The organism is Nocardioides oleivorans, from assembly GCF_004137255.1.
Classification (GTDB): domain Bacteria; phylum Actinomycetota; class Actinomycetes; order Propionibacteriales; family Nocardioidaceae; genus Nocardioides; species Nocardioides oleivorans.
In genome coordinates this window covers 110,994-166,937 of record NZ_SDWT01000004.1, presented here as the reverse complement: position 1 = coordinate 166,937, position 55,944 = coordinate 110,994, and the positions used below count along the sequence as shown (strand labels likewise).

At 71.5% G+C, this 55,944-nt stretch carries 60 protein-coding genes (2 of these 60 running past the window's edge); 40 read left to right on the top strand and 20 right to left on the bottom strand.

All coding sequences use genetic code 11. The features are described 5' to 3' along the window. Both EUA93_RS20595 and EUA93_RS20590 read left to right on the top strand, forming a co-directional pair. A protein-coding gene (locus tag EUA93_RS20595; RefSeq protein WP_129402210.1) for a class I SAM-dependent methyltransferase crosses the window boundary here: on the top strand, positions 1-47 show its end. Its footprint begins 697 nt before the window's first position; 47 of the gene's 744 nt are visible here — the last part of the coding sequence; its start codon lies beyond the left edge, outside the window; it ends in the stop codon at positions 45-47. Next, complete coding sequence (locus EUA93_RS20590) at positions 47-1,150, top strand: prenyltransferase/squalene oxidase repeat-containing protein (protein WP_129402209.1); 1,104 nt, start codon at positions 47-49, stop codon at positions 1,148-1,150. Before EUA93_RS20595 ends, EUA93_RS20590 begins: the two co-directional genes overlap by 1 nt. Here EUA93_RS20590 and EUA93_RS20585 read toward each other — a convergent pair. After that, positions 1,109-1,756, bottom strand: coding sequence for a class I SAM-dependent methyltransferase (locus EUA93_RS20585; protein ID WP_129402256.1), 648 nt, complete (start codon positions 1,754-1,756; stop codon positions 1,109-1,111). The two genes, EUA93_RS20590 and EUA93_RS20585, sit on opposite strands and share 42 nt — an antisense overlap. 139 nt (positions 1,757-1,895) lie before the next feature. On the opposite strand from EUA93_RS20585, the gene EUA93_RS20580 reads away from it, so the two are divergent. Further along, complete coding sequence (locus EUA93_RS20580) at positions 1,896-2,234, top strand: VOC family protein (protein WP_129402208.1); 339 nt, start codon at positions 1,896-1,898, stop codon at positions 2,232-2,234. Here the strand turns inward: EUA93_RS20580 and EUA93_RS20575 are convergent. Next, a complete protein-coding gene (locus tag EUA93_RS20575) occupies positions 2,231-3,550 on the bottom strand; it encodes an alpha/beta hydrolase (RefSeq protein ID WP_129402207.1) in 1,320 nt (439 codons plus the stop codon). The two genes, EUA93_RS20580 and EUA93_RS20575, sit on opposite strands and share 4 nt — an antisense overlap. A gap of 38 nt (positions 3,551-3,588) precedes the next feature. Between EUA93_RS20575 and EUA93_RS20570 the strand changes: the two genes are divergently transcribed. Continuing rightward, complete coding sequence (locus EUA93_RS20570) at positions 3,589-4,476, top strand: aminoglycoside phosphotransferase family protein (protein ID WP_207208879.1); 888 nt, start codon at positions 3,589-3,591, stop codon at positions 4,474-4,476. Positions 4,477-4,480: 4 nt separating this feature from the next. On the opposite strand, the gene EUA93_RS20565 is transcribed toward EUA93_RS20570, so the two are convergent. Next, complete coding sequence (locus EUA93_RS20565) at positions 4,481-5,074, bottom strand: DUF6518 family protein (protein WP_129402206.1); 594 nt, start codon at positions 5,072-5,074, stop codon at positions 4,481-4,483. Positions 5,075-5,227: 153 nt separating this feature from the next. Between EUA93_RS20565 and EUA93_RS20560 the strand changes: the two genes are divergently transcribed. Further along, positions 5,228-6,250 (top strand): MerR family transcriptional regulator, encoded by a 1,023-nt coding sequence (locus EUA93_RS20560; protein ID WP_165355251.1) that lies wholly within the window; start codon positions 5,228-5,230, stop codon positions 6,248-6,250. Between the two features lie 6 nt (positions 6,251-6,256). Here EUA93_RS20560 and EUA93_RS20555 read toward each other — a convergent pair whose 3' ends face one another. Then, the gene (locus EUA93_RS20555) at positions 6,257-7,048 is read right to left on the bottom strand and encodes a DNA/RNA non-specific endonuclease (protein WP_129402204.1); all 792 of its coding nucleotides are present in this window, start codon (positions 7,046-7,048) and stop codon (positions 6,257-6,259) included. Between the two features lie 34 nt (positions 7,049-7,082). Here EUA93_RS20555 and EUA93_RS20550 point away from each other — a divergent pair, with 34 nt between their 5' ends. Continuing rightward, positions 7,083-7,868: an LLM class flavin-dependent oxidoreductase gene (locus EUA93_RS20550; RefSeq protein WP_129402203.1), complete on the top strand. Its 786-nt coding sequence runs from the start codon at positions 7,083-7,085 to the stop codon at positions 7,866-7,868. A 12-nt stretch (positions 7,869-7,880) separates the two neighbouring features. Here the strand turns inward: EUA93_RS20550 and EUA93_RS20545 are convergent, their stop codons facing one another. Then, positions 7,881-8,636 carry a dienelactone hydrolase family protein gene (locus EUA93_RS20545; RefSeq protein WP_242497550.1) on the bottom strand — a complete coding sequence of 252 codons (756 nt, stop codon included), beginning with the start codon at positions 8,634-8,636 and terminating at the stop codon, positions 7,881-7,883. 38 nt (positions 8,637-8,674) lie between these two features. Continuing rightward, positions 8,675-9,316 carry a sulfotransferase family 2 domain-containing protein gene (locus tag EUA93_RS20540; protein WP_129402202.1) on the bottom strand — a complete coding sequence of 214 codons (642 nt, stop codon included), beginning with the start codon at positions 9,314-9,316 and terminating at the stop codon, positions 8,675-8,677. Positions 9,317-9,348: 32 nt separating this feature from the next. On the opposite strand from EUA93_RS20540, the gene EUA93_RS20535 reads away from it, so the two are divergent. Continuing rightward, positions 9,349-10,041, top strand: a complete 693-nt coding sequence (locus tag EUA93_RS20535; protein ID WP_129402201.1) for a sulfotransferase family protein — start codon at positions 9,349-9,351, stop codon at positions 10,039-10,041. On the opposite strand, the gene EUA93_RS20530 is transcribed toward EUA93_RS20535, so the two are convergent. Beyond that, positions 10,035-10,676 carry a sulfotransferase family 2 domain-containing protein gene (locus EUA93_RS20530; protein WP_129402200.1) on the bottom strand — a complete coding sequence of 214 codons (642 nt, stop codon included), beginning with the start codon at positions 10,674-10,676 and terminating at the stop codon, positions 10,035-10,037. The genes EUA93_RS20535 and EUA93_RS20530 overlap by 7 nt on opposite strands. Positions 10,677-10,753: 77 nt before the next feature. Here EUA93_RS20530 and EUA93_RS20525 point away from each other — a divergent pair, with 77 nt between their 5' ends. Together EUA93_RS20525 and EUA93_RS20520 are read left to right on the top strand one after the other, a co-directional pair. Further along, positions 10,754-12,391, top strand: coding sequence for an ABC-F family ATP-binding cassette domain-containing protein (locus tag EUA93_RS20525; RefSeq protein ID WP_129402199.1), 1,638 nt, complete (start codon positions 10,754-10,756; stop codon positions 12,389-12,391). After that, the gene (locus tag EUA93_RS20520; protein ID WP_129402198.1) at positions 12,391-12,957 is read left to right on the top strand and encodes a cytochrome b/b6 domain-containing protein; all 567 of its coding nucleotides are present in this window, start codon (positions 12,391-12,393) and stop codon (positions 12,955-12,957) included. The genes EUA93_RS20525 and EUA93_RS20520 overlap by 1 nt, the downstream gene beginning before the upstream one ends. Positions 12,958-12,961: 4 nt before the next feature. On the opposite strand, the gene trxA is transcribed toward EUA93_RS20520, so the two are convergent. Genes trxA through EUA93_RS20505 form a run of 3 tightly spaced genes read right to left on the bottom strand, consistent with a single transcriptional unit; the run spans position 12,962 to position 15,081 of the window. Then, complete coding sequence (gene trxA, locus EUA93_RS22280; RefSeq protein WP_165355250.1) at positions 12,962-13,642, bottom strand: thioredoxin; 681 nt, start codon at positions 13,640-13,642, stop codon at positions 12,962-12,964. A gap of 24 nt (positions 13,643-13,666) precedes the next feature. Then, entirely contained in the window at positions 13,667-14,371 is a 705-nt protein-coding gene (locus tag EUA93_RS20510) for an MBL fold metallo-hydrolase (RefSeq protein WP_129402197.1), read from the bottom strand. Continuing rightward, positions 14,365-15,081 (bottom strand): maleylpyruvate isomerase family mycothiol-dependent enzyme, encoded by a 717-nt coding sequence (locus EUA93_RS20505; protein WP_165355249.1) that lies wholly within the window; start codon positions 15,079-15,081, stop codon positions 14,365-14,367. Before EUA93_RS20505 ends, EUA93_RS20510 begins: the two co-directional genes overlap by 7 nt. Positions 15,082-15,212: 131 nt before the next feature. Here EUA93_RS20505 and uvrA point away from each other — a divergent pair, with 131 nt between their 5' ends. From uvrA to EUA93_RS20450, 11 genes are all read left to right on the top strand, one after another. After that, on the top strand, positions 15,213-18,323 hold the full coding sequence (uvrA, locus tag EUA93_RS20500; protein ID WP_242497549.1) for an excinuclease ABC subunit UvrA: 3,111 nt from the start codon (positions 15,213-15,215) through the stop codon (positions 18,321-18,323). Positions 18,324-18,385: 62 nt separating this feature from the next. Then, the gene (locus EUA93_RS20495; RefSeq protein WP_129402194.1) at positions 18,386-18,850 is read left to right on the top strand and encodes a Rieske (2Fe-2S) protein; all 465 of its coding nucleotides are present in this window, start codon (positions 18,386-18,388) and stop codon (positions 18,848-18,850) included. 58 nt (positions 18,851-18,908) lie between these two features. Beyond that, positions 18,909-20,888, top strand: coding sequence for an excinuclease ABC subunit UvrC (uvrC, locus tag EUA93_RS20490; RefSeq protein ID WP_129402193.1), 1,980 nt, complete (start codon positions 18,909-18,911; stop codon positions 20,886-20,888). Between the two features lie 13 nt (positions 20,889-20,901). Further along, on the top strand, positions 20,902-21,771 hold the full coding sequence (gene rapZ, locus EUA93_RS20485) for an RNase adapter RapZ (protein WP_129402192.1): 870 nt from the start codon (positions 20,902-20,904) through the stop codon (positions 21,769-21,771). A gap of 1 nt (position 21,772) precedes the next feature. Next, a complete protein-coding gene (locus EUA93_RS20480) occupies positions 21,773-22,753 on the top strand; it encodes a gluconeogenesis factor YvcK family protein (RefSeq protein ID WP_129402191.1) in 981 nt (326 codons plus the stop codon). A 65-nt stretch (positions 22,754-22,818) separates the two neighbouring features. Continuing rightward, positions 22,819-23,805 carry a DNA-binding protein WhiA gene (whiA, locus tag EUA93_RS20475; RefSeq protein ID WP_129402190.1) on the top strand — a complete coding sequence of 329 codons (987 nt, stop codon included), beginning with the start codon at positions 22,819-22,821 and terminating at the stop codon, positions 23,803-23,805. Positions 23,806-24,016: 211 nt separating this feature from the next. Beyond that, positions 24,017-25,012 (top strand): type I glyceraldehyde-3-phosphate dehydrogenase, encoded by a 996-nt coding sequence (gene gap / locus EUA93_RS20470; RefSeq protein WP_129402189.1) that lies wholly within the window; start codon positions 24,017-24,019, stop codon positions 25,010-25,012. Positions 25,013-25,015: 3 nt separating this feature from the next. After that, positions 25,016-26,239, top strand: a complete 1,224-nt coding sequence (locus tag EUA93_RS20465; RefSeq protein WP_129402188.1) for a phosphoglycerate kinase — start codon at positions 25,016-25,018, stop codon at positions 26,237-26,239. A gap of 31 nt (positions 26,240-26,270) precedes the next feature. Next, positions 26,271-27,041, top strand: a complete 771-nt coding sequence (gene tpiA, locus EUA93_RS20460; RefSeq protein ID WP_129402253.1) for a triose-phosphate isomerase — start codon at positions 26,271-26,273, stop codon at positions 27,039-27,041. 44 nt (positions 27,042-27,085) lie between these two features. Then, positions 27,086-27,325 (top strand): preprotein translocase subunit SecG, encoded by a 240-nt coding sequence (secG, locus tag EUA93_RS20455; protein ID WP_129402187.1) that lies wholly within the window; start codon positions 27,086-27,088, stop codon positions 27,323-27,325. Positions 27,326-27,358: 33 nt separating this feature from the next. Continuing rightward, positions 27,359-27,721 (top strand): RNA polymerase-binding protein RbpA, encoded by a 363-nt coding sequence (locus EUA93_RS20450; protein ID WP_129402186.1) that lies wholly within the window; start codon positions 27,359-27,361, stop codon positions 27,719-27,721. A 66-nt stretch (positions 27,722-27,787) separates the two neighbouring features. On the opposite strand, the gene pgl is transcribed toward EUA93_RS20450, so the two are convergent. The 6 genes from pgl to tkt all read right to left on the bottom strand — a co-directional run bounded on the left by pgl (position 27,788) and on the right by tkt (position 35,949). After that, positions 27,788-28,516 (bottom strand): 6-phosphogluconolactonase, encoded by a 729-nt coding sequence (gene pgl / locus EUA93_RS20445; protein WP_129402185.1) that lies wholly within the window; start codon positions 28,514-28,516, stop codon positions 27,788-27,790. Further along, on the bottom strand, positions 28,513-29,424 hold the full coding sequence (locus tag EUA93_RS20440) for a glucose-6-phosphate dehydrogenase assembly protein OpcA (protein WP_129402184.1): 912 nt from the start codon (positions 29,422-29,424) through the stop codon (positions 28,513-28,515). The genes pgl and EUA93_RS20440 overlap by 4 nt, the downstream gene beginning before the upstream one ends. Before the next feature lie 73 nt (positions 29,425-29,497). Beyond that, the gene (gene zwf, locus EUA93_RS20435) at positions 29,498-31,021 is read right to left on the bottom strand and encodes a glucose-6-phosphate dehydrogenase (protein ID WP_129402183.1); all 1,524 of its coding nucleotides are present in this window, start codon (positions 31,019-31,021) and stop codon (positions 29,498-29,500) included. Further along, positions 31,018-32,676, bottom strand: a complete 1,659-nt coding sequence (gene pgi, locus EUA93_RS20430) for a glucose-6-phosphate isomerase (RefSeq protein WP_129402182.1) — start codon at positions 32,674-32,676, stop codon at positions 31,018-31,020. The genes zwf and pgi overlap by 4 nt, the downstream gene beginning before the upstream one ends. Further along, positions 32,673-33,788, bottom strand: coding sequence for a transaldolase (gene tal, locus EUA93_RS20425; protein WP_129402181.1), 1,116 nt, complete (start codon positions 33,786-33,788; stop codon positions 32,673-32,675). Before tal ends, pgi begins: the two co-directional genes overlap by 4 nt. 46 nt (positions 33,789-33,834) lie before the next feature. Next, positions 33,835-35,949 carry a transketolase gene (gene tkt, locus EUA93_RS20420; protein ID WP_129402180.1) on the bottom strand — a complete coding sequence of 705 codons (2,115 nt, stop codon included), beginning with the start codon at positions 35,947-35,949 and terminating at the stop codon, positions 33,835-33,837. A gap of 191 nt (positions 35,950-36,140) precedes the next feature. Here tkt and EUA93_RS20415 point away from each other — a divergent pair, with 191 nt between their 5' ends. From EUA93_RS20415 to EUA93_RS20405, 3 genes are all read left to right on the top strand, one after another. After that, complete coding sequence (locus tag EUA93_RS20415) at positions 36,141-37,136, top strand: heme o synthase (protein WP_420819086.1); 996 nt, start codon at positions 36,141-36,143, stop codon at positions 37,134-37,136. Between the two features lie 226 nt (positions 37,137-37,362). Next, positions 37,363-38,307, top strand: coding sequence for a hypothetical protein (locus tag EUA93_RS20410; protein ID WP_129402178.1), 945 nt, complete (start codon positions 37,363-37,365; stop codon positions 38,305-38,307). Continuing rightward, on the top strand, positions 38,304-38,804 hold the full coding sequence (locus EUA93_RS20405) for a class F sortase (protein ID WP_129402177.1): 501 nt from the start codon (positions 38,304-38,306) through the stop codon (positions 38,802-38,804). Before EUA93_RS20410 ends, EUA93_RS20405 begins: the two co-directional genes overlap by 4 nt. Positions 38,805-38,850: 46 nt before the next feature. Here the strand turns inward: EUA93_RS20405 and EUA93_RS20400 are convergent, their stop codons facing one another. From EUA93_RS20400 to EUA93_RS20390, 3 genes are read right to left on the bottom strand one after another with little or no spacing between them, the layout of a single operon-like run. Next, a complete protein-coding gene (locus EUA93_RS20400; protein WP_242497547.1) occupies positions 38,851-39,777 on the bottom strand; it encodes a COX15/CtaA family protein in 927 nt (308 codons plus the stop codon). Further along, the gene (locus tag EUA93_RS20395) at positions 39,777-40,562 is read right to left on the bottom strand and encodes an ABC transporter permease (RefSeq protein WP_129402175.1); all 786 of its coding nucleotides are present in this window, start codon (positions 40,560-40,562) and stop codon (positions 39,777-39,779) included. The genes EUA93_RS20400 and EUA93_RS20395 overlap by 1 nt, the downstream gene beginning before the upstream one ends. Then, positions 40,559-41,497, bottom strand: a complete 939-nt coding sequence (locus EUA93_RS20390) for an ABC transporter ATP-binding protein (protein WP_242497546.1) — start codon at positions 41,495-41,497, stop codon at positions 40,559-40,561. Before EUA93_RS20390 ends, EUA93_RS20395 begins: the two co-directional genes overlap by 4 nt. A 148-nt stretch (positions 41,498-41,645) precedes the next feature. Between EUA93_RS20390 and EUA93_RS20385 the strand changes: the two genes are divergently transcribed. The 16 genes from EUA93_RS20385 to EUA93_RS20315 all read left to right on the top strand — a co-directional run bounded on the left by EUA93_RS20385 (position 41,646) and on the right by EUA93_RS20315 (position 54,416). Further along, on the top strand, positions 41,646-42,341 hold the full coding sequence (locus EUA93_RS20385) for a helix-turn-helix transcriptional regulator (protein ID WP_129402174.1): 696 nt from the start codon (positions 41,646-41,648) through the stop codon (positions 42,339-42,341). After that, positions 42,338-43,756, top strand: a complete 1,419-nt coding sequence (gene sufB / locus EUA93_RS20380; protein WP_129402173.1) for a Fe-S cluster assembly protein SufB — start codon at positions 42,338-42,340, stop codon at positions 43,754-43,756. The genes EUA93_RS20385 and sufB overlap by 4 nt, the downstream gene beginning before the upstream one ends. Positions 43,757-43,802: 46 nt before the next feature. After that, on the top strand, positions 43,803-44,987 hold the full coding sequence (sufD, locus tag EUA93_RS20375; protein WP_129402172.1) for a Fe-S cluster assembly protein SufD: 1,185 nt from the start codon (positions 43,803-43,805) through the stop codon (positions 44,985-44,987). After that, on the top strand, positions 44,984-45,334 hold the full coding sequence (locus EUA93_RS20370) for a non-heme iron oxygenase ferredoxin subunit (RefSeq protein WP_129402171.1): 351 nt from the start codon (positions 44,984-44,986) through the stop codon (positions 45,332-45,334). Before sufD ends, EUA93_RS20370 begins: the two co-directional genes overlap by 4 nt. Beyond that, complete coding sequence (gene sufC, locus EUA93_RS20365; RefSeq protein WP_129402170.1) at positions 45,331-46,095, top strand: Fe-S cluster assembly ATPase SufC; 765 nt, start codon at positions 45,331-45,333, stop codon at positions 46,093-46,095. Before EUA93_RS20370 ends, sufC begins: the two co-directional genes overlap by 4 nt. A gap of 58 nt (positions 46,096-46,153) precedes the next feature. Continuing rightward, the gene (locus EUA93_RS20360) at positions 46,154-47,392 is read left to right on the top strand and encodes a cysteine desulfurase (RefSeq protein WP_129402169.1); all 1,239 of its coding nucleotides are present in this window, start codon (positions 46,154-46,156) and stop codon (positions 47,390-47,392) included. Next, positions 47,389-47,841 (top strand): Fe-S cluster assembly sulfur transfer protein SufU, encoded by a 453-nt coding sequence (sufU, locus tag EUA93_RS20355; protein ID WP_129402168.1) that lies wholly within the window; start codon positions 47,389-47,391, stop codon positions 47,839-47,841. Before EUA93_RS20360 ends, sufU begins: the two co-directional genes overlap by 4 nt. Next, positions 47,841-48,209, top strand: coding sequence for a metal-sulfur cluster assembly factor (locus EUA93_RS20350; protein ID WP_129402167.1), 369 nt, complete (start codon positions 47,841-47,843; stop codon positions 48,207-48,209). Before sufU ends, EUA93_RS20350 begins: the two co-directional genes overlap by 1 nt. Positions 48,210-48,302: 93 nt before the next feature. After that, entirely contained in the window at positions 48,303-48,476 is a 174-nt protein-coding gene (locus EUA93_RS21705; protein ID WP_165355248.1) for a hypothetical protein, read from the top strand. A gap of 49 nt (positions 48,477-48,525) precedes the next feature. Next, positions 48,526-49,308, top strand: coding sequence for an aminoglycoside adenylyltransferase domain-containing protein (locus EUA93_RS20345; RefSeq protein ID WP_207208878.1), 783 nt, complete (start codon positions 48,526-48,528; stop codon positions 49,306-49,308). A gap of 46 nt (positions 49,309-49,354) precedes the next feature. After that, on the top strand, positions 49,355-49,753 hold the full coding sequence (locus EUA93_RS20340) for an ASCH domain-containing protein (RefSeq protein WP_129402166.1): 399 nt from the start codon (positions 49,355-49,357) through the stop codon (positions 49,751-49,753). A 43-nt stretch (positions 49,754-49,796) separates the two neighbouring features. After that, positions 49,797-50,342, top strand: a complete 546-nt coding sequence (locus EUA93_RS20335) for an NYN domain-containing protein (RefSeq protein WP_129402165.1) — start codon at positions 49,797-49,799, stop codon at positions 50,340-50,342. A 14-nt stretch (positions 50,343-50,356) separates the two neighbouring features. Then, positions 50,357-50,962: an acVLRF1 family peptidyl-tRNA hydrolase gene (locus EUA93_RS20330; RefSeq protein ID WP_129402164.1), complete on the top strand. Its 606-nt coding sequence runs from the start codon at positions 50,357-50,359 to the stop codon at positions 50,960-50,962. Between the two features lie 76 nt (positions 50,963-51,038). Further along, positions 51,039-51,929 carry an ABC transporter ATP-binding protein gene (locus EUA93_RS20325; RefSeq protein ID WP_129402163.1) on the top strand — a complete coding sequence of 297 codons (891 nt, stop codon included), beginning with the start codon at positions 51,039-51,041 and terminating at the stop codon, positions 51,927-51,929. Continuing rightward, a complete protein-coding gene (locus EUA93_RS20320) occupies positions 51,926-53,491 on the top strand; it encodes an ABC transporter permease (RefSeq protein WP_207208877.1) in 1,566 nt (521 codons plus the stop codon). Before EUA93_RS20325 ends, EUA93_RS20320 begins: the two co-directional genes overlap by 4 nt. A 10-nt stretch (positions 53,492-53,501) precedes the next feature. After that, on the top strand, positions 53,502-54,416 hold the full coding sequence (locus tag EUA93_RS20315) for a phosphotransferase (protein WP_129402162.1): 915 nt from the start codon (positions 53,502-53,504) through the stop codon (positions 54,414-54,416). Between the two features lie 13 nt (positions 54,417-54,429). On the opposite strand, the gene ypfJ is transcribed toward EUA93_RS20315, so the two are convergent. Then, on the bottom strand, positions 54,430-55,383 hold the full coding sequence (ypfJ, locus tag EUA93_RS20310) for a KPN_02809 family neutral zinc metallopeptidase (protein ID WP_129402161.1): 954 nt from the start codon (positions 55,381-55,383) through the stop codon (positions 54,430-54,432). Positions 55,384-55,493: 110 nt separating this feature from the next. Between ypfJ and EUA93_RS20305 the strand changes: the two genes are divergently transcribed. Continuing rightward, positions 55,494-55,944: the 5' portion of an ABC-F family ATP-binding cassette domain-containing protein gene (locus EUA93_RS20305; RefSeq protein ID WP_129402160.1), read on the top strand. 1,148 nt of this gene lie beyond the right edge of the window; 451 of the gene's 1,599 nt are visible here — the first part of the coding sequence; the start codon lies at positions 55,494-55,496; its stop codon lies off the right edge, out of view.

The window sequence follows — 55,944 nt, the reverse complement described above, 5'->3', positions numbered from 1 at the left end:
CGCTCATCGGCAAGAGCATGGTGCTCTACTTCCGCAAGCCGTCCTGATGCTCAGCCGCGCCGAGGTCGAGCAGACCGCCGCGACCATCGTCTCCATGCAGGAGCCGACGGGTGCGATCCCGTGGACCCCCGGGGAGCACACCGACGTGTGGAACCACCTCGAGTCGGCGATGGCGCTGACGGTCGCCGGTGAGCACGACGCCGCCGACCGCGCCTTCGCGTGGGCGCGCGACACGCAGCGCCAGGACGGCTCCTGGCCGATGAAGATCGTCGTCGGCGAGGTCGAGGACCACTCCGGCGAGAGCAACATGTCGGCGTACGTCGCCGTGGCGGTGTGGCACCACTGGCTGGTCCGGCGCGACGAGGGCTTCGTCCGCCGCATGTGGCCGACGGTCCGGCGCGCGCTCGACTTCGTGGTGTCGCTGCAGCTGCCGTTCGGTGGTGTCGCGTGGTCGCAGGAGTGGCACGACGGCGAGCCGGCAGCGGTCAACGAGGAGGCGCTGCTCGCCGGGTCGTCGAGCATCCACCACTCGCTCCGCGCGGGGGCCGCGATCGCGGAGCTGATGGGGGAGTCGCAGGTCGAGTGGGAGCTCGCCGGCGGTCGCCTGGGCCACGCCCTGCGCGAGCACCGCGACCTGTTCCTGGACAAGTCGACCTTCTCGATGGACTGGTACTACCCGGTGCTGGGCGGAGCCGTCCGTGGGCGCGCGGCCCACGAGCTCCTCGCCGAGAGGTGGGACACCTTCGTCGAGCCCGGCCTCGGGATCCGCTGCGTGTCCACGAATCCGTGGGTCACCGGCGCCGAGACCGCCGAGCTCGTGCTCGCCCTCGACGCGATCGGCGACCGCGGTCGCGCCGTGCAGCTGCTCGACTACATGCAGCACCTCCGCACGGCCGAGGGGTCCTACTGGACCGGCTTCGTCTTCCCCACCTCGCCGGACGAGGTCGGCGCGAACTGGCCGGGGGAGCAGACCACCTACACCGCCGCAGCGGTCGTCCTCGCCGTCGACGCGCTCACCGACGGCACGCCCGGCTCCGACATCATGCGCGGCACCACGCTCGTGCCCGACTTCGCCGAGATCGCCCTCGAGTGCGGGTGCGACTCGCCCTCAGCGGAGCGGGTCGCCGGCGTCTCCGGACGTACGGCGTAGCACCCGCATCGACCCGACCGCCTCGACCTCGGTGAAGGCGCCGCTCGCCAGCGCGGGGAGGTAGATGTCCTCGTACGGCGGCCTGCCGCCGTCGGCGGGGTCGGGGAACACGTCGTGGACCAGCAGCACGCCGCCGGCCATCACGTGGTGCGGCCAGCCGCGGAAGTCGGCGCGGGCCGGCTCGACGCCGTGGCCGCCGTCGATGAACATCAACGACAACGGCGTGCGCCACCAACGGCTGACCGTCTCCGAACGTCCCACGACCGCGACGACGTCGTCCTCCAGCCCCGCTGACCGCACCGTCCGCCGGAAGGTCGGGAGCGTGTCCATCACGCCGAGCTCGGCGTCGACGAGGCTGGTGTCGTGGTGCTCCCAGCCGGCCTGGTTCTCCTCCGACCCCCGGTGGTGGTCGACCGTGAAGACGGTGCCGCCGACCTCGTGGGCGGCCGCGCCGAGCCAGATCGCGGACTTGCCGCAGTAGGTGCCGACCTCGAGCGCGGGACCGGCGGGGAGCCGGTCGAGCGCCCACCGGTGCAGCAGCTCGCCCTCGTCCTCGGGCATGAAGCCCTTCGCGGCACGGGCGTGGGCGAGCAGGTCGGCTGGCATCACGCAGCGACCCTAGTTGCGCGGCCCGGTGGACGTCAGTTCCGCGGGCGTCGCGTCGGTGGGCAGGCGGCTGTCACACCGCGGCCCGCCCCGTCGTCGTACCGGTGAAGGCATCCACCCATCGACCCGAGGAGCAGACATGAGCAACCACACCATCGCCGTCCCCGTCACCGACCTGGACGCGGCGACCGCGTTCTACACCACCGCCTGGGGCGTCGAGCCGCACACGGTGACGTCCTACTACGTCGGCTTCAACCTCGACGGGCAGGAGATCGGGCTCAACCCCCACGGCGCCGCGCAGGGCATGACCGGCACGGTCGTCTACTGGATGACCGACGACCTCACCGGCAAGGTGGCCGAGGCCGAGGCCGCCGGCGGGACGGTCGTGTTCCCCGTCACCGAGGTCGGCGGCGGGACGTCACTGGCGATCGTGACCGACCCGGCCGGCAACCAGGTCGGGTTCATCACCCAGGGCTAGGCGGAGCTCCTGGAGCCGTCACCCGCCGAGTCGTCCGGGGCGTCGTCCAGCGCCTCGGGCTCGACGCCGCTGTCGGCCTCGAGCCCGTGGCGCCAGGTGTTCCAGTGCCAGGTGAGCCAGCGGTCCACGGCCTTGACGGCGTACGCGCTCCGGATGGAGTGGAAGACGTCGAAGGCGTGCTGGGCCCCGGGCAGCTCGGCAAAGGTCACCGACTTCTGCGACACGCCCCGCAGCGCGGCGGTGAACATCCGTGCCTGGTCGACGGCCACGAGGGTGTCCAGCTCGCCGTGGATGACGAAGAAGTCGGGCGCGTCCGGCGTGATCCGGAGGATCGGCGAGGCGGACTCGAAGACGTCGGGCGACTCCTTCCACGTCGTGTTCATCACCTTGGGGCCGAGGAAGCCGTCGCGCATGCCGATCGCGTTGGACAGGCCCGTCGAGCCGGCGAAGTCGTAGATCCCGTAGAACGGCACCGCGGCTTGGACGGTGGTGTCGGCGTCCTCGAAGCCGGGCTGGTAGGCCGGGTCGTTGGGCGTGAGGGCGGCGAGGGCCGTCAGGTGGCCGCCGGCCGACCCGCCGGTGATGGCGAGGTAGTCGGGGTCACCGCCGTAGTCGGCGATGTTGTCCTTGATCCACGCGATGGCGCGCTTCACGTCGACGATGTGGGCCGGCCACGGGTCGCGCGGGGAGAGTCGGTAGTTGATCGCCACGCAGACCCAGCCCTTGGCGGCCATCTCGTTCATCAGCGGGCGGCCCTGGTGCTCCTTGGCGCCGTAGACCCAGGCGCCGCCGTGGACCTGCAGCAGGACCGGGGCGTCCGTGATCGTGTCCTCGCCCGCCGGGAGGTAGATGTCGAGGTGGCCCCGCTTGCCGGCCTCGGAGTAGGGCAGGTCGCTGATCACCCGCACGCCCTCGTCGGCGAAGTTGAACGGCCGGGCCATCTTGCGCCACGGGGTCGCGAGGTCGGCCGGGGTCGGGACCTGGTCGAGCTGCTCGACGTAGTCGACGCCGAGGCCCTCGACGAGGGCGTCCTCGAAGCCGTCCTTCATCTGGCGGCTCTGCCTGACCATGTGCGCCAGGCCGAGGGCGCTGGCGCCGGCGAGGGCGAGTCCGGCCTTGGCGCGCACGCCCGAGCGCCGCTTCCTCGTCAGGTGGGCGGCCGCGTCGAGCGCGGTCAGGGCCAGCATCTGCGGGGCGGTCTCCCCGAAGAGCCAGCCGGCCGCGAACGACGGAACGCCGGCCCTCTGGTTGCGCGGCGGACGCAGTGCGTTGACGGTCAGTGCGGCGACGATTGCTTGACGGCCCAGAAAACTCACGCGACCAAATCTACTCGCCGGTACTAACCTCGTGCCCGATGACCGGGATGCATGCCGACGAGATCGCCATCGACGACGGGACCGTGCGCCGTCTCGTCGCCGCGCAGCTCCCCGACTGGGCGTCGCTGCCGCTGCGGCGGATGCCTCCGGTGGGGACGGACAACCAGCTCTTCCGGCTCGGGGACGACCTGCTCGTGCGGATGCCCCGGATCCACTGGGCCGCCGACTCGGCGCTCACCGAGCACGCGTGGCTGCCCCGCCTCGCGCCGCACCTGCCCCTGCCGATCCCGGCCCCCGTCGCGCTCGGCGAGCCGGGGGAGGGATACCCGTGGCACTGGACGGTCGTGCCCTGGATCGTCGGTGACACGCCGACCGAGCAGACCTTCGACTCCGAGGAGTGGGCGGTCTCGCTGGCGTCGTTCGTGCGCGCCTGTCGCGAGGTGCCGCCGCTCGACGGTCCGGTGAAGACCGAGGGGCGCGGCGCCCCGGTCGACCGGCTCGACGACTGGGTGCAGGAGTGGACGGCCAGGGCCGACCCGGCGCTCGTGGACCGGGACGCGGTGCTCGCGGTGTGGGCCGACGCCCTCGCCGCACCGTCGTACGACGGCGAGCCGCGCTGGTTCCACGGCGACCTGCACGAGGGCAACCTGCTGGTGCGCGACGGGCGCCTGGCCGCGGTGATCGACTGGGGCGCGGCGGGTCGGGGCGACCCGGCCATCGAGCTCAACGCCATGTGGGGCTACCTCCCGGCGTCGGTCGCCGAGCTCTACCGCGCCGAGGTCGGCCTCGACGAGGCGGCCTACCGCCGGGCGCGCGGCTTCGCGCTCGCGCCCTCGATCAGCGCGCTGACCTACTACCGCGACACGGCGCCGGAGATCGCCCGCGGATCCCTCGGAACGGTCCGGCGACTGATCGCCTCGCTCTGAGGCGTCAGTAGATCCCGTTCAGCACGGCGTAGCCCGCGCTGAGCACGCCGGTGGCCACCGCTGCCGTGCCGAGCACGGCCAGGACCGCGGGGAGGGTGCGCAACCGGACGGCCGTCGCCACGACGAGGGCGACGCCGAGGACCAGGCAGAGGACCCAGTAGACCGGGCTGGTGGAGGCGGCGACGACCGTCAACCCGTAGATCCCGTCCGCGACCAGCACGCCCGCCAGCGAGCCGGCGCCGACGGCCGCCCGGATCCGGTGCCTCCCGACCACGGCTGCCGCGGCCGCGCCGACGAACGGTCCGGCGACGACACCGACCAGGCTCCAGAAGAGCGGGTCGTAGGGGTAGCCGCGCAGCTCGTGCACGACGGTGAAGCCCAGGACGAGCGCCACGAACGAGACCACGCCCAGCACCGCGCCCCAGCCGATCGAGGGCCGCACCGCTGCGACGAGCAGGGCGGTGAGGATCGTCCAGCCGGACGAGGAGTTCGCGAACGACGACACCTCCGCGGGCAGGAAGCCCTGCGCCCACGACGTCAGGCCGCCGAGCAGGAGGCTGGCGGCGATCACGGCAACGGCATGGCGGAGGTGCGTCATGGCTCCATCCTCACCGCTCGGACCCCGGCGCCCGGTGTCCCTCGTACCTGGGTGCCGGTGGTCGGTACCCGGGTACGAGGGTGCTTGACCTTGCCCCTGCGGCAACGCCCACGGTCGTCGCACCGGTGACCGTCACCGGGGAGGATGGGGACGATGACCGACGACCGGACGAGTGAGCTGCTCACCATCGGCGACTTCGCCCGCGAGGCGGGGCTGACGCCGAGGGCGCTGCGGCTGTACGACGACCTGGGGCTGTTGCTGCCCGTGCAGGTCGACCCGCACTCGGGCTACCGGCGCTACGCCACGGTGCAGCTCGAGCGGGCGCGACTGGTCGCGACGCTCCGGCTCGTCGGGATGCCGCTCGCCCGGATCGAGAAGGTCCTCGACGCCTCGCCCGCCGGTGCGGCGCGCGAGGTCGAGGCCTACTGGCGCCAGGTCGAGCACGACACGGCGACCCGGCGCGACGTCGTCACCACCCTCGTCCAGCAGATGAGGAACGAGGCACCAGCCATGAGCACCACGACCGACACCCTGCACACCCGGATCGGCACCAGCCACCGGACCGGAGGACGAGAGCGGCAGCAGGACGCGCTGCTCGCGACCCCCGGTCTCGTCGCGGTCGCCGACGGGTTCGGCGCCCGCGACGACCTCGCGGCAGCCGTCCTGGCCGCCTACGCCGCCGACGGGTTCGACGGCGCGATCGCCGAGATCGCCTCGGACCTCGGCGAGGCCCTGCCGGACGCACCCACGTCGGGCACCACCCTGACCGCGGTGACGATCGAGGCAAGCACCGCTCGCGTGCTCCACGTGGGCGACGGTCGCGTGTGGCTGGTCCGCGACGGTGCGGTCGAGCAGCTCACCCACGACCACACCGTGGTGGCGGCACTGATCGAGTCGGGCCAGCTCACCCTCGACGAGGCCCGCTCCCACGCGCACCGCAGCCTGCTCAACCGCGCGGTCGTGCCGGGCATCGTGCCGGACCGGGTCGACGTACCGCTGCGGGCCGGGGACCGGCTCGTGCTGACGACCGACGGCGTGCACGCGACCGTCGACGACCTCGCACCGCTGCTGCTCGCGTCCTCGCCCCCGCAGGAGGTGGCCGAGGCCGTGGCCGACGCGGTCGCGTCGGCAGGGGAGCCGGACAACCACACCGTCGTGGTGGTCGACCTGTCCTGACCCTGGCTACCAGGCGACCTGCTCGGGGTCGGTGACCAGGACCGGTGGCAGCGCCTCGCGGAGCTCGTCGGGCTCGGTGAGCGCGCGCAGGCTCGGGAACGTGAGCCCGGTCTTGCCCTCGAGCAGGTCGAGCGGCACCAGCCAGGTGTCGAACTCGTCGAGGAAGTCGACCGACTCGATCCCGTCGAGGTCCTGGGTCAGCACGAAGCACTTCGCCCGCAGGTCGCCGTCGATGCGGTAGACGACCACCTTCCAGTGCTCGCGGGGCAGCTGCACCAGGTCACGGTAGAGCGGGTCGGACTCGGCGAGCACCGGGCCCGCGAAGAGCGTGAGCCGCCGGTCCTCGAGGCCCTCCTGGGCGAGCACGGCGTTCTCCAGCAGGCCCCACACCCCGCCCCGTCCGGACTGGTTGAAGTCCTGGTGCTGCGGAGTGATGTTGGTGAAGAAGAACGAGTCGTGGTTGGCCGCCCTCGCCTCCTCGAGCGTGCCCCACAGCAGGTCCGACCGGCGCGCCACGTGACCGCGGTCGAGGTCGTTGCCGACGTAGGCCGCCTCGCCCGTCTGCGTGTCCGCCGGGATCCGCGGGTCGAGCCGGAAGTCCTCGCCCGAGCGGCTGATGCTGTCGCCCGGGAAGAGCCGGAGCCCGTCGATGTTCCACGCCACCCATGCCGCGAGCCGGCGTCCGGGGTGCATCTGGAGCGTGAAGTGGGCGTAGTCGAGCAGGGCGCCCTCGTCCGGCGACTGCGGGGCGGCCAGCGGCGCACCGAGGAACGCCGGGTCGTAGGCGAGCACTGCCATGTCCCGAGTGTGCGCCCCACGGCATGATCAGGCCATGCCTGCACGCCGCGGACTCTTCGTCGCCCCCTTCGACGCCCTCGCCGACCCGCGCGTCGTCGGGGACCTCGCCGCCGAGGCCGAGGAGGCCGGCTGGGAGGGCTTCTTCGTCTGGGACCACCTGCAGTACGGCGACCGGGTGACCGCGATCGCGGACGTCTGGACCTGCTGCGCGGCGGTGGCGATGCGCACCGAGCGGATGCTGCTCGGTCCGATGGTGACGCCCCTGGCCCGGCGGCGTCCGCAGGTGCTCGCCCGTCAGGTGGCCAGCCTGGGCGTCCTGTCCGGGGGCCGCTTCGTCCTCGGCCTGGGGCTCGGCGACGACTGGGTGGGCGAGCTCAGCGCCTACGGCGACGAGCCGGACCCGAAGATCCGTGGGCGGATGCTGGACGAGGGTCTCGAGGTGCTCACCGGCCTCCTCAGCGGCGATCCGGTGGACCACGACGGTGACCACTACGCCGCGCGCGAGGCGAGGTTCCTGCCGGCGCCGGAGGTGCCGATCTGGATCGGCGGGCGCTTCCCGAACGCCGCGCCCCTGCGGCGCGCGGCTCGCCACGACGGGTTCTTCGTCATCGGTCTCGACGGACCGGGAGACCTCGATCGGGTGACCGCAGACCTGGCTGAGCACGAGCCGCGCGACCGGTTCGACGTCGTCGTCGACCTCCAGCCCGACCAGGACCCCGCTCCCTGGCTGGACGCGGGTGCGTCGTGGGTGCTGACCCGCGTCGGGCCCTACGACCTCGACCTGGACGACGTACGACGCCTGGTGCGCGCCGGTCCCTGACGAGCGGCTCCGTCAGCTGCGGGCCGGCGCGTGGAGCCTGTCGGCGAAGAACTCCAGCACGGCGTCGACGGCGACCTGCGAGCGCTGCTCGGTGACGGTCGAGTGGCCCTGGCCGTCGAGCTCGACGCGGATGAAGGCGTCGCCGATGAGCGAGGTCAGGGTGTCGAAGCGGGTGCCGGGGAGCGGGTCGGAGGCGTAGCGGATGCCGAGGACCTGGCAGCCCTCGCCGGCCCGGCGGCGTACGACGTCCGCGTCGGCGGGGGAGAGGTTGAGGTCCGCCCCACGCTTGGCACCCGGGACGAACGGGGTGCTGGGCTGGCACACGACAGGGGCGACCGTGCTGTCGTCGACCATCATCGCGAGCGCGAAGCCCCCGGTGAAGCACATGCCGAGCGCTCCGACGCCGGGACCGCCGAGCTCGTCGTGGAGCTGGCGGGCGAGCGAGCGGAGCCAGCCGGCGACGGGTGTGGTCACGCCGCGCCGGAGCTTGGTGAACTCGCGGCTGATGCAGACCTTCGGGAAGGCGCGGGCGACGTCCCCGTTGCTGAACTCCCGGCCGACCGGCCCGAAGAGGTGCGGCAGGAGCACGGTGTAGCCGGCCTCCACGAGCTCCTCGCCGAAGCGGACGACGCCGGCGGTGAGGCCCGGCATCTCGTGCACGACGACCACACCGGGGCCGCTGCCCTTGCGGTGGACGGGGTGCGTCGTCGGCCTCCCGGCGACGTCGGCGGTGTGCTCGGAGCGGGTCCAGGAGTCGAGTACGTCCACGGACCGAACAGTGGCAGGCCGGGAGCCTCCAGGGAAGGTCAGAACGTGTAGCCGAACGCCTCGAGGTCGGCGGCGTACACCTCGGCCACCCGGTCGCGGGTCGCGTCGGTGTAGTAGCCGCGATAGCTGCCGTGGTCCGACCTGTTGCGGTGCGGGACGTGGACCGGCTCGCTGCCGAGGTGCCGCTGGACGGCGGCGAGGTCCTCCGCGAAGGTCTCGGTGCGGCCGACGAAGTCGACCTCGCGACCCGGGGCGTGGAGGTAGTCGACCTGGGGCCGCCCCACCCGCGGCAGCTCGTCGGGACCGCGGAGCACGAACTCCTCGAAGCCGGAGTACGCCGCCGCCGCGCGCCACATGTCGTTGCCACGCATCCGCGTCGCGGTCTCCTGCGGCTTCCCGCTCGCCGGTCCGTGGGCGGTGTTCCAGTCGTCGATCATCGACCACCACGACACCATCCGCGCCCACGGGTTGCGGACGAACCCGAACGACCAGTAGGCGGCGACGTCCGGCTCGGCGCGGAGGATGCGCTCGTAGGGAGCGTGCCGACCCAGCGGCGGCTGGACGCCCGGCGTCTTGCTCCGAGCATCGGGGCAGCACCGCTCGAAGGCGACCCCCACCGAGACGCCGCCCGTCTTGGGCACGTGCACGAAGAGTGCGCGCCTGGCGTCGGAGATCAGCACGGGCGGGAGGCTAGCCCACTCACCTGTGACAGGTGCAGCCGACCGGAGGGCTGTGGGGGATGATCGGCCGCGTGATGACGTTCCTCGGCCTCGGTCCCGGCCGCGACTTCGTGCTGCTCGCGCTGCCGAAGACCGCGAGCACGACCCTGGAGCGGACGCTGGCGCCGTACGCCACCGAGGCGGTCAGCGCGCCACCCGGCCAGAAGCACCTGCCCGCGCGGGGTTTCGTGCACACGAAGGCGCACGCGCTCGCCGAGCAGGGTCACCCGCGGGAGTCCTACGAGCTGGTCACGATGTTCCGTGAGCCGATCGCCTGGCTCGAGTCGTGGTGGCGCTACCGCGGGCGCGAGGACAGCCGCCGGTCGACGGCCGAGATGACCTTCGAGGACTTCGCACTGCACTACCTCGCCGGTGACGACGACGCGCCCGTCCCGAAGGGCCGGCCGTCGAAGTTCATCCACGCCCAGGGCGGGGTCGCGGTCGACCGGGTCTTCAGCGTGGACCGGCCGGACGTGTGGGAGCCGTGGTTCAGCGAGCGGGTGGGCGCGACGCTGGAGTTCGAGCGCCGCAACGCGTCCGGCGCCGAGCGGGGCGAGCTGTCGTTCGCGACGCGGGAGGCGCTGGCGGCCCACTTCGCCCCGGAGTACGACGTGTGGCGCCGGCTGCAGGCGACCGGCGAGTGGGCAGGGGCCCGGGGGACCGTGCTGGGCCCGGCAGATCAGTAGGTGTAGCCGAAGAGGTCGATGTCCTCGGCGTAGACCTCTGCGATCTTCCTGCGGGTCTCGTCGGTGAAGTAGTCGTGGTAGGTCCCGTGCCGCGACTTGTTCTTGTGCACCGGCACCGACGGTTCGAGGCCGAGCTGGACCTGCACGCGCTGGAGGTCGTCGGCGAAGCTCTCCGTGCGGCCGATGAAGTCCACCTGGCTGTCGAACTTCGGCGCCCGGAGGTAGGTGATCTGCGGGGTGCCGACGCGGGGGAGCTCCTCGGTGCCGCGCATCACGAACTCGCTGAAGTCGGCGTAGGCCGCGGCCGCACGCCACATCTCGTTGCCGTCGCGCATCGAGCCGTGCTTGACGTCCTGCGGCTTGCCGCTGGCGGGGCCGTGGCGACGGTCCCACTGCGAGATCATCGAGTACCACGACACCATCCGCGCCCAGGGGTTCCGGACGAAGCCGAACTTCCAGTAGTCGGCGACCTGCGGCTCGTGCTTGAGGATCTTGCCCAGCGTCGCGTGGCGGCCCAGCGCGGGACGCGCCTTCCGGGCGTCGGGGCAGGCCTCCCGCACGGTGTCCTCGACCGACACGCCACCCGTCTTGGGGACGTGGACGAAGAGGACCTGCCGCGAGTCGGAGATGAGCACGCGGCGAGACTAACCGACTCTCCCGACGGCTCACCCTCCCGGCGAGCGCCGGCCGGCCCTCCCTCTACCCTGTGGCGGTGACCGGCACCCTCGTGGCCAAGGACCTGGCCGGCGGCCACGGGCACCGCACCCTCTTCGAGTCCCTCGACCTCACCGTCGCCCCGGGCGACGTGGTGGGCGTCGTCGGTGCCAACGGCGCCGGCAAGTCCACCCTCCTGCGCCTCCTCGCGGGCGAGTCCACGCCGATGGCCGGATCGGTGTCCACGGCGCCGTCCGACGCCTTCGTCGGCTGGCTCCCGCAGGAGCACGAGCGCGTGCCCGGCGAGACGATCGCCGGCTACCTCGGCCGCCGCACCGGCGCGGCGCCGGCGACCGAGGCGATGGAGGCCGCCGCCGCCGCGCTCGAGACCGACGACCCGCGGGCCGGGGACGTGTACGCCGCCGCGCTGGACCACTGGCTCGTCACCGGGGCGCCGGACCTCGACGACCGCGCGCCCGCGGTCCTCGCCGAGCTCGGCGTCGACCTGGGCCTGGACGCCCTGATGACCACGCTGTCGGGCGGGCAGGCGGCCCGGGTCGCGCTCGCCGCGCTCCTGCTCAGCCGTTTCGACGTGGTGCTCCTCGACGAGCCCACCAACGACCTGGACCTCGCCGGCCTCGAGCGGCTCGAGTCCTTCGTGCGGGGCCTCCGCGCGGGCGTCGTGCTCGTCTCGCACGACCGAGAGTTCCTCGCGCGCTGCGTCACGCGGGTCGTCGAGCTCGACCTCGCGCAGCACCAGGTGGCGGTCCACGACGGCGGCTACGACGCGTTCCTCGAGGAGCGCGCCGTCGCGCGGCGGCACGCGCGCGAGGCCTACGAGGAGTTCGCCGAGAAGAAGGCCGACCTCGTCGGACGCGCGCGCACCCAGCGCGAGTGGAGCTCGCAGGGCGTGCGGAACGCGATGAGGAAGTCGCCCGACAACGACAAGATCCGCCGCCGTGCCCAGAGCGAGTCGTCGGAGAAGCAGGCGCAGAAGGTGCGGCAGATGGAGTCGCGGATCGCGCGGCTGGAGGAGGTCGAGGAGCCACGCAAGGAGTGGGTGCTCCAGTTCGACATCGCCGCGGCGCCACGCTCGTCCAGCGTCGTGGCCACCCTCGACGGCGCCATCGTCCGGCTCGGTGGCTTCACGCTCGGGCCCGTGTCGATGCAGGTCTCGGCCGGCGACCGGATCGCCATCACCGGCCCCAACGGCGCGGGCAAGACCACGTTGCTGCGGCTGCTGCTCGGCCACCTCGTGCCGGACGAGGGGCGTGCGTCGCTCGGCGCCAGCGTCGCGATCGGCGAGATCGACCAGGCCCGCACGTCGCTCGACGACGCGGCACCGCTGGGCGACGCCTTCGAGGCCGTCGTCCCCACGATGACCGCGGCCGAGGTCCGCACCCTGCTCGCGAAGTTCGGCCTCAAGGCCGACCAGGTCGCCAGCCTCGTCGGGCGGCTCTCGCCCGGCGAGCGCACCCGGGCCGCGATGGCGCTGCTCCAGGCGCGCGGGGTCAACCTGCTCGTCCTCGACGAGCCGACCAACCACCTCGACCTGCCGGCCATCGAGCAGCTCGAGCAGGCGCTGGAGACCTACGACGGCACGCTCCTGCTGGTCTCGCACGACCGGCGGCTGCTCGCCAACGTCGCGCTCGACCAGCGGTGGGAGGTCGACGGCGGTCGGGTGCGAGTGCGTTGATGGCCGACCTCGACGCACCGCCGCGTGGCTACCGCACGTCGCAGAAGGTCCTGCACTGGCTGACGGTCGGGGCGCTCGCGGCCCAGTTCGCCGTCGGCTACGACCTCGACCTCGACGAGGACTGTGACCCGCCGGGGGAGGACCTCAGCGGCGGTGACACCTCGGACGCCTTCGAGGACCGGCTGGACCGCCTGGAGGACGCCTGCGAGGCGCGGGCCGACGGCTACGACCTGCTCGGCGGCGGGTTCGACCTCGCCGAGGTGCACCTGCTCCTCGGGCTGTGCGTGCTCGCCCTCGGTGTCGTGCGACCGCTGTGGCGCAGGTACGCCGGCCTGCCGCCGTGGTCGGAGCACCTGTCGGCAGGCGACAGGACGCTCGTCCACTGGACCGAGCGGGCCCTGCTGGCGCTGCTGGTCGTCGTACCGCTGAGCGGGATCGTGCTGGTCGCCACGGGTGACGACCGCTGGCTGCCGCTGCACGTCGGGGCGCACGTGGCGTTCTTCGGCGCGCTGGCGGCGCACCTGTCCACGAACCTCCGGCCGAGGATCCTGCGCCGGATGCTGTGAGGGCTCAGCCCTCGAGCGGCCAGCCGCGCTGTGCCCAGCCGCCGGTGCCGCCGGCGACGTTGATCGCGGGGACGCCCTGCGCGCGGAGGTGGTCGACCACCTGGCGGCTGCGGCCGCCGGACTGGCAGATCACGAAGACGGGCTGGTCCTGCGGGAGCTCGGCGACGCGCGCCGGCACGTCGTTCATCGGGATGTGCACGGCGCCGGGCACCCGTCCGCCGGCCACCTCGTCGGCCTCGCGCACATCGACGACGTACGCCCCCTGGCTGTGCGCGGCGGCGAACTCGTCGAGGCCGACCTCGTCCTGGGGGCCGTTGGCGGCGGCCTCCTGGGCGGCCTGCACCTCCTGGCGCACGGCGTCCATGTCGAGCTCGCGGGCCTGCGCGATCACCCCGGAGAGGGCCTGCGGCGGCAGGGCGCCGGCCTGGTTGAAGAGCAGCACGCCGTCGCGGAAGAGCATGAGGGTCGGGATGGACGTGATCGCGGCCATCTGCGCGAGCTGCTGCTCGGCCTCGGTGTCGACCTTGCCGAAGACGATGTCGGGGTTGTCCTCGGAGGCCTTCTCGTAGACCGGAGCGAACTGCCGGCACGGACCGCACCAGGCCGCCCAGAAGTCGACCAGGACGATGCCCTCGCCGCTCACGGTCTGCTCGAAGTCGGCCAGGGTCAGCTCACGCGTGCTCATGCCTCCAGCCTGCCACGGGCCGGGCTACCAGCCGCGCTCGCGCCACTCCGCGAGGTGCGGGCGCTCGTCACCCAGGACGCCGTCGTCGCCGTGGCCGGGGTAGAAGCGGGTCTCGTCAGGGAGGCGGCCGAAGAGCTTCGTCTCGACGTCGCCGATGAGCTGGGCGAAGGCGTCGTCGTCGCCGAAGGTGCCGCCGACGCCCCCGGGGAAGAGCGAGTCGCCCGTGAAGAGGTGCGGGTGGTCGGAGACCTTGTCGTCGTCGACGAGGAGCGCGATCGAGCCGGGCGTGTGGCCGGCGATCGGGATGACCTGGAGGTCGCACGCGCCGACGGCGACGGTGTCGCCCTCGCCGACGCGTCGGTCGACGCCCACCCCGGTCTGCTCCTCGATGGCGTCGGCGTCGGGGGCGCCGGCGACGACGACGGCGTCGGGGTGCGCGGCCTTCACCGCGGCCAGCGCCCGGTGGTGGTCCCAGTGCTGGTGGGTGGTCACGACCGCGGCGAGCGGGCCCTCGCCGATGAGCTCGAGCAGTCGGGACGGCTCGGCCGCTGCGTCGATGAGCACGAGGTCGCCGGTCTCGGCGCAGCGCAGGAGGTAGCAGTTGTTCGACATCTTCTCGTCGACCGCCACCTTGGTGACGGTGAGGCAGCCGAGGGTCTGGGTGTCGGGCTCGCCGCCGGGGGAGACCCTTCCCGTGTACGCGTGGGTGCCGCCGTCGTGGTTCACCATGCCTCCATCTCCGGCAGTGCGCCGGTGTCGGACGTCAGGCCGGCGCCGGTGCCGCGGCCGGTGAGCCACCAGCCGATCGCCCCGGCTCGGCCGGTGATGACGGGTCCGCCATCGTCCTGACCGTAGCGCCAGGTGCGGTCGAGGTCGGTCGGGCGCACCTCGAACGACACACCCGGGTCGACCCTGGTGAGGGACTCGAGCAGCACGGCACAGAAGTCCGGTGACCAGTCCTCGGCGGTGTGGCCGACGCCGAGGTCGGCGTGGTGGATCTCCACCTCGCGGACGCGCATCAGCGGCACGTCGACCAGTCGGACCGTCCTGACGCCCGGAGTGCGGTCGAACGACCCGGCCCAGTCGTGCTCGTGCATGGCCGCCAGCGCGTCGCCGAAGAAGGTCGTCGAAGCCAGGAACCGGTCGCGGACCTCGGAGGGACCGGACGCCGCGAGGGACTCGATGTCGGCGTCGCGAGCCTCGTCGGAGGCGTACATCGGGCGCTGCCGGCCCGTGTGGGCAGCATGCAGCACCCCGCCCAGCGCCTCGGCGTTGAGGGTGAGGTGGGCGACGACGTGGGCCCGCGACCAGCCGGGCAGTTGCGAGGGCTCGGCATACTGGGAGTCCGAGAGGGCGTCGACCGTGCGCACGAGCGAGTGGTCGGCCGCCGGCAGCAGGCCGGTGATGAGCTCGGGCGGAGCGCCCGTGTCGTGGGTCACGAGGTCATCGTGCCACCACGGCCGTCCCTCCGGTGTCCACCCGCGCGGGTGATCGATGGACCCACTGTCGGTGCTGCGTGAGAGGGTTGGACGGTGCGTCGCCTTGACCTCGACGCACGACCGAGACGAACATGTGTTCGACTCCGACAAGCACCAGACAGAGGACCACAGTGGCCGACCAGCTGATCATCCGGGGCGCCCGCGAGCACAACCTCAAGGACGTGTCGCTCGACCTCCCGCGGGACTCGCTCATCGTCTTCACGGGCCTGTCCGGGTCGGGCAAGTCCAGCCTCGCCTTCGACACGATCTTCGCCGAGGGCCAGCGCCGCTACGTCGAGTCGCTGTCGGCCTACGCGCGCCAGTTCCTCGGCCAGATGGACAAGCCCGACGTCGACTTCATCGAGGGCCTGAGCCCGGCGGTCAGCATCGACCAGAAGTCCACGTCGAAGAACCCGCGCTCGACCGTCGGCACCATCACCGAGGTCTACGACTACCTCCGGCTGCTCTACGCCCGCGCCGGCCGCGCCCACTGCCCGACCTGCGGGGCGCCCATCGAGCGGCAGACCCCGCAGCAGATCGTCGACCGCATCCTCGGTCTCGAGGAGGGCCGTCGCTTCCAGGTGCTCGCGCCGGTGATCCGCGGCCGCAAGGGGGAGTACGTCGAGCTCTTCCGCCAGCTGCAGCAGCAGGGCTTCAGCCGGGCCCGCGTCGACGGCCAGACCCACACGCTCGACGAGCCGCCGACCCTCGACAAGAAGCTCAAGCACACGATCGAGGTCGTGGTCGACCGCCTGGCGGTGAAGGAGTCCTCGAAGCGCCGCCTCACCGACTCGGTCGAGACCGCGCTCGGGCTGGCCGGCGGCCTGGTCGTCTTCGACTTCGTCGACCTCGACGCCAAGGACCCGGGCCGCGAGATGCGGTTCTCGGAGAAGATGGCGTGCCCCAACGACCACACCATCGACACCGACGACCTCGAGCCCCGGTCGTTCTCCTTCAACTCCCCGTTCGGCGCCTGCACCGTCTGCTCCGGCCTCGGCACCAAGATGGAGGTCGACCCCGAGCTGGTCGTCCCCGACCAGGGTGCGACGCTCGGCGAGGGGGCGATCGCTCCCTGGAGCGGTGCCCACGTCGCCGACTACTTCCTCCGCCTGGTCAACGCGCTCGGGGAGGAGCTCGGCTTCGACCTCAACACCCCGTGGAACGAGCTGACCCCGCACGCGCGCACGTCGCTGCTCGAGGGCCACAAGACCAAGGTCCACGTCGTCACGAAGAACCGTTACGGCCGCCAGCGTGCCTACTACGCCGCCTTCGAGGGGGTGCGCCCCTATGTCGAGCGGCGGCACCGCGAGGCCGAGTCCGACACGAGCCGCGAGCGGTTCGAGGGCTTCATGCGCGAGGTGCCGTGCCCGGCGTGCAAGGGCACCCGCCTCAAGCCGGTCTCGGTGTCGGTGACCCTCGGCGCCAAGGACCAGGGCGGCAAGAACATCGCCGAGGTCTGCGCGATGTCGATCGACGAGACGGCCGAGTACCTCCGCACCGTCGATCTCTCCGCGCGCGAGCGGCAGATCGGCGAGCGGGTGCTCAAGGAGATCCAGGAGCGCCTGCGGTTCCTGCTCGACGTCGGCCTCGACTACCTCTCCCTCGACCGTCCCAGCGGCTCGCTGTCCGGCGGCGAGGCCCAGCGGATCCGGCTCGCCACGCAGATCGGCGCCGGTCTCGTCGGCGTGCTCTACGTCCTCGACGAGCCGTCCATCGGCCTGCACCAGCGCGACAACCACCGGCTGATCGAGACGCTGCTGCGCCTCAAGGACCTCGGCAACACGCTGATCGTCGTCGAGCACGACGAGGACACCGTCCGGGTCGCCGACTGGGTCGTCGACATCGGCCCCGGTGCCGGCGAGCACGGCGGCCAGGTCGTCCACTCCGGGTCGGTCGAGGACCTCCTCGCCCACCCCGACTCGATGACGGGCCAGTACCTCTCCGGCCGTCGTGAGATCCCCATCCCGGCCGTGCGCCGCCCCCGCACCGTGGGTCGCGAGCTGACCGTCCACGGTGCCCGCGAGCACAACCTGCAGAACGTCGACGTGAGCTTCCCGCTCGGTGTCTTCACCGCGGTCACCGGCGTGTCCGGGTCCGGCAAGTCCACGCTGGTCAACGACATCCTCTACACCTCGCTGTCGAAGCAGATCTACAACGCGCGCGCCGTCCCGGGACGGCACACGAAGATCACCGGCCTCGAGCACGTCGACAAGGTGATCCACGTCGACCAGTCGCCGATCGGTCGCACGCCGCGGTCCAACCCGGCCACCTACACCGGTGTCTTCGACCACGTCCGCCGGCTCTTCGCCTCCACCCCGGAGGCGAAGATGCGGGGCTACCTCCAGGGCCGCTTCTCCTTCAACGTCAAGGGCGGGCGCTGCGAGGCCTGCTCCGGCGACGGCACGATCAAGATCGAGATGAACTTCCTGCCGGACGTCTACGTCCCGTGCGAGGTCTGCCACGGCGCGCGCTACAACCGCGAGACGCTCGAGGTCCACTACAAGGGCAAGACCATCGCCGAGGTCCTCGACATGCCGATCGAGGAGGCGGCCGACTTCTTCGCCGCCGTGCCCGCGATCGCGCGCCACATGACCACCCTCGGCGAGGTCGGCCTCGGCTACGTCCGCCTCGGCCAGCCCGCGACGACCCTGTCGGGTGGCGAGGCCCAGCGCGTGAAGCTCGCCAGCGAGCTGCAGAAGCGGTCGACCGGTCGCACCGTCTACGTCCTCGACGAGCCCACCACGGGCCTGCACTTCGAGGACATCCGCAAGCTCCTCCACGTCCTGTCGGGACTGGTCGACAAGGGCAACACGGTCCTGGTGATCGAGCACAACCTCGACGTCATCAAGACCGCCGACTGGTTGATCGACATGGGTCCCGAGGGCGGCTCGCGCGGCGGCCTCGTCGTGGCAGAGGGCACCCCGGAGCACGTCGCGTCAGTGGCCGAGAGCCACACCGGCACGTTCCTGGCGCCGATCCTCGAGGGGCGCGGCGCCAAGCAGCCACGGGGCAGGGTCAAGCCCGTCGAGGTCACCCGGCCGGTGACCAAGGCCGCGGCCAAGAAGGCCGCCGCCGCCGAGCGCGCGGCGAAGAAGGCAGCGGCCGCGGCGGCACCGGCGAGGAAGACCGCCACCCGTACGGCGCCGGCGAAGAAGGCTGCCGCGAAGAAGGCTGCGGCGAAGAAGCCGGCCAGGAAGAAGTAGCCGTCACACGACGGAAACCTCCGTCACAGACTCCTCACAGGGTCGCTGGCTACTGTCGCGGCATGACGACGATCAACAGACGACGCGCCCTGTCCGGCACCGCCGCCATCGCGGTCGGCGTACCGGTCCTCGCCGCGTGCGGCTCGGACGAGACCGACAGCGCGACCGACCCGGCGACGTCCGGGGCGAGCGACCCCACCAGCGACCCGAGCTCGAGCGAGACCTCCGACGCGGGCGGCGGCGAGGCGCTCGCCTCGGCCGCCGACGTCCCGGTCGGCGGGTGCTTCGTGGTGTCGGCCGCCAAGATCGTGGTGACCCAGCCGACCGAGGGTGACTTCAAGGCGTTCACCGCGGTCTGCACCCACCAGGGCTGCCTCGTCGAGACCAGCTCCGACGGCACCATCCCCTGTCCGTGCCACTCGAGCACCTTCTCGCTGGAGGACGGCTCGCCGATCTCCGGTCCGGCCTCGAGCGCGCTCGCGTCGGTCGCGATCACCGTCGACGGGGACTCGATCACCCGCGCCTGATCGCGGGCGCGTGGTGAGTGCTGTCAGTGCTGTCGGAGGCCGCCCGTAGGGTTGGCGGGTGGCCACGCCGAGCTCGTATCGACCCGCTCCCGGGTCGATCCCCACCCAGCCCGGGGTCTACCGGTTCCGCGACGCCAAGGGCCGGGTGATCTACGTCGGCAAGGCCAAGAGCCTGCGCTCGCGCCTGTCGTCGTACTTCCAGGACATCGGCAACCTCCACCCCCGCACCGCCTCGATGGTCACCACCGGCGCCAGCGTCGAGTGGACCGTCGTCGACACCGAGGTCGAGGCCCTCCAGCTGGAGTACAGCTGGATCAAGGAGTTCGACCCGCGCTTCAACGTCAAGTACCGCGACGACAAGTCCTACCCCTGGCTCGCGGTCACCGTCGGCGACGAGTTCCCCCGGGTGATGGTCGGGCGCGGGGCCAAGCGCAAGGGCACCCGCTACTTCGGTCCCTACAGCCACGCGTGGGCGATCCGCGAGACCGTCGACCTGCTGCTCCGCGTCTTCCCGATGCGCTCGTGCAGCAACGGCGTCTTCAAGCGCTCCTCCCAGATCGGCCGGCCCTGCCTGCTGGGCTACATCGACAAGTGCGCGGCGCCCTGCGTGGGGAGCGTCACGCCCGACGAGCACCGCGAGATCGTGGACGACTTCTGCGACTTCATGGGCGGCAACACCACGGCCTTCGTCCGGCGCGTCGAGAAGGAGATGTACGCCGCCTCCGAGGCGCTCGACTTCGAGAAGGCCGCGCGGCTGCGTGACGACCTGGGCGCGCTCAACAAGGCGCTCGAGAAGCAGGCCGTGGTCCTGGGCGACGGCACCGACGCCGACGTGATCGCCCTCGCCGAGGACCCGCTCGAGGTCGCCGTGCAGATCTTCTACGTCCGCGGCGGACGCATCCGCGGCCAGCGCGGGTGGGTCGCGGACCGCTCCGACGAGGGCGGCACCGCCGACCTGGTCCAGGACTTCGTGCTCCAGCTCTACGGCGGCGAGGGCGGCGACTCGATCCCGCGCGAGGTGCTGGTGCCGGCGCTGCCGCCCGACGCCGACGTGCTCGAGGAGCTGCTCTCGGAGCGCCGGGGGAGCAAGGTGGCCATCCGGGTCCCGCAGCGCGGCGACAAGCGCGACCTCCAGCAGACCGTGGCGTCCAACGCGGGCCAGGCCCTCGCGCTCCACAAGACCAGGCGCGCCAGCGACCTCACCACCCGCAACCGGGCGCTGGAGGAGATCCAGCAGGCGCTCTCGCTCGACGAGGTGCCGCTGCGCATCGAGTGCTACGACGTCTCCAACCTCCAGGGCACGGAGGTCGTGGCGTCGATGGTCGTCTTCGAGGACGGCCTGTCGCGGAAGTCGGAGTACCGCCGGTTCGTGATCAAGGGCGTCGACGGGCAGAACGACGTCGCGTCGATGCACGAGGTCATCACCCGCCGCTTCAGGCGACTGCTCGACGAGCAGGCGAGGAGCGAGACCGTCGCGACCGACTCCGGTCCGATGCTCGTCGACCCGGAGACCGGTCGCCCCCGCAAGTTCGCGTACGCCCCGGCGCTGGTCGTCGTCGACGGCGGTCCGCCGCAGGTGGCGGCCGCCCAGCAGGCGATGGCCGAGCTCGGCATCGCCGACATCCCCGTCTGCGGGCTGGCCAAGCGGCTCGAGGAGGTGTGGCTGCCGGGGGAGGAGGACCCGGTGATCATGGCCCGCACCAGCGAGGGCCTCTACCTCCTCCAGCGCATCCGCGACGAGGCCCACCGCTTCGCCATCAACCACCACCGCAGCCGGCGCTCGAAGTCGATGGTCGAGAGCATGCTCGACGACGTGCCCGGGCTCGGCGAGGTGCGGCGCAAGACGCTGCTCAAGCACTTCGGCTCGCTCAAGAAGCTCCGCGAGGCCGAGCCCGAGGCGATCGCGCTGGTCCCGGGCATCGGGCCGCGCACGGCCACGGCCATCAAGGACGCGGTCGCGAAGGCCGACGCGACCCGCAAGACTGCTGCCAAGGCGCCGGTGGTCAACACCGCCACGGGCGAGATCATCGAGGATTGAGAGGCGTGCCCTGATGGACGAGCCGACCCCCGGCGAGCTGGTGATCGTCACCGGCATGACCGGCGCCGGACGCAGCACCGCGGCCAAGGAGCTCGAGGACCTCGGCTACTTCGTCGTCGACAACCTCCCGCCGACCCTGGTGCGCGACGTGGTGCGCCTCGTCGACGACAGCCGGGGCGTGCACCAGCCGATCGCGGTCGTGGTCGACGTCCGCTCGGGCTCGTTCTTCGACTCCCTCCAGGCCAACCGCCACCAGCAGGTCACCGGCCGGCCGACCACGCTGCTCTTCCTCGAGGCCACCGAGGACGTCCTGGTCCGCCGGCAGGAGGCGGCCCGTCGCCCCCACCCGCTCCAGGGCGGAGGACGCCTGCTCCACGGCCTCCGGCGCGAGCGCGACGTGATGGCCGACATCCGCGGCGACGCCGACATCCAGATCGACACGTCCAACTTCAACGTCCACCAGCTCCAGGACCGGATCACCGAGTTGTTCGGCACCGCTGCCACGACCCGGCTCAAGGTGACCGTCATCAGCTTCGGCTTCAAGTACGGCATCCCGGTCGACGCCGACTGGGTGGCCGACATGCGCTTCCTGCCCAACCCGCACTGGATCCCCGAGCTGCGCCCGCAGAACGGCCGCGATCCGGAGGTGTCGGCCTACGTCCTGTCGCAGCCCGGCGCGGCCGAGTTCCTCGACCAGTACCTCCCGGTCCTCGGCACGGTCGCCGAGGGGTACCTCCGCGAGGGCAAGCGCTTCATGCAGGTCGCGATCGGCTGCACCGGCGGCAAGCACCGCAGCGTGGCGATGACCGAGGAGATCGCGGCCCGCGTCCGCGCGGCCGGCTACGACGTCAGCACCGCCCACCGCGACCTCGGCAGGGAGTGAGGTGGCTCGCCAGACCGCGCAGGCCGCGGTCGCGCTCGGTGGCGGCCACGGGCTCTTCGCGACGCTGTCGGCGCTGCGCCGGCTCCACGACGACCTCACGATCGACGAGCTGACCGCCGTCGTCACGGTGGCCGACAACGGCGGGTCGTCGGGACGGCTGCGGGGCGAGTTCGGCGTACTGCCTCCGGGGGACCTGCGGATGGCGCTCGCCGCGCTCTGCGGTGACGACGAGTGGGGCACCACCTGGGCCGACGTGCTCCAGCACCGCTTCGCGGGGCAGGGTGAGATGAACGGCCACGTCGTCGGCAACCTGCTGATCGTCGGGCTCTGGGAGCTGATGGGCGACCACGTGCGCGCCCTCGACTGGGTCGGCCGGCTGCTCGGCGCCCACGGCCGGGTGCTCCCGATGGCCACGACCCCGATGGACATCACGGCCCGGGTGCGCGGCGCCGACGCCGCCCGCCCCGACGAGGTCAGCGTCGTGCGCGGCCAGGTCGAGGTCGCGACCACGGTGGGCCAGATCGAGTCCGTGGCGCTCGTGCCGGAGGACCCGGCGACCTGCCAGGAGGCGATCGACGCGATCCTCGCCGCGGAGCTGGTGGTGCTCGGGCCGGGATCGTGGTTCAGCTCGGTGATCCCGCACCTGATGGTGCCCGGACTGCGCCGGGCGCTGGCCGAGACCGACGGCCGCCTCGTGGTGGTGCTGAACCTCGAGGCGCAGGCGGGGGAGACGACCGGCTTCGGACCGGAGGACCACCTCGCGGTCCTGTTCGAGCACGCCCCCGACCTGACCGTCCACGCCGTGCTGGTCGACTCCTCGACCGTCGCGCTCGCCGGGGCCGAGGAGCGCGACCGGCTCGAGCGGGCGGTGGCCCGACGGGGCGCTCGCCTGGTCGTCGACGACATCGCCGTGCCGGGGGAGCCGAGGCACGACCCGGACCGGCTGGCGGCGGCGTTCCGCCGCCTCGTCGACGAGGGCTGAGTCGCAGGTCACCTCCGCGCGCTCGCGGGGTGAGGGTCGTTGACCCGCATGGCAGGATTCCGCTCATGGCTATGACGGCACAGGTGAAGGCAGAGCTCGCCTCCACCCAGATCACCAAGACCTGCTGCCGCAAGGCCGAGGTCGCCTCGATGCTCCGTTTCGCCGGCGGGCTGCACATCGTGAGCGGTCGCATCGTCGTCGAGGCCGAGCTCGACACCGGGGCCGCCGCCCGTCGCCTGCGCAAGGACATCTCGGAGGTCTACGGCCACCCGTCCGACGTGGTGATGGTGCAGGGCAACGGCATCCGCAAGGGCAGCCGCTACATCGTCCGGGTCACCAAGGACGGCGAGTCCCTCGCCCGGCAGACCGGCCTGCTCGACCAGCGCGGTCGGCCCGTCCGCGGCCTGCCGCCCGCGGTCGTCAGCGGTGGTGGCTGCGACGCGGTCGCCGCCTGGCGTGGCGCCTTCCTCGCCCACGGCTCGCTCACCGAGCCCGGCCGTTCGTCGTCGCTGGAGATCACCTGCCCCGGGCCCGAGGCCGCGCTCGCCATCGTCGGCGTCGCCCGCCGGCTCGGCATCTCGGCCAAGGCGCGCGAGGTGCGCGGCGTCGACCGCGTCGTGATCCGCGACGGCGACGCCATCGGCGCCCTGCTGACCCGCCTCGGCGCCCACGAGTCGCTCATGGCCTGGGAGGAGCGCCGGATGCGCCGCGAGGTGCGCGCCACGGCCAACCGGCTGGCCAACTTCGACGACGCCAACCTGCGTCGTTCGGCCCGCGCCGCGGTCGCCGCCGGTGCGCGGGTGGAGCGGGCGCTGGAGATCCTCGGCGAGGAGATCCCCGACCACCTGCACCAGGCGGGCAACCTGCGCCTGGAGCACAAGCAGGCCTCGCTCGAGGAGCTGGGCCAGCTGCACGACCCGGTCCTCACCAAGGACGCGATCGCCGGGCGCATCCGCCGCCTGCTCGCGATGGCCGACAAGCGCGCCGAGGACCTCGGCATCCCCGACACCGAGGCGTCGCTGACGCCCGAGATGCTGGCCGACGAGGTCTGACTCCCGGCTCCCCGTCCGGCCCGTCGCAGTCCGTGGACAGCGCGACCCACTGGTTCACGTATCTGATTGGATCGATCCAAGTTACCTGTCCGTACCTCGAACGGCCACCCGTCCAGCCTTGATTCGTACCCGATAGGGTCGGTGATGCTGGTCACCGAAGGCCAGAGCTGTCAACGGGGTCACCGAAGGCCCCACACCAAGGAGACATGTCATGACTGTCCGCGTAGGCATCAACGGGTTCGGCCGCATCGGCCGCAACTTCTTCCGCGCCGTCCGCGCCTCGGGCGCCGACATCGAGATCGTCGGCGTCAACGACCTGACCGACAACGCCTCGCTCGCGCACCTGCTGAAGTACGACTCGATCCTCGGCCGCCTCGACGCCGACGTGTCGAGCGACGACACCTCGATCTTCGTCGGCGACCAGAAGATCGCCGTGTCCGCCGAGCGCGACCCCGCCAACCTCAGCTGGGGCGACCTGGGCGTCGACGTCGTCGTCGAGTCCACCGGCTTCTTCACCGACGCGACCAAGGCCAAGGCCCACGTCGACGCCGGCGCGAAGAAGGTCATCATCTCGGCGCCCGCCTCCAACGAGGACATCACGATCGTGATGGGCGTCAACGACGGCCTGTACGACCCGGCCGCGCACACGGTGATCTCCAACGCCTCCTGCACGACCAACTGCCTCGCGCCGATGGCGAAGGCCCTCCACGACGGCCTCGGCATCAACAAGGGCCTGATGACCACGATCCACGCCTACACCGCGGACCAGAACCTCCAGGACAACATTCACAAGGACCCGCGTCGCGCCCGCGCCGCCGCCCTCAACATGGTCCCGACCTCGACCGGTGCCGCGAAGGCCATCGGCCTGGTCCTGCCCGAGCTCAAGGGCAAGCTCGACGGCTACGCCATGCGCGTCCCGGTCCCGACCGGCTCGGCCACCGACCTCACCTTCGAGGCCGCGCGCGAGACGACCGTCGACGAGGTCAACGAGATCGTCAAGGCGGCCGCCGACGGTCGCTACCTGAAGTACTCGACCGACCCGATCGTCTCCACCGACATCGTCACCGACCCGGCGTCCTGCATCTTCGACGCCCCGCTGACCAAGGTCATCGGCAACCAGGTCAAGGTCCTCGGCTGGTACGACAACGAGTGGGGCTACTCCAACCGCCTCGCGGACCTGATCGTGCACGTCGGCGCGTCGCTCTGATCCATGTCGACCACGTCTGCTGGCCTCTCCTCGCTGGGTGACCTGACCGGCAAGCGCGTCCTGGTCCGCTCGGACCTGAACGTGCCCCTCGACGGCACCACCATCACCGACGACGGTCGGATCCGCGCGAGCGTGCCGACCATCCAGGAGCTGTCCGACGCGGGGGCCAAGGTGGTCGTCACCGCCCACCTCGGCCGCCCGGACGGCTCGCCCGACCCGACCTACTCCCTCGAGCCCGTCGCCGCACGGCTCTCGGAGCTGCTCGGCAAGCCGGTCGCCTTCGCGACCGACACCGTCGGTGCCAGCGCCAGCGAGACCGTCGCCGGTCTCCAGGACGGCGACGTCGCCGTCCTGGAGAACGTCCGGTTCAACGACGGCGAGACCAGCAAGGACGACGCCGTCCGCGGGGCGTTCGCCGACCAGCTCGCGCAGCTGGCCGACGTGTTCGTCTCCGACGGCTTCGGCGTCGTCCACCGCAAGCAGGCGAGCGTGTACGACGTCGCGCTGCGGCTGCCGTCCGCCATGGGCGGGCTGGTCGCGGCCGAGGTCGACGTGCTCCGCCGGCTCACCGAGCACCCGGACCGCCCCTACGTGGTGGTCCTGGGCGGCTCGAAGGTGTCCGACAAGCTCGGCGTCATCGACAACCTGATCGACAAGGCCGACAAGCTGCTCATCGGTGGCGGCATGGTCTTCACCTTCCTCAAGGCCCAGGGCCACGAGGTCGGCAAGAGCCTGCTGGAGGCCGACCAGCTCGACACCTGCACCCGCTACCTCACCGAGGCGGCGGACCGCGGGGTGGAGATCGTGCTCCCGACGGACGTCGTGGTCGACACGGCGTTCCCGTCGGGCGACCGCGAGCCCCAGCCCGTCGTCGTACCCGCCTCGGAGATCCCGGCCGACGCCCTCGGGCTCGACATCGGGCCCGAGTCGGCGGCCGCCTTCGCGGCGGCCCTGGCCGACGCGCGCACGGTCTTCTGGAACGGCCCGATGGGCGTCTTCGAGGTGGCCGCGTTCGCCGACGGCACCCGCGCCGTCGCGCAGGCCCTGACCGAGGTCACCACCTCGGGCGGGCTGTCGGTCGTCGGCGGCGGCGACTCCGCCGCGGCCGTGCGCCAGCTCGGCTTCGACGAGGCCGCGTTCGGCCACATCTCCACCGGCGGTGGCGCGTCGTTGGAGTTCCTGGAGGGCAAGGAGCTCCCGGGCATCGCTGTACTCGAGAGGGACTGAACCCGTGGCCAAGCACGACCGCACCCCGCTGATGGCGGGCAACTGGAAGATGAACCTCAACCACCAGGAAGCGGTGGTCCTGGTGCAGAAGCTGGCGTGGACGCTGTCCGACAAGCGCCACGACTACGCCAAGGCCGAGGTGGTCGTCGTCCCGCCGTTCACCGACATCCGCTCGGTGCAGACGCTGGTCGACGGCGACCGGCTCTCGGTCCGCTACGGCGCGCAGGACGTCTCCGTCCACGACAACGGCGCCTACACCGGCGAGATCTCCGCGGCCATGCTGTCCAAGCTCGGCTGCTCCTACGTCGTCGTGGGGCACTCCGAGCGCCGGATGTACCACAACGAGAGCGACGAGCTCGTCAACGCCAAGGCGCACAAGTCGCTCGCGGCCGGCATGGTCCCGATCGTGTGCGTCGGGGAGGGACTCGACGTACGACAGGCGGGCGAGCACGTGCCCTTCACGCTCTCGCAGGTCGACGGCTCGCTCGCGGGCTTCACCGCTGAGCAGGTCGCCGGTCTCGTCGTGGCCTACGAGCCCGTGTGGGCCATCGGCACCGGCGAGGTCGCCACCCCCGACGACGCCCAGGAGGTCTGCGCGGCCATCCGTGGGCGCGTGCGCGAGGTGCACGGCGACGGGGCCGCGGACGGCCTCCGGATCCTCTACGGCGGCTCCGTCAAGGCGGCCAACGTGGGCGGCATCATGGACAAGGCCGACGTCGACGGCTGCCTGGTCGGAGGCGCGAGCCTGCAGGTCGACGAGTTCGGCGGCATCTGCCGGTTCTACGACATGCCCGTCCTCTGAGGCCGCGCACCGACTTCGACGACGAGTGACGTAGGCTTCCGACCGTGATTCTGCTCTTCACCATCCTGCTCGTCATTGCGAGCGCGATCATGATCCTGCTGGTCCTCCTCCACAAGGGGCGAGGTGGCGGTCTGTCCGACATGTTCGGCGGCGGCGTCTCCAGCAGCCTGGGGGGATCGTCGGTGGCTGAGCGCAACCTCGACCGGTTCACGGTCGGCGTCGGCGTCATCTGGTTTGCCTGCATCATCGCCCTGGGCCTCCTCATGGCCTACCAGGGCAACTGATTCCCCTCTGAGACTCTTGAGAAGGAGCCCCCGGTGGCTGGTGGTGGTGGAAACGCGATCCGCGGAAGTCGGGTCGGGGCTGGCCCGATGGGTGAGGCCGAGCGCGGCGAGGCCGCGCCCCGGCAGACGGTGACGTACTTCTGCAGCCACGACCACCGCTCGGTGGTCACCTTCGCGATCGAGGCCTCCGTGCCGGACTCGTGGGACTGCCCGAAGTGCGGCCTCCCGGCCAGCCTGGACTCGGAGAACCCGCCCCCGGCGCCCAAGATCGAGCCCTACAAGACGCACCTCGCCTACGTGAAGGAGCGTCGCTCCGAGACCGAGGCGGCCGACATCCTCGACGAGGCAGTCGCCCTGCTCCGCAGCCGTCGCAAGTCCGGCGACATCATCTTCTGACCCGACGTCGGGGGATCCCCGGTCAGCACCGGTGATTCCCACGACGTCAGGCTGAGCGACCGTACGTCAGAGGGCGGAGGCCGCGTCCTCGTCGAGCCACCAGACGGTCTCCTCACCGCGGACGCCGCGGGCGGGAGTCTCCTCGATCGTCCCCTCGGGCGCGAGGGCACGCGCGACCGCCTCGGCCTTGCCCTCGCCGCTGGCGATGAACCACACCGCGCGGGACCGCTCCATCGCCTCGAAGGTGAGGCTCACCCGGTCCGGCGGCGGCTTGGGGGAGTCGTGGACGGCGATGGCGATCTCGTCACGAGCGCCGAGCGCGGGGTGCCCGGGAAACAGCGACGCGCAGTGGCCGTCGGGGCCGATGCCCAGCATCAGCACCTCGAAGGAGCCGGCACCGTGCTCGCGCATGCTGGCGCTGTACGACGACGCCGCGTCCTCGGCGCTCGCCACCTGGTCGCTGGCCGGCACCTCGTGCACGTGGGACCGGTCGACCGGGACGTGGTCGAGCAGCGCCTCACGCGCCTGGAGGGCATTGCGGTCGGGGGAGTCGGCAGGCACGAAGCGCTCGTCACCCCACCAGAACGCGACGCGCGACCAGTCGACCGACGAGTCCGGCGCCCGGCGGGCGAGCTCACGGTGCAACGCCTCGGCGATGGTGCCGCCGGTGAGGCCGATGTGGGGCACCTCGCCACGCGCCTGCGCGGCCTCGATCCGATCGAGCAGGGCGGAGGCGACGTCACCGACGAGCGAGTCGGCGTCGTCGTGGCGGCGTACCACGGGTGCGGCGGTCACTTCCTGCCCCGCAGCTTCACGAGCCGCTTGGCGACCTCGGCGTAGACGTCGTCCTCGTCGAGTCGGCGCAGCTCCTCGGCCAGCAGGGCGGGGACCTCGCGACGCTTGAGCGCGACGGGGCGATCGGGGCGGTTCGGCGAGGTGAAGGTCGCCAGGCGTCCGTCCCCTCGGGCGATCCGGATCGGGCCCTGCTTGGTGTCCATCGTGACCTCGGTGATGCCGGGGCCCTCGGAGTTGGCGCGGTCCACCGGCACCTTCAGCCGGTCGGCCAGCCACGCGACGAGCAGGTCGGCGCTGGGGCTGACGCGCTCGGCGGTGACCTTGGCGCCGGTGACCTTCAGCGGGTGCTGGTCGAGGGCCGCTGCCAACAGTGCCCGCCACGGCGTGAGGCGCGTCCAGCTGAGGTCGGTGTTGCCGGGCGCGTAGGTCTCGCACTGGGTGAGCATCGCGGTGGACTTGCCGCGGGACACCGCGGCGGAGTCGGTGATGCGCCGCTGCGCGATGGCGCCGAGCGGGTCCGACGCCGGGTCGCTCGGCGCGGACGTGGGCCACCAGATCGCCACGGGGGAGTCGGGGAGCAGCAGGGGCAGCACGACGGACTCGGCGTGCTTGACCACCTCGCCCTTGAGCCGGATCAGCGCGGTCTCACCGCCCCAGCCGTCGCCACTGCCGACCTGGGCGTTGACCTGGGCGGCTCCACGGCCGTCGCCGAGGATCACCCCGAGGACCCGCGAGGGGTGCTCGCGCGAGGCGCGCTTGGCGGCCTCCATCGCCTCGGCCGCGTCGTCCTCGGGCGCCACGATGATCAGCGTCATGACCATGCCCATGGCGGGGCTGCCGGCGCGGACGCGGGAGCGGACGAACTCGGCCGCGATCGACGACGAGTTGGTGTCGGTGAGCTCGATCATCTCGGGGTCCCCTCGGTGTTGTTCGGCGGAGGAGCGAAGCGGGGGAGGCGAAGAACAGCGTGGGGTGAGGTCATCAGGGCCTCCTCCAGGTCCGGCCGTCGCGCGCCATCATCTTGTCCGCCGACTCCGGACCCCAGGTGCCGGAGTCGTAGGGCTCGGGCCTGCCCTTCCTCGCCCAGTGCTCCATGACCGGGTCGAGGATCTTCCAGGAGAGCTCGACCTCCTCGTGCCGCGGGAAGAGCGGCGGGTCGCCGAGCAGGACGTCGAGGATGAGGCGCTCGTAGGCCTCGGCACTGGCCTCGGTGAAGGAGCCGCCGTAGGCGAAGTCCATGTTGACGTCGCGGATCTCCATCGCCGTGCCGGGCACCTTCGCGCCGAACCGCATGGTCATCCCCTCGTCGGGCTGGACCCGGATCACGAGGGCGTTCTGGGTGAGGTCCTCGGTGGCGGTGGACGTGAACGGCAGGTGGGGCGCCTTCTTGAACACCACGGCGACCTCGGTGACCCGGCGGCCCAGGCGCTTGCCGGTGCGCAGGTAGAACGGGACGCCCGCCCAGCGGCGCGTGTCGACGTTGACCGTTATCGCGGCGAAGGTCTCGGTGGTGGAGGTCTGCTTGATGCCCTCCTCCTCGAGGAAGCCGATGACCTTCTCGCCGCCGGCCCAGCCGGCCGTGTACTGGCCGCGAGCCGTCGACAGGTCGAGGCGCTGCGGCAGCTTCGCCGAGGCGAGCACCTTCTGCTTCTCGATCCGCAAGCTCTCGGCGTCGAACGCGATGGGCTCCTCCATCGCGACGAGCGCCATGAGCTGGAGGAGGTGGTTCTGGATCACGTCGCGCGCCGCGCCGATGCCGTCGTAGTAGCCGGCGCGGCCACCGATGCCGATGTCCTCGGCCATGGTGATCTGCACGTGGTCGACGTAGTTGGAGTTCCAGATCGGCTCGAACATGTTGTTGGCGAAGCGCATCGCCAGGATGTTCTGCACCGTCTCCTTGCCGAGGTAGTGGTCGATCCGGAAGACCGACCCCGACGGGAAGACGCCGGCGAGCGTCGCGTTGAGCTCGCGGGCCGACTCGAGGTCGTGCCCGAACGGCTTCTCCACCACCACCCGGCGCCACTGGTCGGGGCCTGGGTCGGCGAGGCCGTGCTCCTTGAGCTGGCCCACGACGGTGCCGAAGAACGCCGGCGGGATGGCGAGGTAGAACGCCATGTTGCCGCCGGTGCCGCGCAGCTGGTCCAGCTCCTCGACGGTGCGGCGCAGGTTGTCGAAGGCGTCGTCGTCGTCGAAGTTGCCGGGGACGAAGCGGAAGCCCTCGGACAGCTGCTTCCAGACCTCCTCGCGGAACGGCGTGCGCGCGTGCTCCTTGACCGCGTCGTGCACGATCTGCGCGAAGTCCTGGTCGGCCCAGTCGCGTCGCGCGAAGCCGACGAGGCTGAAGCCGGGCGGCAGGAGACCGCGGTTGGCGAGGTCGTAGATCGCCGGCATGACCTTCTTGCGCGACAGGTCACCGGTGACGCCGAAGAGCACCATCCCGCACGGGCCGGCGATGCGGGGCAGCCGCCGGTCCTGCGGGTCGCGCAGGGGGTTGGTGTAGGTCATCGGCCTCGGTGCTCCTGGTAGTAGCGGATGAGCGACTGGGTGGACGCGTCCTGCTCGGCGGCGACGGCGGCGTCACCGGACACGGCAGGGCGCAGCTGCTGGGCGAGCTGCTTGCCCAGCTCGACGCCCCACTGGTCGAAGCTGTCGATGCCCCACACCGCGCCCTCGACGAAGGTGATGTGCTCGTAGAGCGCGACCAGCTGCCCGAGCACGCCCGGCGTCAGCTCCGGCGCCATGATCGAGGTGGTCGGCCGGTTGCCCGGGAACGTGCGCGCGGACACCAGCTCCTCGGCGACGCCCTCGGCACGCACCTCGTCGGCGGTCTTGCCGAAGGCGAGCGCCTTGGTCTGTGCGAAGAAGTTCGCCAGGAAGAGCTCGTGCACGTCCGTGTCGCCGTCCTGGAGCGCGTACGCCGGCCGCGCGAAGGCGATGAAGTCGGCCGGGACGAGCCGCGTCCCCTGGTGGATCAGCTGGTAGAAGGCGTGCTGGCCGTTGGTGCCCGGCTCGCCCCAGAAGACCTCGCCGGTGTCGTAGCCGACCGCGGTGCCGTCCCAGCGCACGCCCTTGCCGTTGGACTCCATCGTGAGCTGCTGGAGGTAGGCCGGGAAGCGGTGCAGCAGCTGGGAGTAGGGGAGGACCGCGTGGGTGTGGGCGCCGAGGAAGTTGACGTACCAGACGTTGAGCAGCCCCATCAGCAACGGCACGTTGGAGTCGGCGGGCGTCGTGCGGAAGTGCTCGTCGACGGTGTGGAAGCCGGCGAGCATCTCGGCGAAGCGATCGGGCCCGATCGCGATCACGAGCGAGAGCCCGATCGCGGAGTCCATCGAGTAGCGCCCGCCGACCCAGTCCCAGAAGCCGAACGCGTTGGCGGGGTCGATGCCGAAGTCCGCGACCTTGTCGAGCGCGGTCGAGACGGCGACGAAGTGCTGCGCGACGGCGGCTTCCCGGTCGGCGTCGTCGGGCAGGTGGTCGAGGAGCCAGGAACGGCACAGCCGTGCGTTGGTCAGCGTCTCGAGGGTGCCGAAGGTCTTGCTGGAGACGATGAAGAGGGTCGTCTCCGGGTCGAGGCCCTTCAGCTCCTGCCCGGCGTCGGTCGGGTCGATGTTGCTGATGAACCGGCAGGTGAGCCCGTCCTGGTGGTAGGGCTCGAGGGCCTCGTAGGCCATCACCGGTCCGAGGTCGGAGCCGCCGATGCCGATGTTGACGACCGTCTCGATGCGCTTGCCGGTGACGCCCGTCCACTCTCCCGACCGCACCTGTGCGGCGAAGGCGTACACGCGGTCCAGCACCTCGTGGACGTCGGCCACCACGTCCTGGCCGTCGACGGACAGGGACGCGTCGGCGGGCAGCCGCAGGGCGGTGTGCAGGACGGCCCGGTCCTCGGTGGTGTTGACGTGCGTGCCCGCGAACATCGCGTCGCGCCGCTCGACGACGCCGGTCTCGGCGGCGAGGTCGAGCAGGCGCGCACGCACGTCGTCGCGCAGGAACGTCTTCGACAGGTCGACGTGCAGGTCGCCCACCGGGCGGGTCAGGGACGACGTCCGGCCGGCGTCGTCGTCGAACCAGCCGCGCAGGTCGGGCGTGAAGCCGGCCGCGAGCGCGGCCAGCGCGTCCCAGGCCGGCGTCGTGGTCGGATCCACCGGCCCGTCCGTCACGACCGCGCTGCCTCGAGCGACGCGGCCAGCGTGGTCTGGAGCTCGTCCCACGCGACGAGGAACTTCTCCACGCCCTCCTGGAGCAGCACCTCGATCACGTCGTCGTAGTCGATGCCCGCGTCGGCCAGCGCCTGCATGTGCGCCGCGGCGTCGTCGTAGAACGGCCGCACCCGGTCGCCGCGCACCTCGCCGTGGTCGGCGACCGCGTCGAGGGTCTTCTCCGGCATGGTGTTGACGGTGTCCTCGACGACGAGGTCGACGACGTACATCGTGTCGTCGTAGTCGGGGTTCTTCACGCCGGTCGAGGCCCACAGGGGCCGCTGCTTGCGGGCACCCTCGGCCTCGAGCGCCTCCCAGCGCTCGCCGGCGAAGAACTCCTCGTAGAGCTTGAAGGCCAGGCGCGCGTTGGCGACGCCCGCCTTGCCGCGCAGGGCCGGGTCGGTGCCGGGACCCTCCGTGGTGGCCTCGAGGCGCTTGTCGATCTCGCCGTCGACGCGCGAGACGAAGAACGACGCCACCGAGTGGATGTCGGCGAGCGCGTGGCCGTTGGCCAGCGCCTTCTCCAGACCGGCGACGTAGGCCTCCATCACGTTGCGGTACTGCTCCAGGCCGAAGATCAGCGTGACGTTGACCGAGATGCCGGCGGCGATCGTCTCGGTGATGGCCGGCCACCCCTCCTTGGTCCCGGGGATCTTGATGAGCAGGTTGGGCTGGTCGACGATGCGCCAGAGCTCGGCCGCCTCCGCGACGGTCTGCTCGGTGTCGTGCGCCAGACCGGGGGAGACCTCGATCGACACGCGACCGTCCACTCCGTCGGTCACGTCGAAGACGGGCCGCAGCACCTTGCACGCCTCGCGGACGTCGTCGGTGGTGATGGTCTGGGTGGCCTTCTCGACGTCGGCACCGGCGGCCGCGAGCTCGCGGACCTGCGGGTCGTAGCGCTCGCCGTCGGCCAGCGCGGCCTGGAAGATCGCCGGGTTGGACGTCACGCCGACGACGTTGCTGTTCTCGACCAGGTCGGCGAGGTTGCCCGTCTGGAGGCGTTCGCGGGAGAGGTCGTCGAGCCAGATGGACACCCCGGCGTCAGCCAGGGCCTTGAGACGGTCGTTCATGGAGTGCCTCCGGTGTCAGTCGTACGTCGAACGTGGTCGGTGGGTGTCAGGCGGTGACGACGGCGATGCTGTCGCGCGCCGCGTCGGCGACCGCCTGGGCGGTGACGCCGAACTCGGTGTAGATCCGGGCGTAGTCGGCCGAGGCGCCGTAGTGGTCGATGGAGACGATCCGGCCGTTGTCGCCGACGATCTCGCGCCAGCCCTGCCTGACACCGGCCTCGACGGAGACCCGGGCCTTGACGGTGGGCGGCAGCACGAGGTCGCGGTAGGACTCGTCCTGCTCCTCGAACCACTCCAGGCACGGCATCGAGACCACGCGGGCGTCGACGCCGTCCTCGGCGAGCAGGCGCCTGGCCTCGACGGCGAGCTGCACCTCGGACCCGGTGCCGACCAGGATCACGTCGGGCGTGCCCTTGTCGGAGTCCAGGAGGACGTAGGCGCCGCGCGCCACACCCTCGGTGGACGCGAAGCCCTCCTCGCCCCGCGGGAAGACCGGCACGTTCTGGCGGGTCAGTGCGAGGGCCGCCGGGGTGTCGGTGCGCTCGAGGATGGTCTGCCAGGCGGCGACGGTCTCGTTCGCGTCCGCCGGTCGTACGACGTCGAGCCCGGGCATCGCCCGCAGCGCGGCGAGGTGCTCGATGGGCTGGTGCGTCGGGCCGTCCTCGCCGAGGCCGATCGAGTCGTGGGTCCAGACGTAGGTCACCGGCAGCTTGCTGAGGGCGGCCACGCGGACGGAGCCCCGCATGTAGTCGGAGAAGGTGAGGAACGTGCCACCGAAGACGCGCGTGAGCCGGTCGGCCGCGATGCCGTTCATGATCGCGCCCATGCCGTGCTCGCGGATGCCGAAGTGGAGGACCCGGCCCTGGAACGGATCGGTGCTCCACTCGCCCACCTCGGCGACCTCGGGGCCGACGGACGGGGCACTGGTGATCGTGGTGTTGTTGGAGCCGGCGAGGTCGGCCGAGCCGCCCCACAGCTCGGGCAGCACCGGCGCGAGGGCGTTGATCACCTTGCCGGACGCCGAGCGGGTCGCGACGCCCTTCGCATCGGCGGGGAACGTCGGCAGCGCGTCGGCGAGGCCGACCGGCATCTCCCGGCGCTTCAGCCGGTGCAGCAGCTCGGCCGACTCGGGGTGCTCGGCGGCCCAGGCGGTGTAACGCTCGTCCCACTCCGCACCCCACGCGGAGCCGCGCTCGCGCAGCTGACGGGTGTGCTCGAGGACGCCCGTCGGGACCTCGAAGGTCCGGTCGGGGTCGAAGCCCAGCACCTTCTTGGTGGCCGCGACCTCGTCGGCGCCGAGTGCGCTGCCGTGGGCGGCCTCGGTGCCCTGGGCGTTCGGTGCCGGCCAGGCGATGACCGTGTCGAGGACGATCAGCGACGGCTGATCGCCCTTCGCGTGTGCCTTGCGGATGGCGGAGTAGAGGGCGGGGACGTCCTCGACGTAGTCGGTCCCACCGTTGGTCCAGTCGACCGTCTGCACGTGCCAGCCGTAGGCCTCGTAGCGCTTGGCCACGTCCTCGGTGAAGGCGATGTCGGTGTCGCCCTCGATCGAGATGCGGTTGCGGTCGTAGATGACGGTGAGGTTGCCGAGCTTCTGCGTGCCGGCGATGGAGCTGGCCTCGGAGCTCACTCCCTCCTCGAGGTCGCCGTCGGAGGCGATCGCGTAGACCTGGTGGTCGAACAGGCTCTCACCGGCAGCGGCGTCGGGGTCGAGCATGCCGTGCACCCGGCGGCCGGACAGCGCCATGCCGACCGCGTTGCCGACGCCCTGGCCGAGCGGGCCGGTCGTCACCTCGACGCCGGCGGTGTGGCCGAGCTCGGGGTGGCCGGGGGTCTTCGAGCCCCACGTGCGCAGCGCCTTGATGTCGTCGAGCTCGAGGCCGTAGCCGCCGAGGAAGAGCTGGAGGTAGAGCGAGATGCTGGAGTGGCCGCAGGACAGGACGAAGCGGTCGCGGGCGATCCACTCCGGGTCGGCCGGGTCGTGGCGCATCACCTTCTGGAAGAGGAGGTACGCCGCCGGCGCGAGGCTCATGGCGGTGCCGGGGTGGCCGTTGCCGACCTTCTGCACTGCGTCCATCGCCAGCACGCGGACGGTGTCGACGGCCTTGTCGTCGATCTCGGTCCACTCGAGGGTGGCGGGCAGGGCGGACTTCTCGGTCAACGCAGTTCCTCTCGATGGCGTTTCGGGGCCAGGTGCGGGAAGGGAGTGCGGGATCACAGGTCCCTCTGGGTGGCCTCGACTGCGAGCCTATCCCCGTGGCCGCGTAGACTCGACCCCGCCTGAGGGTGGTCCCGGACACTGGATTCCGGGCGCTGAGGACAGCCCCTTACGCTTCGAAGAGTTCGCGTCCCATCCACCGTCAGTCCGAGGTTCCCACCGTGTCCCACGCCGGCCCGCACGCTGCTGCGTCCGACCGGCAGTCGACCGGTGACGACGGTGCCCAGCAGGAGGGCCCGAAGACCTGGCGCGACGTCGTCGGCGCCTACGTCGGGCTGACCAAGCCGCGGGTCATCGAGCTGCTGCTCCTGACGACCGTGCCGGTGATGTTCTTCGCCGAGCGCGGCATCCCGGCCCTCGGCCTCGTCGCCGCGACCGTCGTCGGCGGCGCGCTGTCGGCGGGATCGGCGTCGGCCTACAACTGCGTCTACGACCGCGACATCGACGAGCAGATGCGCCGCACCCGGCGCCGGGCGCTCCCGCGCCACATCGTTTCGCCCACCTCGGCCCTGGTCTTCGCGACCGTGCTGGCCGTGCTCTCCACGGTCGTGCTGGCGCTGTGGGTCAACTACCTCTCGGCCGCGCTGTCGCTGGGCGCCAACGCGTTCTACGTCTTCGTCTACACGATGCTGCTCAAGCGCCGCACGACCCAGAACATCGTCTGGGGCGGCCTGGCCGGGTGCTTCCCGGCGCTGATCGGCTGGACGGCGGTGACCGGCGAGCTGGCCTGGACGCCGGTGGTCCTGTTCCTGGTCGTCTTCTTCTGGACGCCTCCGCACACGTGGGCGCTGGCCCTGCGCTACCGCGAGGACTACCGCAACGTCGACGTCCCGATGCTGCCCGTGGTCAAGCCGGCCGCCGAGGTCGGTCGGCAGATCGTGGTCTACAGCTGGGTGATGGTCGCGACGTCCCTGCTGCTCTGGCCGGTGGCCGGCACGAGCCTGGTCTACCCGATCGCGGTCGCCGTCCTCGGCGTGGTGTTCCTGGTCGAGGCGCACCGCATGTGGCGGCGCGCGAAGGCGTCGGACGTGCTGAGCGAGATCAACCCGATGCGCCTCTTCCACGCCTCGAATCTTTACCTTTCCCTGGTGTTCGTCGCGGTTGCCCTGGACCCCCTGCTGTCGCGCTAGCGCATCCCTGTGGGTTTCGCGTGGGAATGACCAAGTCTTTAGGCCATCTTGAGGTGTCCTTGCGTGCCTGCGCTCGTCGTACCCCGTTAGATCGATAGATGGGGTGGCATCGGGTCGCCCCGACACAGGGAAACCTTTTTTGGGGGTAGTGCACGACATGGATTCAGCACGCGTGGGAGTGGCCGTGGGGACGGCCGAGGGGAACGCGGCCTTGCTACCGCGAACGGTGTCGAGGGTCCTGACCCTCGTCCTGGCCGTCGGCTTCGCCGTCGTCGGCATCGCTGGTGCAGCAAGCGCGCACCACAACACGATCACCGGATCGGTGATCTGCAAGACCGGTGGCGGCTGGGCCGTCACCTGGAGCGTCGTCAACAGCGAGACGTTGACCGAGACCATCACGGCGTCCAACCGGACGAACGCGGTGCCGGTCGGCTCGCAGCTGACCAACCGCCAGACCAGGAACTTCACCGAGACCATCACGACCAAGCCCACCTCGGCGGTGGCCCTGACGCTCAGCGGCAAGTGGACCAACGGCCAGACGGCCACCAACACCGGCAGCATCGACGTCGCGAAGTTCTCCGACGCGTGCAACGTGACCACCGTCGAGAAGCCGGCCGTGCCGGTCGTCGACGACTGCGGCCCGGGCAACGCCCACTACGGCACGGTCCCCTCGGGCCCGTGGACCTCGGTCGTCAACCCGGACGGCAGCCTGACGGTCACCGCCACCCCGGGCTACCAGTTCACCGGTGGCACGACGTCCTTCACCCTGCCGGTCCTCGTGGACAGCAACGTGCCGTGCCCGAGCACGCCGCCCACGACGACTCCGCCGACCGAGCAGCCGCCGGTCATCACCCCGCCGGTGGTGCAGACGCCGCCGGAGGTCCTTCCCGCGCAGGTGCGCGTGGTGCAGGCCGCGGCGAAGAAGATCGACAAGTGCGGCACCCGCAGTGACCTGTTCAAGGTCGTCAAGCGTGCCGGCGTCATCTACAAGGCCAACGGCAAGATCGTCCAGAAGGGCGTCTGGATCAAGGCGAAGTCCCGCACCGTCACGATCAAGGCGATCGCGGCCGACCAGGGCTTCCGCCTCAAGGGTCAGCAGACCTGGAAGATGACGTTCACGACCAAGGCGTGCGCCCAGGCTCCTCAGGTCGCACCCGCGACCGGCGGGTGAGCCTTCGCTCGATCCTGGCGCGGCTGGCCGTGGTCCTCACGGTCTGCGCACCGCTCGTGATCGGTCAGGGTGCGGTGGCCCACGCGGCCGCCGCCCCTGACCGGCTGCGCATCGCCGCGACCGGCACGGACGCCAGGATCATCAAGGTCCCCGCCCGCAACGACACGCTCGCCGTCGGTCACCAGCTGCGCGGCGCGGTCTACACCTGGTCCCAGGGCGACCCGCCCTGCGACCCGACCGGCAGCACGGTCTACGCCGGACACGCCTGGCGTGCCGGCAACGGCGTCGCGGATCGTTGGGGTCAGCTGCGCCGCGGCGACGTGGTCCGCGTGGCGGGCTGCCGCTTCGAGGTCACCAAGCGCGAGTTCTGGTCGGCCTCGCGCCGGATGGGCTCGCTCTACTCGGTCCACGGCCCGGCACGCATCGTGCTGGTCGCCTGCAAGGCCGACGACTACTCCCGCCGTACGGTGGTCTTCGCCCGCAAGATCGGGCGCTGACACCCCGGCGGGTGCCATCTGGACAGAGGTCCCTTGGGAGGGAGCCTCAGGGCAGGCGGGTCGCAGCGTGGGGCTGCGGCTCGCCTCCCGGCGTGGGTTCGTTCGCCGCGTGGTGCGGCAGGACGGCGAGCGCGATCCGCGCCAGTCCGGCCGCGAGCAGCCCGGCGCCGAGCATGTGCAGCGCGACGAGGGTGACCGGCAGGTCCAGGCTGTACTGCACCCACCCGAGCACGCCCTGCAGCAGCTCGATGACCAGCACCAGCGAGGCGACGGTCGCCAGCCACCGGTGGCCGCCGCGCAGCGCCACGACCAGCAGCGCGATCGTCAGCGCCACCAGCGCGTAGACGGCGTACGCGTGCAGGTGGGACACGGTGGAGGGGTCCAGCCCGTTGCGCGGTGACTCGGTGTCGCCCGCGTGCGGTCCGGCGCCGGTCACCACGGTGCCGAGGTAGAGCACGACCCAGCCGGCGACCAGCGTCGCCCAGGCCAGGACGCGGGGCACCCGGGGCGCCGCCTCGCGATCGGGGCTCCGGAGCTCGTCGAGCAGGCCCACGCAGACCATGACCATCGCCATCGACAGCAGGAAGTGGCCCGAGACGATCCACGGGTTCAGGTCGGTGAGCACGGTGATGCCGCCGATGACCGCCTGCAGCGGGATGCCGAGGCCGACGACGAGCGAGAGGCGGGTGGCCCGGCGATGGCCGGCGCCCAGCGCGGCGAGGAAGCAGGCGATCGCCACTGCGGTGAGGGCGAAGGTGAGCATCCGGTTGCCGAACTCGATGGCTCCGTGGACCCCGAGCTCGCCGTGCGGGACGTAGGACTCGTCGGTGCAGCGCGGCCAGGTCGGGCAGCCGAGGCCGGAGCCGGTGAGCCGGACGGCACCGCCGGTGACGACGATGCCGATGTTCGCGACGAGGTTCGCCACGGCGAGGGGCCAGAGGTACGGCGCGAGCCGGGAGAGCAGCGTGTTCATCATTCCCACTTGAAGGTCCGGGCGGTGAGGACGGTGCCGGCGACGGCCCAGAGCGCCAGCACGAGGAGCGAACGCCCGTCGATCGTGGCGTCCACGAGTGCGGCGCGCATCGCCTCGCCCAGGGCTCCGGAGGGCAGCCACTCGATGACCGACGACGCGCCACCGTAGGTGGTGGTCGGGAGCACGACGCCGCCCCCTGCCATCAGCAGGAGGTAGACGAGGTTGGCCAGGGCCAGTGTGGCCTCGGCCCGCAGCACACCTGCGACGAACAGGCCGAGGGCCGCGAACGCCGCCGTGCCGAGGGCGACGGCGAGGACCAGCCCGGCCACGGATCGCGGCGGGTGGGTGAGGCTCGGCTCCCAGCCGAGGGCGAGGCCCGCCACGACGAGGACCACGAGCTGGAGGGCGACGACGTTGAGGAGGGCGAGGACCTTGCCCATCAGGAGCCCGCTGCGCGGCAGGGGCGAGGACCCGAGCAGCTTGATCACGCCGTAGCGGCGCTCGAAGCCCGTGGCGATCGCGACCGACGTGAACGACGTCGACATGACCGCGAGCGCCAGCACCCCGGGGCTGAGGATGTCGACCGCCCGGTGGCCGTCGAGGTCGATGCCGATGCGGTCCGCGCCGACCACGCCGCCGACCAGCACGATCACGGGGATCACGATCGCGAGCAGCAGCTGCTCGCCGTTGCGCAGCATCAGCCGCGCCTCCATGCGCGACTGCGCGAGCACCATCCGGGCCGTCGATGCTCCTGCCGGTGCCGGTGCGAAGGTCCCGGCGCTCATGAGGCCAGCTCCCGCCCGGTGAGCTCGAGGAAGACGTCCTCGAGGGTGCGCTGGCCGAGGTTCAGGGTCTGGGGCAGCACGTCGTGCAGCTCGCACCACCGCGAGACCAGCCCGAGCGTGGCGGAGTCGGCCGGGCCGTGGATCAGCATGCTGACCTCGTCGAGCTGGCGGACCTCGGCGCCGGCACCGAGGTCGGCGCGCAGGGACTCGGGCGCGCCCTCGGGGAACGGCCGGTTGACGACGAGGCGGATGGTGGCCGAGCGGCCGTCCCGGGTGAGCTCGGCAGGAGTTCCGCTGACGATCACGCGGCCGCGGTCGATGATGTGGATCCGGTCGGCGAGGTGCTCGGCCTCGTCCATGTGGTGGGTGGTGAGCACGACGGTGACCCCGTCGGCGCGGATCTCCTCCAGCAGCTCCCAGGTCGTGCGCCGTGCCTGCGGGTCCATGCCGGCGGTCGGCTCGTCGACGAAGACCAGCTCCGGTCGCCCGACGAGCGCGATGGCCAGGCCGAGCCGCTGCTTCTGCCCACCCGACAGCCGGCGGTAGGGCGTGCGTCCGCAGTCGGCGAGCCCGAGGCGGTCGCTCAGCATCGCCGTGTCGAGCGGTCGGGCGTGCAGGGAGGCCATGTGGTCGAGCATCTCGGCGGCGCGCACGCCGCTCCACGCACCGCCGGACTGCAGCATCACACCGATCCGGGGCAGGAGGTCGGCACGGTCCTTCTGCGGGTCGAGTCCGAGCACGCGGACAGTGCCCCGCTGCGGCACGCGGTAGCCCTCGCAGGTCTCCAGCGTGGTGGTCTTGCCGGCACCGTTGGGGCCGAGGACGGCGGTGACCGACCCGCGCGCCACCTCGAGGCTGAGACCGTCGACGGCGACCTTGTCGCCGTACGCCATCACCAGGCCGTCGATCTCGACAGCGGGGGAGGGTGGTGGCACACGGACCAGTCTAGGGAGGGGCCTGCTGCGGTTCGGCCGCGGTGTCGACGAGACGCTGGTCACGCGGGGCCTCTCGCAGCGCCGTGGCCGGGGTCACTTAGGTTTGCCTTGCTTGAAGCGTGAACTGCAATAACGTCACACTGTCGTTGTGGAATTCACCAGGGCGGCCGCGACTCCTGACGGAGACGCGCCCACGCGCGAGCGTGTGGCCCGCACGATCCTGGAGAACGGACCCTCCACGGCCGCCGACCTGGCCGGCTGTCTCGACCTCACGCCGGCCGCCGTACGCCGCCACCTCGACCACCTCACGCTCGAGGGCGTCGTGGAGTCGCGCGAGCAGAAGGTCTACGGCGCCCGCGGTCGCGGCCGCCCCGCGAAGGTCTTCGCCCTGACCGAGTCCGGTCGCGACAGCTTCGACCAGCAGTACGACGACCTGGCCGTCCAGGCGATGCGGTTCCTGGCCGAGACGCAGGGCGAGGAGGCGGTGGTCGAGTTCGCCCGCCGCCGCGTCGCGTTCGTCGAGCGCGACTACGCCGCCGTGATGGCCCTCGACCCCGACCTGACCCCGGCCGAGGCACTGGCGAAGGTCTTCACCCAGAACGGCTACGCGGCCTCGGTGCGCGACCTGCCGGCAGCGAACGGGCAGAGCGTCGGGGAGCAGCTGTGCCAGCAGCACTGCCCGGTCTCCCACGTCGCCCACGAGTTCCCGCAGCTGTGCGAGGCCGAGACCGAGGCGATCGCCACCGTGCTCGGCACCCACGTCCAACGACTCGCGACCATCGCCCACGGCGATGGCGTCTGCACCACGTGCATCCCCCAGACCCCGAAGAAGGAGAAGGCATGACCTCCATCGAAGAACTCAACCCGTCGCTCAAGGGCATCGGCAACTACGAGTTCGGCTGGTCCGACTCCGACGACGCTGGCGCCACCGCGACGCGCGGCCTCAACGAGGACGTCGTGCGAGACATCTCCGGCAAGAAGTCCGAGCCGCAGTGGATGCTCGACCTGCGCCTCAAGGGCCTGAAGCTCTTCCACCGCAAGCCCATGCCGACCTGGGGCTCGGACCTGTCGACGATCGACTTCGACAACATCAAGTACTTCGTGCGCTCCAGCGAGAAGCAGGCTGCCTCGTGGGAGGACCTGCCCGAGGACATCAAGAACACCTACGACAAGCTCGGCATCCCCGAGGCGGAGAAGCAGCGCCTCGTCGCCGGCGTCGCCGCGCAGTACGAGTCCGAGGTCGTCTACCACTCGATCCGCGAGGACCTCGAGGAGAAGGGCGTCATCTTCGTCGACACCGACACCGCGCTGAAGGAGCACGAGGACCTCTTCAAGGAGTACTTCGGCACCGTCATCCCGGTCGGCGACAACAAGTTCTCCGCGCTCAACACCTCGGTGTGGTCGGGCGGCTCGTTCATCTACGTCCCCAAGGGCGTCCACGTCGACATCCCGCTGCAGGCCTACTTCCGGATCAACACCGAGAACATGGGTCAGTTCGAGCGGACGCTGATCATCGCCGACGAGGACTCCTACGTGCACTACGTCGAGGGATGCACGGCGCCGATCTACTCCTCGGACTCCCTGCACTCCGCCGTGGTCGAGATCATCGTGAAGAAGGGCGCCCGCGTCCGCTACACGACGATCCAGAACTGGTCCAACAACGTCTACAACCTCGTCACCAAGCGCGCGACCTGCGAGGCCGGCGCGACGATGGAGTGGGTCGACGGCAACATCGGCTCCAAGGTCACCATGAAGTACCCCGCCATCTACCTCATGGGCGAGCACGCCAAGGGCGAGACCCTGTCGATCGCGTTCGCCGGCGAGGGCCAGCACCAGGACGCCGGCGCCAAGATGGTGCACGCCGCGCCGTACACCTCGTCGTCGATCCTGAGCAAGTCGGTCGCGCGCGGCGGTGGCCGTACGTCGTACCGCGGGCTGATCCAGGTCAACGAGGGTGCGCACGGCTCGAAGTCCAACGTGCTGTGCGACGCGCTCCTGGTCGACCAGATCTCGCGCTCGGACACCTACCCCTACGTCGACATCCGCGAGGACGACGTGTCGATGGGCCACGAGGCCTCGGTCTCGAAGGTCTCCGACGACCAGCTCTTCTACCTCATGTCGCGCGGCATGGAGCAGGACGAGGCGATGGCGATGATCGTGCGCGGCTTCGTCGAGCCGATCGCGAAGGAGCTCCCGATGGAGTACGCCCTCGAGCTGAACCGGCTCATCGAGCTGCAGATGGAAGGCGCCGTCGGCTGATCCCGGCCGCCCGCCCGACCGACGTACGAACGTAGAGAGAAGATCCTTGACCGTCACCGAATCCGTCCGCTCTGCCCTGGAGCAGGGCAAGGTCGAGAGCCACCTCAACCCGGTGGGCTCCTTCGACGTCGCCGACCACCCCGTGCCCACCGGGCGCGAGGAGATCTGGCGCTTCACCCCGCTCAAGCGACTGCGGGGCCTGCACGGCGACGCGCCGTTCAACCGGAGCACGACCTCGTGCACCTGGACCGCGCCCGAGGGCGTCCGCGTCGAGGGGGTCGACGTCGCGGCCGAGCCGTGGATGCGCGGCCTCGCCGGCTGGATGCCCAACACCCGGTTCGCCGCACGCGTGATGGCCGAGGTCCCGTCGTCCCTGCTCGTGGACGTGCCGGCCGACCTGGAGGTCGCCGAGCCCATCGTGATCTCGCTCAAGGGCGAGGACGCCACGAACACCGAGGCCGGTCACGTGGCCATGCGCTTCGGTGCGCACAGCAAGGCGATCGTGGTCCTCAACCACGAGGGTTCCTCCTCGATCGCGGCGGTCGTCGAGATCGCCGTCGGTGACGGCGCCGACGTCACCGTCGTGTCGATCCAGGACTGGGCCGACGACGCCGTCCACCTCGCGCACCACCAGGCGCGGGTCGGGCGCGACGCCTCCTACAAGCACGCCGCGATCTCCTTCGGCGGCGACGTGGTGCGCATGGACGCCAACGTCACCTACGACGGCCCCGGCGGCTCCGCCGAGCTGCTCGGCCTCTACTTCGCCGACGCCGGCCAGCACATCGAGCACCGCCTCTTCGCCGACCACAACGCCCCGCAGACCAAGAGCCACGTGGTCTACAAGGGTGCGCTGCAGGGCGAGGGCGCCCACACGGTCTGGATCGGCAACGTGCTGATCCGCAAGGTCGCCGAGGGCATCGAGACCTACGAGGAGAACCGCAACCTCGTGCTCACCGACGGCTGTCGCGCCGACTCGGTCCCGAACCTCGAGATCGAGACCGGCGAGATCGCCGGTGCCGGCCACGCGTCGACGACCGCCCGCTTCGACGACGAGCAGCTGTTCTACCTGCAGTCGCGCGGCATCTCCGAGGCCGAGGCCCAGCGCCTGGTCGTGCACGGCTTCTTCAACGACCTCATCCGCAAGGTCGGCGTGCCCTCCATCGAGGACCGGCTGCTGACCACGGTCGAGGCCGAGCTCGCCAAGAACGTGCTGAAGGAGATCGCTGGATGAGCTTCGAGCGCGCCTGCGCCCTGGACGAGGTGAGGCCCGACGAGGGGCTCGCCGTGACCCTGGGTCGCTACGAGATCGTCGTGGCGCGCGACGGCGACGAGGTCTTCGCGCTCGAGAACGAGTGCAGCCACGCTGCGGTCGCGCTCAGCGAGGGCGAGGTCGCCGAGTGCCAGATCGAGTGCTGGCTGCACGGGTCGATGTTCGACCTGCGCACCGGCAAGCCCACCAACCTCCCGGCGACCCAGCCCGTCGCCACCTTCGGCGTCGAAGTGCGCGCCAACCCCGACGGCACGAGTGACGTGTACGTCGACACCGAGACCACCCTGAACGGAGTCACCCCCGCATGAGCAAGCTCGTCATCACCGACCTGCACGTCACCGTCGAGACCGAGGACGGCCCCAAGGAGATCCTCAAGGGCGTCACCCTCACCATCAACGACGGTGAGACGCACGCCATCATGGGCCCCAACGGCTCCGGCAAGTCGACGCTCGCCTACTCGATCGCCGGCCACCCCAAGTACACGATCACCGGCGGCTCGGTGACCCTCGACGGCCAGGACGTCCTCGCCCTCAGCGTCGACGAGCGCGCCCGCGCCGGCCTGTTCCTCGCCATGCAGTACCCCGTCGAGGTCCCCGGCGTCTCGGTGTCGAACTTCCTGCGCACGGCCAAGACCGCGATCGACGGCGAGGCCCCCAAGCTGCGCACGTGGGTCAAGGACGTCAACGCCGCCCTGGAGCAGCTCAACCTCGACCCGACCTTCGGCACGCGCAGCGTCAACGAGGGCTTCTCCGGCGGGGAGAAGAAGCGCCACGAGATCGCCCAGCTCGAGCTGCTCGACCCCAAGGTCGCCGTGCTCGACGAGACCGACTCCGGCCTCGACATCGACGCGCTCAAGGTCGTCTCCGAGGGCGTCAACCGCTTCCGCGCCCGCGAGGGCAAGGGTGTCCTGCTGATCACCCACTACACCCGCATCCTGCGCTACATCGAGCCCGACTTCGTCCACGTCTTCGTCGACGGCAAGGTCGCCGAGTCCGGCTCGAAGGACCTCGCCGAGGAGCTCGAGGCCAACGGCTACGACCGCTTCCTGACGAAGCCCGCCCACGCCTGAGCCACACGCCCTGTCCGCACACCGTCCAGCACCGCCTGCACACCGAAGGGAGACCACGATGGAAGGACTGCTTCCGGATCTCGACGTGATCCGCAAGGACTTCCCGATCCTCGAGCGCACGCTCGCGGGCGGAGCTCCGCTGGTCTACCTCGACAGCGCCAACACCTCGCAGAAGCCCCAGGTCGTCATCGACACGATGGTCGACCAGCTCGAGCGGCACAACGCCAACATCGCGCGCGCCATGCACCAGCTCGGCGCCGAGTCGACCGAGGCCTACGAGTCGGCGCGTGACAAGGTCGCGGCCTTCCTCAACGCGCCCTCGCGCAACGAGGTGGTCTTCACCAAGAACGCCACCGAGGCGCTGAACCTGCTGGCCCGCACGATCGACCTCGGTCCCGGCGACAACGTCGTGATCACCGAGATGGAGCACCACTCCAACATCGTGTCGTGGCAGCTCGCCTGCGAGCGCTCCGGCGCCGAGCTGCGGTGGTTCGGCCTGACCGACGACGGGCAGCTCGACCTCTCGAACGCCGACCAGCTCGTCGACGAGCACACCAAGGTCGTCGCGTTCACGTGGGTCTCCAACATGCTCGGCACGATCAACCCGGTCGCCGACCTGGCCGCCCGGGCGCGGGCCCTCGGCGCGGTCTCCGTCGTCGACGCCTCGCAGGCCGCGCCCCAGCTGCCGGTCGACGTCCAGGCGGTCGGGTGCGACTTCCTGGTCTTCACCGGCCACAAGGTCTGCGGCCCGACGGGCATCGGCGTGCTGTGGGGCCGCGAGGAGCTCCTCAACGAGCTGCCGCCCTTCCACGGTGGCGGCGAGATGATCGAGACCGTGACCATGGCGCGGTCGACGTACGCCCTCGCGCCGCACCGCTTCGAGGCGGGCACCCCGCCGATCGTCGAGGCGATCGGCCTCGGCTGCGCCGTCGACTACCTCGGCCACATCGGGCTCGACGCGATCCACGCGCACGAGCAGGCGATCACGGCGTACGCCCTCGAGGGCCTGCAGACCGTGCCCGGCGTGACCGTGCTCGGCCCGCTCGACGCGGCCCAGCGCGGCGGCGCGATCTCCTTCGAGCTCGACGGCGTGCACCCGCACGACATCGCCCAGGTCCTCGACTCGCGCGGCGTCGCCGTCCGGGCCGGGCACCACTGCGCCAAGCCGGCGCACGCGCGCTTCGGGGTGCAGAGCTCGACCCGGATGTCGTCCTACCTCTACACGACGCCTGCGGAGATCGACGCGCTGGTCGAGGCGCTGCACCACACCCGCAGCTACTTCAAGGTGGACCGATGAGCACCGACCTCGACGCGCTCTACCAGGAGATCATCCTGGACCACTACAAGAACCCGCACCACAAGGGCCTGCGCGATCCCTTCGAGTCCGAGGTGCACCACGTCAACCCGACGTGTGGCGACGAGGTCACGCTCCGCGTGCACCTCACGGACGGGGTCGTGCAGGACGTGTCCTACGACTCCGTGGGCTGCTCCATCTCCCAGGCGTCGGCCTCGGTGCTGACCGACCTCGTGATCGGCAAGCCGGTCGGCGAGGCGATGGAGATCCACCAGTCCTTCCTCGAGCTCATGCAGGGCAAGGGGCAGGTCCAGCCCGACGAGGACGTCCTCGAGGACGGCATCGCGTTCGCCGGTGTCGCCAAGTTCCCCGCGCGCGTGAAGTGCGCGTTGCTCTCCTGGATGGCGTGGAAGGACGCGACCACCCAGGCCCAGACCGAAGGAGCCTCTTGATGAGCGAGATCGACCACAGCGACCTGCCCGACGTCCCGGAGGCCGGCGGAGCCGTCTCGACGGTCACCGTCGACGAGGTCACCGAGGCGATGAAGGACGTCGTCGACCCCGAGCTCGGGATCAACGTCGTCGACCTCGGCCTGGTCTACGGCGTGCACCTCGACGAGCACAGCAACGCCGTGCTCGACATGACGCTCACGTCGGCGGCGTGCCCGTTGACCGACGTGATCACCGACCAGACGGTGTCCGCCCTCGAGGGACTGGTCGGGGACGTCGCGATCAACTGGGTCTGGATGCCGCCGTGGGGCCCCGACAAGATCACCGAGGACGGCCGCGAGCAGCTGCGCGCCCTCGGCTTCAACGTCTGAGGTGACGCCGGCCCGGCCGGCATGACCGATGTCATGACGGAAGGGTGAGAGGTGGCATGCGCGTCTCGCGTGCCCGGACGCGACGCTCGAGGCATGAACCGACGCACGCTCTCCTTCATCGCCCTGGCCATCACGATGTTCTACGGGGTGGGCTTCGTGGTCATCCCCGAGGACGGCCGGAGCGGCTACGCCGTCATCGGTGCGCTCGTCGTCGCGCTGGCATGGATCGCGTCCGGCCGCTTCGGCAAGCCCGACCGTCAGGCGTGACCCGCGATATTGCGTGGCACGGCCCTGCGTGAGGGCGCACACTCCATCCGTGCTGAACCCCCACCCGACGCGTTTCGCCGAGCTCAACGGCGTGCTGCACGACCTCGTCACCGAGGCGCAGGCGGCGTTGGGTGACGCGTTCGTCGGCGCCTACCTCCAGGGATCCTTCGCCCTCGGCGCGGGAGACCTCCACAGCGACTGCGACTTCCTCGTCGTCGTGCGCCACCGACCCGATCCCGGGCAGGAGGCTGCGTTGCGTGCGCTGCACCACGACCTCCCGCACCGGGACGGGGCCTGGAACCGGCACCTCGAGGGGTCCTACGCCGTCGCCGCCGACCTGCGCACCACCGAGGGCCTTGGCCGCGAGTGGCTCTACGTCGACCACGGGGCGGACGAGATGGCGTGGTCGACGCACTGCAACCAGGCGTGGACCCGCTGGATCCTCCGCGAGCACGGCATCACGCTCGCGGGCCCGTGCCCGGTGGAGCTGCTGGACCCGGTGCCCGAGGACGTCCTGCGTGACGCTGCCCGGGCCGGCCTCGACACCCTCGCCGACGACGTCCACGGCTGGTGCCCACCGACGATCGCGTGGTGCCAGCGCTACCTCGTCATCCAGGCCAGTCGCAGCCTCTACACCGTCCGCACCGCCGAGGTGGCCAGCAAGCGCGACGCCCTGCGCTGGGCGATGATGCACGCCGACCCGCGGTGGCGCCCGCTGCTGCAGCAGGTGCTCGCCGACCGGGAGCTGGGCTGGGACCCGGACGCCCCTCCGCGGCCCGGCTCGCTCGACGCGGCGCGGGACTTCGCGGCGTACGTCGCTGGGATCGCCTGAGCCTGCGGGGCCGGGCGCGTTGGGCAGCGGAGGCTAGGGTCCAGCCATGGAACCCGACGTCGATCCCAGCACCGTCGAGATCAACGACGTCGAGTTCGACCACGAGGAGCTGCGCGTCTTCTGGGACCTCGCCCGCTACCACGCCAAGCTCAACGCGGCGCCGACCTACTTCGGCCCGACGACGCTGGAGTCCGTGCCGCCTCCGGCCTGGGCGTTCGGTGACTCGGCCGAGGAGTCCGACGCCTTCGTCGAGCACGTCCTGGACGACGAGAAGGGCAGCACGACCGCCACGGTCGCCGACTACGGCGACGAGCTGCCCGAGACCGGCGTGCTCTCGATCCTGTGCGACGGCTCCGGGGCTCCGCGTGCGCTGCTCGAGGTGACCGACGTCGCGGTCTCCGGCGACGAGGTCGTCGAGTCGTTCAAGGTCGTCTACCAGCCCTGAGGTCCGGCCCGTGCCACGGACGGGGGTGTGGGAGAGTCCTCGCATGGCCGAGCGGATGACCTACCTCCTCGTCGACGGGGAGAACATCGACGCGACCCTGGGCACCTCGATCCTCGGCCGGCGCCCCCGGCCCGAGGAGCGGCCCCGGTGGGACCGTCTCCTCGAGTGGGCCGAGCGGGCCTTCGACCAGGACGTCACCGGCCTGTTCTTCCTCGCCGCCACGACCGAGCTCCCGACCAGCTTCGTCCAGGCCCTGCTGGCGATCGGCTTCAAGCCGATCCCGCTGAGCGGTGAGGGCAAGATCGTCGACATCGCCATCCAGCGCACGGCCGAGGCGTTGGTCGACCGCGAGGCCGACGTCGTGCTGGTCAGCCACGACGGCGACTTCGTCGACCAGGTCTCCGCACTGGCCGACGGCAGCCGCCAGGTCGGCATCATCGGCTTCACCGAGTTCGTCAACGCGCAGTTCCGCAGCCTGCCCGGCGTGCGGATCTTCGACCTCGAGTACGACCTCGGCGCCTTCAACTCCGCCCTGCCGCGCACGCGCGTCATCCCGATCGACGAGTTCGACCCGCTCGACTTCCTCTGACCTCGAGCTGTTTCGTGCCTGCCGTCCTCGTCCCCGCCGCCCGGTGGGAGAAGTGGGTCGACAACTTCTCCTCCGGCCACGACGGGTCGACCCTCGCCGTCGTCGAGGGTGGGCTCAGCGGGACGGCGGCGGACGGCTCGCGCTTCGCGGCGCGCCTGCCGTTCGGGACGGCGTACGACGGCCCGGCTGACCCGGGTGCCTTCGCGACGGCCGCCGTGGCACCGGACCGGTGGGGCGTGCTGCTGGTCCGCAAGGGGGGCTTCGCGGTCGCCCGGCTCGGTGGCACCGACCTCGTCGAGCACAAGATCGGGCAGCGCCACGTGCAGGGTCGCACCAAGGCCGGTGGCCAGAGCCAGCAACGTTTCGCCCGACGCAGGGACAACCAGGCGCGCCAGGCCTACGAGGCCGCTGCCGACCACGCCGCGCGGATCCTGGCCGGCGTACGCATCGTCTCCACCGGCGGCGACCACGCGGCCGTCGACGCGGTGCTCGCCGACACCCGCCTCGCGCACGTCTCGGTCGTCGAGCCGTGGCTCGCGGTCCCGGACCCGCGGCGGGCGGTGCTCGACCGGGCCATCGTCGACACGCAGGCCATCCGGGTGGACGTCGTCAACGCCTGACGTCGTGAGGATCCCGGTGCGAACCGCCGGTTCCCACCACGTCGGCGGTCCGGCACCCGGGCGTAACTTGGGAGCCGTGAGCAACGCGATCGAGGTGCGCGGCCTCGTCAAGGAGTACGGCGCGGCGCGCGCGCTCGACGGCCTCGACCTCGAGGTGGCGGCGGGGGAGGTGCACGGCTTCCTCGGGCCCAACGGTGCCGGCAAGTCGACCACGATCCGCGTGCTGCTCGGCCTGCTGCGCATCACGAGCGGGACGGCCGCGGTGTTCGGGCTCGACCCGTGGCGTGACTCGACGGACATCCACCGACGACTGGCCTACGTCCCCGGGGACGTCAGCGTGTGGCCGAACCTGTCGGGCGGCGAGACGATCGACCTGCTGCTGCGGATGCGTGGCCTCGACCCGCGCGCCACCCGGCGCGACGAGCTGCTCGAGCGCTTCGAGCTCGACCCGACGAAGAAGGGTCGGGCCTACAGCAAGGGCAACCGGCAGAAGGTGGCGCTGGTGGCGGCGTTCGCCGCACCGACCGACCTGCTCGTCCTCGACGAGCCCACGTCCGGCCTCGACCCGTTGATGGAGCAGGTCTTCAACGAGTGCCTGGCCGAGCACAAGGCCGAGGGCACCACCGTGCTGCTGTCGAGCCACATCCTCAGCGAGGTCGAGCGCCTCGCCGACCGGGTCACGATCATCCGCAACGGCCGTGCGGTCGAGTCCGGCACCCTCGCCGACCTCCGGCACCTGCGACGCAACCGCGTGCGAGCAGAGGTGTCGGGCCCGGTCCCCGACCTGGCCGGGCTCGAGGGCGTCCACGACGTCGAGGTCGACGGCCGGGTCGTCACCGCCTCCGTCGACCCCGCCGGCCTCCCGCTCCTGCTGAGGGCGATCGACGGTGCCGGTGTGATCGCGCTGACCAGCACCCCGCCGACCCTCGAGGAGCTCTTCCTCGACGCCTACCGGGGCACGTCGTGAGGCAGCGCCTGCGGGGCACCGGACTGCTGCTGCGGTTCGCCCTGCGGCGCGACCGGGTGCTCCTGCCCGCCTGGATCCTGCTCCTCACTGCGATGGTGGTCGCCAGTGCCGCCGCGACCGGCCCGCTCTACGACACGGAGGCGGCCCAGGTCGCCGCCGCCGAGGCACTCAACGCCAGCCCCGCGATCGTCGCGCTCTACGGCCCGGTCCTCGACACCTCGAGCCTGGGCGAGCTCTCGATGACGAAGCTCACCGTGCTCTACGCCGTGTTCGTCGCGTTCATGTCCGTGGTCGTCGTACGACGCCACACGCGCGTCGAGGAGGAGAGCGGTCGCGCCGAGCTGGTCGGCGCCACCGCCGTCGGCCCGGACGCCCAGGTGGCCGCAGCGCTCGTCGAGGCCGCGCTCGCGTCGGTGCTGCTCGGGATCCTCGCGGCCGCGGGCGACATCGCGTGCGGGCTGCCCGTCGCGGGCTCGGTCCTCTTCGGCGCCTCGTGGACCGGCATCGGTATCGTCGGTGCCGGGATCGCGGTGCTCGCCGCCCAGGTGTCCAGCAGCGCCCGCACCGTCGGCTTCGTGGCGTCCGGCGCGATCGGCGTCCTCTACCTGGTGCGCGCGGTCGGAGACACGACCGCGCAGTGGCTGTCGTGGCTGACGCCCTTCGGCTGGGGCACCCAGCTCAGCGCCTGGCACGAGCCACGGGTCTGGCTGCTGGCCGGCTACCCGGTCGTCGCGCTCGCGTTGACCGCGGCTGCGCTGGCCCTCCGTGCGCGCCGCGACCTCGGCGCCGGCATCCTCGCCGACCGGGCCGGACCGGCCCGGGGCTCCGCGCGGCTGCGTGACGCCATGGCGCTGGTGTGGCGCCAGCAGGGCACCGCGCTCGGCGGGTGGACGGTCGGCATCGCCGCCATCGGGGTCCTGATGGGGTCGATCGTGCCCAGCATCGGCGACCTGCTCGACCAGGACTCGACGCGACCGATCATCGAGTCGATGGGCGGGGTCGGTGCGCTGCAGGACTCGCTGGTCGTCGCGCTTGCCTCGATCGTCGCCGTCGTGATCGCCTGCTTCGGCATCTCCGCGGTGACCCGCGCAGCGGGGGACGAGCACGACGGCCGCACCGAGACGGTGCTGGCCACCGCGACCTCGCGTGCGGCCGTGCTGGTGGCCGTTGCCAGCGCGTCGCTGGTCGGCAGCACCTGGCTGCTGGTGGTGTCGGGCGCCGCCACCGCGCTCGGCCGCGGCGATGGCCTCGCACCCGTCGGCGCGGCGCTCGCCCAGGCTCCTGCGGTCTGGGTCGTCCTCGGCGTCGCCCTGCTCCTGCTGTCGGTGCGCAGCCGCTGGGCCGTCGCCGGCTGGGCGGTGCTGGCGGCGTGCGTGACGCTGGGCCAGGTCGGCGCCTCGCTCGACCTGCCCGGGTGGCTGCTGGGCGTCTCGCCGTTCCACCACGTCCCGAAGTACCCGGCCGAGGCCTTCACCTGGGCACCCGAGGTCACCATGGCGCTGCTCGCCACGCTGCTCGTCGTCACGGCGGAGCGCCGCTACCGGGGCCGCGACATCGGCTAGCGTCACGCCCATGTGGCAACCCGAGCCGGGATGGCAGCCCCTCCCGGGCGCCGGCCCGGCCACCGTCGGTGTCTGGTCGTCGAGCCACCGGGGCCGCGACGTCGTGGTCAAGCGGCTGCGCCGTCCCGACCCGCACGACGCGCCGAGCGCGTTGCTCCCGCGCGACGTGAACTACTGGCGCCGTGCCGCAGACGTCGCCCTCAGCGGGGTCGTCGCGGCGGCACCCGGACTGCGGGAGGCACCCGTCGTGCGGGTCGAGGAGGACGAGGAGGGCATCACCCTCGTGCACGAGCGGGTCGAGCTCCACGAAGCACCGGGGCTGTGGCTGGCCGCGTGCCTCGGCCGCTTCGCCGCGACCGACCTCGGCGAGCACGGCTGGCTCGCCCGCGACCAGCTCCGCAGCCGGCTCGCCCTGGTCGAGCGGCGCGGCGGGTGGCGACTGCTCGCGCGCACGCCGATGGCCGACATCGCCGACCACCTCTGGTCGCACCGATCGGTCTGGCTCGACCGCAGCGACTCCCTCCCGCAGGTCGCCCAGCACGGCGACCCGTCGGCCGCCAACATCCCCGGTCGCCACGATGGTCCGGAGGGCGGGGGAGCGGTGGCGATCGACTGGGCACACCTCGGTCGCGGTCCGGTCGGGGCCGACCTCGGCTACCTCTCGCTCGCGACCCGCGAGGAGATCGACCCCCTCGTGGAGGCGTACGTCGCCGCCCTCCCGCCCGGCGTCGCCACCACCGAGCAGGTGCTCACCGGCGCTCGCGTGATGGCCGTCTTCACCGCGCTCACCCGGCTCGACTGGGCGCTCGCGCGCGTCGCCGACGGCGAGGGCGCGCTGGCCGGCAAGTTCCGCCACCCCAGCGTGGCGCCGTACATCTACGCCATGCAGCGGCAGGTCGCCCACATCGAGGCGCTGCTCGGCTGAGCGGCCGGGGCCGTCAGAGCGTCGAGGCGGAGAAGGTGTCGCAGGCGGCGAGGGTGCCCTGCTCGTAGCCGGTGCTGAACCACTTCATCCGCTGGGCGGACGAGCCGTGGGTCCAGCCCTCCGGGTTCACCCGCTGGCCGCCGGCCTGCTGGATGCGGTCGTCACCGACCGTCTTGGCCGCGTCGAGCGCCTCCTCGATGTCGCCCTGGTCGAGCTCGAGGAAGATCCCGTCGCCGCCGCTGGCGGCCTTCGTCCACATCCCGGCGTAGCAGTCGGCCTGCAGCTCGAGGCGTACGGCGTCGGAGTCGGGGCCCTGCTGGGTCTTGACCCGGCTCATCGTGCCGAGCAGGTTCTGGATGTGGTGGCCGTACTCGTGGCCCAGGACGTAGGGCTCGACGAAGTCGCCGCCCTCGCCGCCGAGCTGGTTCTCCAGCACGTCCTCGAAGAACGTCGTGTCGAGGTAGACCTGCTGGTCGGCCGGGCAGTAGAAGGGGCCGACCTGCGAGGTGGCCTGGCCGCAACCGGTCGAGATGGCACCGCTGAACGTGATGATCTGGGCGGGCGTGAACTGCGTGTCGCCCTGCTCGGGCAGCGTCGTGGCCCAGTAGTCCTCCAGCGACAGCGCGACGGCCTTGCGGGCGCAGTCGACGTCGGTCTCGGCGTCGGCGCCGGTCTTGCAGTTGGCGTAGCGGTCGCTGTCCTGCGAGAGCCCGGCCGGGTTGCCCGACTGGCCCTGGGGGTCGACGCCGGTCCCGCCGCCGCTGCCGCCGGTGAGCCCGCCCCCGCCCGTGCACTGGGTCAGCAGCACGAACAGGACGACGATGACGATGCCGCCGATGCCGCCACCGGCCCGCATCCCGCCGGGGATCGGCACCCGCATCCCGCCGCCGGACATCCCGCCGCCGCCCCGACCGCCAGCGTCGGAGACCCTGCCCTTGCTGATGTCGGCCTTCGGGTTGAAGCGCATGGTCGTGCCTTTCGGGCGGTCATGACGGTGAGTGCGAACCTCTGCGCAGAGTAGCGCTGAAGCCGCCGATGGGGCTCGCACGGCCACCCCTTCGTAGGATGTCGCCCGAGATGATCAACGCCCAGAAGCTCGAGGTCCGAGCCGGCGCGCGGCTCCTCATGGAGGACGTCACCTTCCGCATCGCCTCCGGCGACAAGGTGGGCCTCGTGGGGCGCAACGGTGCCGGCAAGACGACGCTCACCCGCATCCTCGCCGGCGAGGGCCAGCCCGCGTCCGGGCAGGTGATCCGCGCCGGCGAGATCGGCTACCTGCCGCAGGACCCGCGGGTCGGCGACCCCGAGGTGCTCGCGCGCGACCGGATCCTGTCCGCCCGCGGCCTCGACGAGGTCGTACGACGCCTGCGCCAGGCCGAGGTCGACATGGCCAGCGAGGACCAGAAGGTCCACGAGCGCGGCATGCGCCGGTGGGCCAACGCCGACGCCGAGCTGCACGCCGGTGGTGGCTACGCCGCCGAGTCGGAGGCTGCGCAGATGGCGGCCGCCCTCGGCATCGAGGAGCGCA

Coding starts and splice junctions, on each gene's coding strand:
- EUA93_RS20590 (WP_129402209.1), top strand. CDS start 47: ATGCTCAGCCGCGCCGAGGTCGAGCAGACCGCCGCGACCATCGTCTCC.
- EUA93_RS20585 (WP_129402256.1), bottom strand. CDS start 1,756: ATGCCAGCCGACCTGCTCGCCCACGCCCGTGCCGCGAAGGGCTTCATG.
- EUA93_RS20580 (WP_129402208.1), top strand. CDS start 1,896: ATGAGCAACCACACCATCGCCGTCCCCGTCACCGACCTGGACGCGGCG.
- EUA93_RS20570 (WP_207208879.1), top strand. CDS start 3,589: ATGACCGGGATGCATGCCGACGAGATCGCCATCGACGACGGGACCGTG.
- EUA93_RS20565 (WP_129402206.1), bottom strand. CDS start 5,074: ATGACGCACCTCCGCCATGCCGTTGCCGTGATCGCCGCCAGCCTCCTG.
- EUA93_RS20560 (WP_165355251.1), top strand. CDS start 5,228: ATGACCGACGACCGGACGAGTGAGCTGCTCACCATCGGCGACTTCGCC.
- EUA93_RS20555 (WP_129402204.1), bottom strand. CDS start 7,048: ATGGCAGTGCTCGCCTACGACCCGGCGTTCCTCGGTGCGCCGCTGGCC.
- EUA93_RS20550 (WP_129402203.1), top strand. CDS start 7,083: ATGCCTGCACGCCGCGGACTCTTCGTCGCCCCCTTCGACGCCCTCGCC.
- EUA93_RS20520 (WP_129402198.1), top strand. CDS start 12,391: ATGGCCGACCTCGACGCACCGCCGCGTGGCTACCGCACGTCGCAGAAG.
- trxA (WP_165355250.1), bottom strand. CDS start 13,642: ATGAGCACGCGTGAGCTGACCCTGGCCGACTTCGAGCAGACCGTGAGC.
- EUA93_RS20510 (WP_129402197.1), bottom strand. CDS start 14,371: ATGGTGAACCACGACGGCGGCACCCACGCGTACACGGGAAGGGTCTCC.
- uvrA (WP_242497549.1), top strand. CDS start 15,213: ATGTGTTCGACTCCGACAAGCACCAGACAGAGGACCACAGTGGCCGAC.
- EUA93_RS20495 (WP_129402194.1), top strand. CDS start 18,386: ATGACGACGATCAACAGACGACGCGCCCTGTCCGGCACCGCCGCCATC.
- rapZ (WP_129402192.1), top strand. CDS start 20,902: ATGGACGAGCCGACCCCCGGCGAGCTGGTGATCGTCACCGGCATGACC.
- whiA (WP_129402190.1), top strand. CDS start 22,819: ATGGCTATGACGGCACAGGTGAAGGCAGAGCTCGCCTCCACCCAGATC.
- gap (WP_129402189.1), top strand. CDS start 24,017: ATGACTGTCCGCGTAGGCATCAACGGGTTCGGCCGCATCGGCCGCAAC.
- EUA93_RS20465 (WP_129402188.1), top strand. CDS start 25,016: ATGTCGACCACGTCTGCTGGCCTCTCCTCGCTGGGTGACCTGACCGGC.
- tpiA (WP_129402253.1), top strand. CDS start 26,271: ATGGCGGGCAACTGGAAGATGAACCTCAACCACCAGGAAGCGGTGGTC.
- EUA93_RS20440 (WP_129402184.1), bottom strand. CDS start 29,424: ATGATCGAGCTCACCGACACCAACTCGTCGTCGATCGCGGCCGAGTTC.
- zwf (WP_129402183.1), bottom strand. CDS start 31,021: ATGACCTACACCAACCCCCTGCGCGACCCGCAGGACCGGCGGCTGCCC.
- tal (WP_129402181.1), bottom strand. CDS start 33,788: ATGAACGACCGTCTCAAGGCCCTGGCTGACGCCGGGGTGTCCATCTGG.
- EUA93_RS20400 (WP_242497547.1), bottom strand. CDS start 39,777: ATGAACACGCTGCTCTCCCGGCTCGCGCCGTACCTCTGGCCCCTCGCC.
- EUA93_RS20395 (WP_129402175.1), bottom strand. CDS start 40,562: ATGAGCGCCGGGACCTTCGCACCGGCACCGGCAGGAGCATCGACGGCC.
- sufB (WP_129402173.1), top strand. CDS start 42,338: ATGACCTCCATCGAAGAACTCAACCCGTCGCTCAAGGGCATCGGCAAC.
- EUA93_RS20370 (WP_129402171.1), top strand. CDS start 44,984: ATGAGCTTCGAGCGCGCCTGCGCCCTGGACGAGGTGAGGCCCGACGAG.
- sufC (WP_129402170.1), top strand. CDS start 45,331: ATGAGCAAGCTCGTCATCACCGACCTGCACGTCACCGTCGAGACCGAG.
- EUA93_RS20360 (WP_129402169.1), top strand. CDS start 46,154: ATGGAAGGACTGCTTCCGGATCTCGACGTGATCCGCAAGGACTTCCCG.
- sufU (WP_129402168.1), top strand. CDS start 47,389: ATGAGCACCGACCTCGACGCGCTCTACCAGGAGATCATCCTGGACCAC.
- EUA93_RS20350 (WP_129402167.1), top strand. CDS start 47,841: ATGAGCGAGATCGACCACAGCGACCTGCCCGACGTCCCGGAGGCCGGC.
- EUA93_RS21705 (WP_165355248.1), top strand. CDS start 48,303: ATGAACCGACGCACGCTCTCCTTCATCGCCCTGGCCATCACGATGTTC.
- EUA93_RS20340 (WP_129402166.1), top strand. CDS start 49,355: ATGGAACCCGACGTCGATCCCAGCACCGTCGAGATCAACGACGTCGAG.
- EUA93_RS20335 (WP_129402165.1), top strand. CDS start 49,797: ATGGCCGAGCGGATGACCTACCTCCTCGTCGACGGGGAGAACATCGAC.
- EUA93_RS20315 (WP_129402162.1), top strand. CDS start 53,502: ATGTGGCAACCCGAGCCGGGATGGCAGCCCCTCCCGGGCGCCGGCCCG.
- ypfJ (WP_129402161.1), bottom strand. CDS start 55,383: ATGCGCTTCAACCCGAAGGCCGACATCAGCAAGGGCAGGGTCTCCGAC.